This is a genomic window from Paraglaciecola polaris LMG 21857, from assembly GCF_000315055.1.
In the GTDB taxonomy this organism is placed as follows: domain Bacteria; phylum Pseudomonadota; class Gammaproteobacteria; order Enterobacterales; family Alteromonadaceae; genus Paraglaciecola; species Paraglaciecola polaris.
The window spans coordinates 1-57671 of sequence record NZ_BAER01000015.1; the positions used below are offsets into that span (position 1 = coordinate 1).

General features: G+C 44.9%; 35 protein-coding genes and 1 riboswitch (1 of these 36 running past the window's edge). Of the genes, 13 read left to right on the forward strand and 22 right to left on the reverse strand.

Features of this window, described 5'->3' with window-relative positions:
• From GPLA_RS01700 to GPLA_RS01720, 5 genes are all read right to left on the reverse strand, one after another.
• Positions 1 to 763, reverse strand: a 763-nt coding sequence (locus GPLA_RS01700; protein ID WP_226993031.1) for a polysaccharide pyruvyl transferase family protein, incomplete at its 3' end; no start/stop codon positions are given.
• A gap of 157 nt (positions 764 to 920) precedes the next feature.
• Positions 921 to 2798 (reverse strand): acyltransferase family protein, encoded by a 1878-nt coding sequence (locus GPLA_RS01705; protein ID WP_007103072.1) that lies wholly within the window; start codon positions 2796 to 2798, stop codon positions 921 to 923.
• Positions 2799 to 2846: 48 nt separating this feature from the next.
• Positions 2847 to 3845 carry a hypothetical protein gene (locus GPLA_RS01710; protein WP_007103073.1) on the reverse strand — a complete coding sequence of 333 codons (999 nt, stop codon included), beginning with the start codon at positions 3843 to 3845 and terminating at the stop codon, positions 2847 to 2849.
• Positions 3846 to 3989: 144 nt separating this feature from the next.
• Complete coding sequence (locus GPLA_RS01715) at positions 3990 to 5456, reverse strand: MBOAT family O-acyltransferase (RefSeq protein WP_007103074.1); 1467 nt, start codon at positions 5454 to 5456, stop codon at positions 3990 to 3992.
• 247 nt (positions 5457 to 5703) lie between these two features.
• Positions 5704 to 8304, reverse strand: coding sequence for a right-handed parallel beta-helix repeat-containing protein (locus tag GPLA_RS01720; protein ID WP_007103075.1), 2601 nt, complete (start codon positions 8302 to 8304; stop codon positions 5704 to 5706).
• 415 nt (positions 8305 to 8719) lie between these two features.
• Here GPLA_RS01720 and GPLA_RS01725 point away from each other — a divergent pair, with 415 nt between their 5' ends.
• Complete coding sequence (locus GPLA_RS01725; RefSeq protein ID WP_007103076.1) at positions 8720 to 9826, forward strand: glycosyltransferase family 4 protein; 1107 nt, start codon at positions 8720 to 8722, stop codon at positions 9824 to 9826.
• A gap of 31 nt (positions 9827 to 9857) precedes the next feature.
• Here GPLA_RS01725 and GPLA_RS01730 read toward each other — a convergent pair whose 3' ends face one another.
• Positions 9858 to 11003, reverse strand: a complete 1146-nt coding sequence (locus GPLA_RS01730) for a glycosyltransferase (RefSeq protein ID WP_007103077.1) — start codon at positions 11001 to 11003, stop codon at positions 9858 to 9860.
• A 138-nt stretch (positions 11004 to 11141) separates the two neighbouring features.
• Positions 11142 to 13079, reverse strand: coding sequence for an acyltransferase family protein (locus GPLA_RS01735; protein ID WP_007103078.1), 1938 nt, complete (start codon positions 13077 to 13079; stop codon positions 11142 to 11144).
• 469 nt (positions 13080 to 13548) lie between these two features.
• Between GPLA_RS01735 and GPLA_RS01740 the strand changes: the two genes are divergently transcribed.
• Together GPLA_RS01740 and GPLA_RS01745 are read left to right on the forward strand one after the other, a co-directional pair.
• The gene (locus GPLA_RS01740) at positions 13549 to 15849 is read left to right on the forward strand and encodes a VanZ family protein (RefSeq protein ID WP_226993032.1); all 2301 of its coding nucleotides are present in this window, start codon (positions 13549 to 13551) and stop codon (positions 15847 to 15849) included.
• A 152-nt stretch (positions 15850 to 16001) separates the two neighbouring features.
• Positions 16002 to 18407, forward strand: coding sequence for a zinc-dependent metalloprotease (locus tag GPLA_RS01745; protein WP_007103080.1), 2406 nt, complete (start codon positions 16002 to 16004; stop codon positions 18405 to 18407).
• A gap of 104 nt (positions 18408 to 18511) precedes the next feature.
• Here GPLA_RS01745 and GPLA_RS01750 read toward each other — a convergent pair whose 3' ends face one another.
• The 4 genes from GPLA_RS01750 to GPLA_RS01765 form a co-directional block, all read right to left on the reverse strand.
• The gene (locus GPLA_RS01750; protein ID WP_007103081.1) at positions 18512 to 18934 is read right to left on the reverse strand and encodes a hypothetical protein; all 423 of its coding nucleotides are present in this window, start codon (positions 18932 to 18934) and stop codon (positions 18512 to 18514) included.
• Between the two features lie 91 nt (positions 18935 to 19025).
• Entirely contained in the window at positions 19026 to 20393 is a 1368-nt protein-coding gene (hemN, locus tag GPLA_RS01755; protein ID WP_040513778.1) for an oxygen-independent coproporphyrinogen III oxidase, read from the reverse strand.
• 140 nt (positions 20394 to 20533) lie between these two features.
• A complete protein-coding gene (locus GPLA_RS01760; protein ID WP_007103083.1) occupies positions 20534 to 21946 on the reverse strand; it encodes a hypothetical protein in 1413 nt (470 codons plus the stop codon).
• 150 nt (positions 21947 to 22096) lie between these two features.
• Positions 22097 to 23374 (reverse strand): alkaline phosphatase family protein, encoded by a 1278-nt coding sequence (locus GPLA_RS01765; protein WP_007103085.1) that lies wholly within the window; start codon positions 23372 to 23374, stop codon positions 22097 to 22099.
• Between the two features lie 467 nt (positions 23375 to 23841).
• Between GPLA_RS01765 and GPLA_RS01770 the strand changes: the two genes are divergently transcribed.
• The 3 genes from GPLA_RS01770 to GPLA_RS01780 all read left to right on the forward strand — a co-directional run bounded on the left by GPLA_RS01770 (position 23842) and on the right by GPLA_RS01780 (position 27900).
• Entirely contained in the window at positions 23842 to 25452 is a 1611-nt protein-coding gene (locus GPLA_RS01770; protein ID WP_007103087.1) for a catalase, read from the forward strand.
• A 112-nt stretch (positions 25453 to 25564) separates the two neighbouring features.
• Entirely contained in the window at positions 25565 to 26134 is a 570-nt protein-coding gene (locus GPLA_RS01775) for an ankyrin repeat domain-containing protein (protein ID WP_040513791.1), read from the forward strand.
• Positions 26135 to 26436: 302 nt separating this feature from the next.
• Positions 26437 to 27900 (forward strand): carbon starvation CstA family protein, encoded by a 1464-nt coding sequence (locus GPLA_RS01780; protein WP_007103089.1) that lies wholly within the window; start codon positions 26437 to 26439, stop codon positions 27898 to 27900.
• A gap of 523 nt (positions 27901 to 28423) precedes the next feature.
• On the opposite strand, the gene GPLA_RS01785 is transcribed toward GPLA_RS01780, so the two are convergent.
• The 3 genes from GPLA_RS01785 to GPLA_RS01795 form a co-directional block, all read right to left on the reverse strand.
• Positions 28424 to 30301, reverse strand: coding sequence for a TonB-dependent receptor plug domain-containing protein (locus tag GPLA_RS01785; protein WP_007103091.1), 1878 nt, complete (start codon positions 30299 to 30301; stop codon positions 28424 to 28426).
• Between the two features lie 172 nt (positions 30302 to 30473).
• Positions 30474 to 30653, reverse strand: a riboswitch (cobalamin riboswitch).
• Between the two features lie 398 nt (positions 30654 to 31051).
• Entirely contained in the window at positions 31052 to 32035 is a 984-nt protein-coding gene (locus GPLA_RS01790) for a hypothetical protein (RefSeq protein ID WP_040513780.1), read from the reverse strand.
• 108 nt (positions 32036 to 32143) lie between these two features.
• Entirely contained in the window at positions 32144 to 33463 is a 1320-nt protein-coding gene (locus tag GPLA_RS01795; protein ID WP_007103094.1) for a DsbA family protein, read from the reverse strand.
• 797 nt (positions 33464 to 34260) lie between these two features.
• On the opposite strand from GPLA_RS01795, the gene GPLA_RS01800 reads away from it, so the two are divergent.
• Positions 34261 to 37452 (forward strand): glycosyl hydrolase, encoded by a 3192-nt coding sequence (locus tag GPLA_RS01800; protein WP_007103096.1) that lies wholly within the window; start codon positions 34261 to 34263, stop codon positions 37450 to 37452.
• Positions 37453 to 37584: 132 nt separating this feature from the next.
• Positions 37585 to 40698, forward strand: coding sequence for a TonB-dependent receptor (locus GPLA_RS01805; RefSeq protein ID WP_007103097.1), 3114 nt, complete (start codon positions 37585 to 37587; stop codon positions 40696 to 40698).
• Positions 40699 to 41021: 323 nt separating this feature from the next.
• On the opposite strand, the gene GPLA_RS01810 is transcribed toward GPLA_RS01805, so the two are convergent.
• The 4 genes from GPLA_RS01810 to GPLA_RS01825 all read right to left on the reverse strand — a co-directional run bounded on the left by GPLA_RS01810 (position 41022) and on the right by GPLA_RS01825 (position 45845).
• Positions 41022 to 41552 (reverse strand): NUDIX hydrolase, encoded by a 531-nt coding sequence (locus GPLA_RS01810; RefSeq protein WP_007103098.1) that lies wholly within the window; start codon positions 41550 to 41552, stop codon positions 41022 to 41024.
• Positions 41553 to 41714: 162 nt separating this feature from the next.
• Entirely contained in the window at positions 41715 to 43559 is a 1845-nt protein-coding gene (locus tag GPLA_RS01815) for a sulfatase-like hydrolase/transferase (RefSeq protein ID WP_007103099.1), read from the reverse strand.
• Positions 43560 to 43584: 25 nt separating this feature from the next.
• Entirely contained in the window at positions 43585 to 44751 is a 1167-nt protein-coding gene (locus GPLA_RS01820; protein WP_007103100.1) for an AGE family epimerase/isomerase, read from the reverse strand.
• 89 nt (positions 44752 to 44840) lie between these two features.
• Positions 44841 to 45845 (reverse strand): LacI family DNA-binding transcriptional regulator, encoded by a 1005-nt coding sequence (locus GPLA_RS01825; RefSeq protein WP_007103101.1) that lies wholly within the window; start codon positions 45843 to 45845, stop codon positions 44841 to 44843.
• Between the two features lie 273 nt (positions 45846 to 46118).
• Here GPLA_RS01825 and GPLA_RS01830 point away from each other — a divergent pair, with 273 nt between their 5' ends.
• The 4 genes from GPLA_RS01830 (at position 46119) to GPLA_RS01845 (ending at position 51959) form a co-directional block, all read left to right on the forward strand.
• A complete protein-coding gene (locus tag GPLA_RS01830; RefSeq protein WP_007103102.1) occupies positions 46119 to 47984 on the forward strand; it encodes a sodium:solute symporter family protein in 1866 nt (621 codons plus the stop codon).
• Positions 47985 to 48010: 26 nt separating this feature from the next.
• A complete protein-coding gene (locus GPLA_RS01835) occupies positions 48011 to 49189 on the forward strand; it encodes a glycoside hydrolase family 130 protein (RefSeq protein ID WP_007103103.1) in 1179 nt (392 codons plus the stop codon).
• A complete protein-coding gene (locus GPLA_RS01840; protein ID WP_007103104.1) occupies positions 49186 to 50406 on the forward strand; it encodes an AGE family epimerase/isomerase in 1221 nt (406 codons plus the stop codon). Before GPLA_RS01835 ends, GPLA_RS01840 begins: the two co-directional genes overlap by 4 nt.
• Positions 50407 to 50468: 62 nt before the next feature.
• Positions 50469 to 51959, forward strand: coding sequence for a cellulase family glycosylhydrolase (locus tag GPLA_RS01845; protein ID WP_007103105.1), 1491 nt, complete (start codon positions 50469 to 50471; stop codon positions 51957 to 51959).
• 4 nt (positions 51960 to 51963) lie between these two features.
• Here GPLA_RS01845 and GPLA_RS01850 read toward each other — a convergent pair whose 3' ends face one another.
• From GPLA_RS01850 to GPLA_RS01860, 3 genes are all read right to left on the reverse strand, one after another.
• Entirely contained in the window at positions 51964 to 52431 is a 468-nt protein-coding gene (locus GPLA_RS01850) for a nuclear transport factor 2 family protein (RefSeq protein WP_007103106.1), read from the reverse strand.
• 67 nt (positions 52432 to 52498) lie between these two features.
• Positions 52499 to 54649 (reverse strand): FAD-binding oxidoreductase, encoded by a 2151-nt coding sequence (locus tag GPLA_RS01855; RefSeq protein WP_007103107.1) that lies wholly within the window; start codon positions 54647 to 54649, stop codon positions 52499 to 52501.
• 98 nt (positions 54650 to 54747) lie between these two features.
• Positions 54748 to 55368: a glutathione S-transferase family protein gene (locus GPLA_RS01860; RefSeq protein ID WP_007103108.1), complete on the reverse strand. Its 621-nt coding sequence runs from the start codon at positions 55366 to 55368 to the stop codon at positions 54748 to 54750.
• Between the two features lie 198 nt (positions 55369 to 55566).
• On the opposite strand from GPLA_RS01860, the gene GPLA_RS01865 reads away from it, so the two are divergent.
• Positions 55567 to 56451, forward strand: a complete 885-nt coding sequence (locus GPLA_RS01865) for a LysR family transcriptional regulator (RefSeq protein ID WP_007103110.1) — start codon at positions 55567 to 55569, stop codon at positions 56449 to 56451.
• Here the strand turns inward: GPLA_RS01865 and GPLA_RS01870 are convergent.
• A protein-coding gene (locus GPLA_RS01870; protein WP_007103111.1) for a Mur ligase family protein crosses the window boundary here: on the reverse strand, positions 56441 to 57671 show its 3' portion. Its footprint extends 479 nt past the window's final position; 1231 of the gene's 1710 nt are visible here — the last part of the coding sequence; its start codon lies beyond the right edge, outside the window; it ends in the stop codon at positions 56441 to 56443. The two genes, GPLA_RS01865 and GPLA_RS01870, sit on opposite strands and share 11 nt — an antisense overlap.

Here is a 57671-nt window from a genome sequence, read left to right on the forward strand (position 1 = left end):
TTAAGTAATCTGAATTTGTCTTCCATGATCTGACTAACCGTGATGTTAGAAAGTTAAAACGCTGTAGTTTTTTTATATACTTGAAATAAGTATGATCCCAAGGCTCGAGGATATTTATCCAATCAAACGAACGTTTGTGTATTTTGATTTCTGCTGAGACTTTTTCAACATCGACTCGCCGCAAATTTATAATTTTAGGCGTGTTTATCTCTAACGACTCTACTTCAGAACTATCAATTAATGGGTGCAAACTATGCGCCATATCAGGCATTAGTGACGAGTTATGTGAAAACGCCTTGGCAATTTCATGGCTCTTTTTATCACGAAGATAAATATACAGATCTGGGTGGCGTGCAAAGACTTCACTACTTTTCGTTTTTTCAGCTTCGCTTGAAAAGTGTATTGTCTGTGGAAGAATGATGATCCGCTTACTAGGGTACTTTTCAATCAGGGATTCACGTAATCTCTGGTGTCTAGGGTAGATATCACCAAAATTGCCACCGCCATGAAACATAATTAAGTCACATTTTTCGATTTTTTTTACATCCACATTTATATCAAAAGCGCGATAAACGACATTTATCTTATGGTTTTTGATAAATGCTTCCGTTCCGGCATAGATAAGCTGATCACCTACATTAAAATGTAAGGGGATATCGATATACGCGACTTTTTTATGCTCACAGAGGGATGCAATATCACGGTGCATTGCTTTAAGTTCATTTAGCTTGTTGTACCAGTTTGTCTTATAATTTAATTCCATAAAATATCCAGTTTTTAATTTAAAAAATGAGAGAGAAAAGTTAGGTGAAAATTTATTACGTCATAAAATTACAAAGTTTCGCTCAAAATATTTCTGTTAAAAAAATAGTTTTAATCTTATCGGCTTCAACACGTAACTAAACCTATATCTATACAATTTAGAGCTCGTTCCATTGTTTGGCTACTTCCAAAGCACCTTGGTGAGTGTAATGACCATAATCAAATGCGATTGGTAGATTTTCCTTGGTTAAAGTTTGGCAAGTAACACTCTCAGTTGCTTGACAAAGTATGTCGATCAAGGACACATAGAAGGCTTTATTGTTATTTTTGGTTACTTGTCTAAATTTCACGTCCATGTGTTTAAAATATGAATAGTCATATTGCTTTCCGCTCTCAATACCATCGGGTCCAGTAGTTGCCAACAATCTCGGTAAATCCTGTTTGTATTCTAAGGTTCGCCCAACAACGATAACCTTATCTGTGTAATCAGTGAGATAATTTACTGTTTGACTCAATTCATTAAAATCTGAGTCTTTCCACCTTCCGGCAATGATTATTTTATCGAAATTGACCGAGCGTACTAATTCATTAAACCCAAATGACATAATTTCTATACACCCAGCTTGACCTTTGAGTGGTAGGACTGGTCGACAACCTGAAGACGTCAACTGAGTTAAAGTTTGGTTTTTTAAGAGTAATTCAGTTATCGCACTATTCCATTGGGCCGTATGGCTATCACCAATAAGTAAGATGTTATATTTATTATCATCGAAATTGATACATTCTTTTTTGTCATAAAAGCTTAAATTCTCGTCAGTTCCTCGCAGAAAACAACTGCCCCTTCGATATCCAATGCGGTCATAATTCATATAGGATGAGTAGATAAGCTGCTGTTCATTGAATCGATTAGGTAGCCCGTCAAGGGAAAATGCCATTACTAAAATAAGGGCACTGCTGAGGGCAAAAGAACTAATCAATGTTTTGCTTGTATTTTTGCCTTTGGATAGTGCGAGGCGCTTCGCGCTAAACGGTAACTCAATAAACCGCCAACTCAGGTAACCCAAAACGACGGAAACCAACAGCAGAATGAGTTCGTGGGCTAACTTGGAGTACTCGTGGTTCATATTTAAGGTGTAAAACACAATAACTGGCCAGTGCCACAGGTATAATGAGTAGGAAATATTGCCAAAGAATTTGTTAATAGGTAGCGCCATTAACTTGGAAAAGACACCCGTCACGCTGCCAGCCCATATCACGCACAAGGTAGCCAAGGTCGGCACGATAGCACTTATCCCCGGAAACAAGGTTGCCTCGTCATACCTAAATAAACAAATAATAAGAGCGGCTAACCCTCCAAAACCAATGACATTACTCAGGGTTTTAGACAGCCCCATTTTATGCAAATTAAGCGCTAATAACCCCCCAACGATAAATTGCCAGAATCGGGTAGGGGAGATAAAGAATGATAATGATGGGTCTGTGCGCACCAGATACTCACTGAGCACAAAACTCAGCACCGCGATAACCCCTAAGAATAACTGCAGTGCCTTAGGCTTATACTTCATAATCCCAATGAGCAATATGGGAAATAAAATATAAAATTGCTCTTCTACAGACAGTGACCAGGTATGCAATAATGGGGCAAATTTTAAATCAGCTGCAAAGTAGTCTGATTGGGTGTAAAAAAACATATTCGAAACGTAAAGTAGTGTTGAAATTACGCTTTTAGCGAATAGTGTCATTTCTTCTGGGAGCAAATAACAATACGCAGCGATCATCGTTGCGATAACCGTTGCCAACAAAGCAGGGAATAGACGTCTTATACGTTTAAGGTAAAAGTCAGATAGGCTAAACTTTTCCGCCCTAAGATCCCGGCAGATAAAGCCAATAATCAAATAGCCAGAGATAACAAAAAATATATCAACCCCTAAATAGCCGCCGGGTAGTCTATTGGGTGATATATGGAATATCACCACAGCCATTACTGCTAAAGCGCGTAAGCCTTGAATATCCCAGCGATAATTTTTTGTCGACATATACTTTTCCCTAAATCCTTGTATCAAATTCTGACTGCAATATTTATATTAATTTATTATCGGTTGCATCGACTCTTTTGCGGCCGCCGGATTTAACTGCTGCCAATCAGCTAGCTGTCGCAATTGCAGGCCAATATGCTGATCGATATTTTGCGGTGTTAAGCTAACGCCAATTGACGCGTCCCGTCCGTTTTCGGGGGTATTTAACCAGTCAACCAGCCTATCACCCAGAGCCTTTTTATAGTGCGACGATTCCCACCAATATTTTGGCTCAGTGTTACTCACTAAATCAAACGGCTCAGTGGTATACTGATTGATCAAATTGAAATCGTAAATAGGGAAAGGTTTGGTATTGAGATTTGCAGCCACCGCCGCATTAATACTTACAATGGCTCTTTTCATTTTTAAATGGCTATTCACTGGGGTACTATTATTCGCATTAATATTGATGAGACGTGCGTGCGTTGGATTTAAAATTAAACTAATATCAATGTCAGTGTCGTAAGCGTTGCTAAGTAGACGTTCAAATACTTCTGTATTGCACTCTCTACTGTTTCTCTCCCTCGAAAGTGCGTAGCCTTCACGTATTTTCACGCGCTCCGATAAAGTTTCCCCCGACCCCTTGCCAAAGATAAAACTAATTCTTCGGCCATAATAATCGTAAAATTCAGGCTTTGACAAGGAGTCCAAACTCGCTTTTAGCGTATCTACAGAAATAAGATATTTTGCTCTCAGAAACTCGGCTTTGAGCCATTCAATATCATGACTAAACATTGTGGAGAGCTCTCGCGATGATTGTCCCGATGAGCATATGTCGTCAGCCACTAGGTATACGGTTTTGGCTTGCGTTAAATATTGCATATTTTTAAATTGTTTCTCGACCTCTTCGATAATGGGGCCTGGGTAAGAGTAATTAAAAGGTTTGCTGCCTTCTAAACTACTTACGTCAAAGCCGTATAGAGTGCGCGAATTACCCAAAACTAAGGTCTCAGGCTTTTGCATCTGTACTTGCCATACTTTGTGGTTTTGCTCGAAACCGGTTAACACACGGGTACCCGGTGCTAGGTGATAATATTTTTAAGGGTCGATGGCATAGTTAACCCCTCCGAGCACAAGAGCGAACAATAATGTAGATAATATCCATATCGTTAAGTACGTTTTAGTGAGTTTCATAAAAATTGATACGGCCCGTTAAAAATTGAAATACAAAAATTCAGATAACTGACCAATCAGGCCCACTGAGATGACAAAACCAACCGCTGAGACCATAGCCGGGCCAAATATTAACCAAAGTTTATCGACCGATGGTTGGGTAAGTCGCTTCTCTACGTACCGTGTGAGCTGCCCCGAATTTGGACAGAAAATAGCAATGATCAAAAGTAGAGTACAAATTACAAACGCTTTTTTTGTATAAAACAACGTACCTTTAAAAGGCTCGTTCAAATCGACCGCAGCCATTGCATTAAATATGTTAAAGGCTCCTTCGGTCGTTTCGGCTCTAAAAAATACCCATGCCACCATGACCGCTAACATAGTAAGTGCCCAATAGGCCGCATTTTCAATTTTTCCGATCGGCGAGGCAACAAAGCGCGCCCTAGTGGCAGTCCACCAGTGATTTATAATTAAATAGCTACCGTGTAAAAAGCCCCAGATCATGAAGTTCCAGCCTGCGCCGTGCCAAATGCCACCCAGCACCATGGTGGCCATTAAGTTGACGTAGCGGCGACTCTTGCCCTTACGGTTGCCGCCTAAGGCAATGTACAAGTAGTCTCGCAAAAAGCGGCTTAGGGTGATATGCCAGCGACGCCAAAAATCCACAATACTGTGAGATTTGTAGGGGGAATTAAAGTTATCTGGCAAACGAATACCAAACAGCATGGCTAAGCCCAATGCCATGTCGGTGTAACCAGAAAAATCAAAATACAGTTGTAATGTATAAGCCGAGGTGCCCAACCAGGCTTCAACGAAGGTAATACTGGCCCCTGCATCTGCGGCATTAAATACAGGCGTGGCAAAGACTGCGGCATTGTCAGCAAATACCACTTTTTTGAATATACCAATGCTGAATAGGGTCAAACCAAGAGCAAAATTAAGGGAATGGGGTTTGAAGGTTTCGTTGCGCTCAAATTGCGGCAGCATTTCTTTATGGTGCACTATGGGGCCGGCAATCAATTGGGGGAAAAAGGTCACGAATAGGCAGTAACGCAAGAAGCTATGTTCGTTTATTTCTTTGCGATAGGTATCTACTAAGTAGGCAATTTGCTGAAAGGTAAAAAAGGAAATGGCCAAGGGCAAGGCGATTTTAGCAATAAAATAGTCTGTGTTGGCTAGCCAGTTGAGTTGGTCGACTAAGAAATTAGTGTATTTGTAATAACCTAGGGCGAGCAAGTTTAGCGCAACGCCTATGCCTAGAGTGAACTTCGCCCACGGTTGATGGCGCTGATTAACCGTTTCGATGCATCTTGCCCAAGCGAAATTAAATACGATGGATATGATGATAAGTACGAGGTATTCGGTTTTCCACCAAGCATAGAAGCCCAGCGATGCCAACACTAGAAAGCTGATAGCTGCTCTGGCACCCAGTTTAGAAATTAAAAAATATCCGCACAGGCAAAGCGGTAGGAACAATAAAATAAATTCGTGTGAATTGAACAGCATAGTGCGTATTAGTCCCTTAACGTTACAACGATTTTAGCGCGGGGCATTGTAACCTGTTTAACTTCCCCAGCCTACGGATAGGCAAAGTTTATGCCGTAGAAATATTGGCGGTGACTAGATACATTATTTTTGTCGTCGTGAGAGAGCAAAATTCCAATCAAGCATTTAGCCCAACCATTTACAAAAAAGACGGGGTTAAATGCGTGATACGGTAGTGGGTTAGCGATTGTTGAGTAGAAGTACGGTGTTAATGGTTTATGCCGATCGTGATGACACTGCTCGGATTTTCATTGCTGGCTGAGCGCACTGGGGCTGTATTTTTTTCTGTGCTGGGTTCATAGATTTTTATATTCCCAAACGTGGCATGCGGCACTTTTGAACCATGGGCGTCATCGTAATCCAAAACAAACACCAAACGGTTTATTGGGCCGCTAACGTATTGTCCCAAATTGAAGGTTAAGGTTTCTGTGCCGTTAACGAGCGTCGTTTTAGGCCCATTTTCATGCCATTTCTGGCTACCATAAAATTTAAACAGGCGAGAGTAGGTGAGTTTGTTGTCTGTTTCAAACGCCATACCAATTATTTCACCCCGGCCAGTATGGCTGACATCTACCTCTAGAACGGTGTCAGGTAAGATTATGTCAGTGTAGGCAAGGCTTTTCCAGGTATTGCCCGATAGTGTAATTTGCTGACCATCATCGCTAATTTCATAGCGTTTCTGGCGATCTTGTACATCAAAAGATGACAGGTTGGCTTCGTCAAATTGGATGTAGGTTGAGGTCGATTCTTCGATCGCAGGCGATAACGCGCTGGCATGATGTTGCTTGAGCGAAAAATTGGGAATGACAAAACGTGAATCAATGGGGAGCGCATAAGCACTGCCAGCGTCGAGCGCTGATGCTATATTGTCTGGTTGCTCAGACATAGGATGATAGAAATCATCGCCTATGGTTGCCCTTACCACTGGAATACCGACATCCGTATTGTAAATGACATTATTTTTAAAGCTTGATTGTGCATAAAGTTGTTTGTCGTAAATGCCATACCCTACTTGGCTGGCATAATCCCGATTGATAAATATATTGTTTATGGCGTTGACCCAAAACGTATCATCGTTATCCACTTTTGAGGCGGAAATACCATTGCGGTTGGTGATAATTAAGTTTTCAAATACATTGGTGATACCGGCTGGGCGAGTCATGATGCCGCCCATTTTAATGGCTGCCCATTCTTTACCGCGCTCGTCGCCTAAGTCGTGTATATAATTGTGGAATATGTAGCTTGGTCCTATCATATTAGGCGCCGTGCTGATGCCACAGTAGCCTTGGGTCATTTCGTTGTTGTACACCAGTACGTTGGCTTGGCCGCCGTCTATCTCAATTAAGTCATCGTTGGCATAGGCAAGGTAATTATTATAAATCGCTGAGTCACGCACAAATGCCCCTGAACGCCTAAAGTTCGAACGGCCTTCTATTACATCATTGAAACGGTGTTCCGCTGTGCCGTAAAAGCGGTTGTTACGCACGATATACTGGCCGCGATAGGCTTCGGTGTCATGGTATCCCCATATTTGAAAGGCATTGGGGCCATTGGGGTGGCCATATTCCCAACTGTTGGCCTTGCCGTTTGGTGAGTGGATCTCTGAGTCTTCAATGACCACTATGCCGCTGCGCTCTAGGTAGATACCCGAATCGTAATTAATTAAACCGGTACTCTTGATTGTTTCGTAGCCTTTGCCTTTGCGATATTCAGTGGCTACTCGGCCAAACTCTGATATATCGGCACCTTTTATCCATATATGATGGGCTTTATAACCATGTATGCCGTAACGAAATCCACCTTTGCTGGTGATATTTTCAAGCATAACGTAATTTTGTCTCCCGATATAAATGGCAGAATTATCATCAGGGTCAGCTTGTACGGTAACACCGTCACCGATAATTTTTGCCCAGCCACCTTCGCTGCCTTCAATGCCTAAGGCTTCTAGGTTGAGTTGACCGCCTTGATATATATCGCTTAGGTAATAGATTTTTTCTGGGTCGATGGGTGGCGATTCAGCACGGGTTTTAAAGGTATATTCTTGCTCAGACAAGGGCACGTTGTTTTCAGTCAGCATCACGTTAACGACGTAATGGGTGTCAGGCTGCAGATGTACGATCGAGCCAGATAAGGCACCTTGTATTGGCTCCCACTGCAAGGCTAAACCGGGTTGCCACTCGTTATCCCCTTGTGCTTTGAATTGTATTGTAGCCTGGGTGTTTTGTGTTTGGTTATACAAAGTAATACTGGCTGATTCCATCAGCGGAACGATACGATAATCTTGCTCGTTGGCAGCGGTCGCTGGGAATATGAGGGCCGGATCAAAGCCTGCTCGTAAGCTTGCCGTAGTAATCACATCACTTTCTATATTATCACTGGCCGCGAGTTTTTCAGCGAGTCGGTAGCCGTCCACAGGGAATAGAGTCAGAGCAACATAAATATAATGGCTTTGGTTTTTTCTCTGACGCTCTATTAATTGAATCGCGGCTTGCTGTGGGTTTACGCCTTTATGCATTGCTAACAATAAATTAGCCGTAATTTCAGGATGTTTTTTGACTGCTTTTCTGGCTTGTTTGGGCAACGAATTTAAGGTTTTTTGGTCTTTGATAAAGGGTAATAGTTGCACTGTTGATGCAAGTTGTTGTTTATCCATCTCTTGCAACAAGTACTGCGCTGCTTGTTGCGCAGGTTCTTTTACTGGCCCGTGAAAAATTGAACAGCCGGTTAAGCCGATGAATAATAGCGTGAGGGCTGATGTACGAATAAGCTGGCGATAATATTGAGATAAATGAAATAGCTGAGCCTGCATAAGTACTCCTTTGGGTTACTTAAAAACTGCGACAGATTGAGTGTGACAAGGGGCGTTTAATAATGCAACGTTCAGTCAGAAAATCGCATGGGTCTATTATAAGCGAATAAATCTTGATGGTCATAAAATTTACCTTTTTTTGCGCCGAGAGTAAAAATTCTGTGGATATGTTGGCAGTATTCTGCTCATTTCTGTTTCGGTAAGCCATTGAGTCTACGCGGTAATCCATATAGTTCGTGGAATAATAAAGTCTGGGAATTTATTTTTCATTCCTTTGGCGATAAACCGCATAAAAAGTGCACCTTGCTGATATCATGTTGCTGTTTTTATTATTTCCATCTCTCATTCTCTTGCTGGTTTAATAATAAGGCTTAAATAATGATGGTGTTTTCGCAGTAACGGAGTACTACCAGAAATGGGGACAGTGTGTATTATCGGGGCAAGGAATGTTCCAAACTTCATTGGCGGAATTGAGACGGTTTGTGCTCAGCTTTACCCTCAATTAAAAGGTATAACGCCCGAGTATTCTTACACTCTATTTACGCGTGTTAAGCCAATCAATAAGGCTGATCAGCAATATGCTGGCCTCACCTTAAAATATATTCCTACCATTGATATTTCCGGTATGGAAACCTTACTGCATACACTGTTTGCGATTATCTACGCGCGTCTATTTGTGCACCCTCAAATTATGCATCTACACGGTATCGGCCCCGGTTTTTTTGCGCCTTTGTCACGGCTGTTTGGTTTTAAAACGGTTGTGACGCATCACGCAGTTGACTATGAGCGACCCAAATGGGGACGCTTGGGTCGAGCCTTTTTAATTCAGGGCGAACGCAATGCCTGTCGTTATGCCCATAGGGTTATATGTGTTAGCCAAGCGTTAAAAAACGATTTAGATAAGCGCTTTGCAAAAAATAGCCAGCGTTATGTCACGATCCGAAATGGTGGCTCGTTAGATTTTACCCAACATCTTGATGAGCGAAATATTTTAGCGGAGTTTTCCCTTACCTCGGCTGGTTATATTCTCGCGGTAGGCCGTCTTGAACAAACCAAGGCCTTTCATGAATTGATTGCGGCCTATCTGCAGATTGAACAGCCGGTCAAAAAATTGGTGATATGTGGGGTAGGGATCCACGCTGAACAATATGTGAAGGATTTAACCAAAAACGCCTCAGAGAATATCATTTTTGCAGGTTTTCAAAGCGGTGAGCGACTTAAAACCTTGTACGCCAATGCCGCACTATTTATGCATCCCTCGCACATGGAAGGTTTTTGCTTAGTGGTCTCTGAAGCACTTTCTGCCGGTGTGCCTATTGCCCTGTCTGATATTCCCCCGCACCGGGAATTCAAACTACCGGAGCAATGCTTTTTCAACATTGGTGACATAGCAGCAATGAAAGATATTTTGCAGCAGGATGATTTTAGCGCTTATCAATCGCCACAGGCGTTCGAACACCAGAGCTTAAATACCTGGCTGGTCAGTGCAGAAAAACATAAAGCCTTGTATCAGGCTTTATAGCCTCAATTTGCTTGTTGTAAGCCCAGTGAGGTTATAAAAATGTTCGAAAATTCTGCCAATACTGGTTAGCAATCTTGTGAATTTCAAAGTCTAGGCTGCGCTGCAGCGACATTTGCCTATAGTGTTCTAGGGTGTCTGTTTGACTCATTGCATTAATTGCTTGGGTTAAGCTGTCAATGGATAGCGTTGGTACGAGTATGCCGTATTTGGCCGGATACATAGCGTCAATTGCTAGGGTATCATCATTGGCCAATATTTCTGCTGGCCCAGACTCACAATTCGATGCGACCACGGGCAGGCCTAACACCATGGCTTCTAACATCGCATTGGGAAATCCTTCATTGAGGGAGGCGGATATATAAAATACTGCGTTTTTCATCACTGAAAAGGGGTTGTTAGCGTAACCGGCTAAATGCACCTTCTCACTTAGGTTTTTTGCGTCGATAAGCGCTTGAAGCTTGTTACGCTCTTGGCTATCTCCGTCGCCTAATATGACCAGATCATAGGGGCAGTCCGCAGCATCATACGCTTTGATAAGCATGCCGAAGTTTTTACTTTTGGTTAGACGTCCCACTGCCGCTATATATTGTCGTGACAGGGCAAACTCGTTGGTTTGCTTGCCGTCGTGGCAAATTTGCTTATGGTCATAGGGATTGAAGATGGTCAGGGTACGCGCCTTGGGCATATTAAAATTCTGCACCAGATCGTTTGTCACCCCTGTTGACACACCAAGTGCCTGGCTGGCAAATGGATAAACCACCCTGGGTACCATTTTACTTAAGACGAGTTTTAAACCACTAAATTGCAGCGCCAAATGCGAGCTGAGGTGCATGCGTTCGCAGATTATGGCCGGGCGGCGGTGCAGTATTCGATTGACGATAACGTTCGCTACATTTGAGCGAACTAACAGGCTCACACATAAACTGGGTTTAAGTGCTGACAGTTTTTGGGCTAGCAAATAAACGCTGCGTATTAACGAGCGGCGGCTATCTAGCCTGTGCATAGTAACGAATTCAGGCATGATCCTGTGTTCTTTTTCGCGGTCGAGTAATATCAGGTGAATATTGAATTGTTCGTGCTGTGGCGTGGCTTGCAATATGTTATTTAGGGCGCGCTCAGCGCCGCCTAGCCCTAACGAATTAATAATAAAGACCACCACTGGCTTGTTATCGCGCATTCATCCCTCTGCTTGGTATTTCATTTGAATGTGACAGGTCACATTTTCTAAGCCTATGGTAGCAAGGTAATAAGCGATTGCGTTACGTTTATACCGTAATAGGAACAAACCCGTGCGCTTATTTACCTCACCAGCTGATTACTCAGCGGATGCTTCGAGCGTTTTGCCGGTCCCTTCAATTGCGTTTACAATTTCGCCTTCAAGGTAATAGCTTATCGTTTGCCCAGCTGTTACAGATATGTGATGGGCGTCTTTATACATAATTTCGCCGTTCTGGCTGCCACCACACTTTTCGTCATCACAGAAGAAGCTGTCTAGGGCAATCATGTTTTTGCTTGGGTAAAGCATTTCTTCGAAGCGTTTGAGCTTGATGTCGTAGTCACTTCGTAGCACATACTCTTCTTGATCATTCAGGCCTAACTGGTGCCTGAAAAAAGCGCGGGGGATATTGGTTTTTTGTCTGGGAATTTGCGGTACAAATGCATATTTTAAGTGATTAACTTCAAAAAATGCGATGGTTCTTTGTAAAGCGGCGTGCATTTCCTCAACCTGTGAAACGTCTGTTTCAAGTAGCCCATACTCAATGTAATTATCCCAGGCGCTGACGTCTAAGATAAGATCATAGCGATCAGTCTGACTGAGTAAATGTGATTGCATAAATTGGTTATGAAAATAGCAGTCTTCGGCCCCTTTGCGTCTTGTTTCTACTAGGCTTGGGCAACCTGAGGTATTCATCGCATGTATGGTAAACCGGTCGGAAAAATTATCTAACGCTGACATTAAGGCCGATGCGTGAGAATCTCCCCACAGCAGGATAGAGTACTGGGCGTCAACCCCTTCTTTGACGGTACATATTGAGAATTGCCCTTTTAGCCTTTTGGTATCGGTACAACGATCGCGATAGGGTTCACTGACTAATGAATTATTATAGGCGCTGAGGCCCGTTGCATTCATCTGCAAAAAACGGTTATTAGATTGTAAGGTAAAGAAAGAAACACTCGCCACCAGCAGCGCAGCGAACCCCAGCAGGCTGGGCTTGGTGTAGGCGCTTTGATAAAACGAAGCTAATCTAAGTGGCTGCTCGATTACGCGATAAGACAAATAAGCAATCAAAAAGGTAACCGTAAAATAGGCTGCCATGTTGAGGGCTGAAGTGTTGTCAATTAGCCACTCGAAGCCGACCCATATTGGCCAATGCCATAAGTACAATGAGTAAGATAACAAGCCGATAAATACCACGGGTTTTGCACTTAATACCCGGTATAAAAATCCTGTGGTACTGCGGTCGATAAGCATCAACAGCGTACCTAAAACGGGTAAAACAGCATAAAAACTAGGGAAAGCGAGATAACGATCATATTGAACAGCCGCGATAGCGACGCAGATAAAGCCGATTTCACGTAGGTATTTAATCTTGCTAAACGCGTCGGGCTTGTGGGTGAGATGAACAGCAAATAATGCGCCCAATCCCATTTCATAAAACCGTGTCGGCAGCACATAAAAACTGACGAAACTCAAGCTGTTAGGGGCGTATATGTATGCCAATACGAGTGATATTGAACAAGCAAATCCCACAGTTAATAAAACGACGTTTTTCTTAAATTTGAGCAGCGTCAGAATAAATAGCGCTAAGGGGAACAGAAAATAAAACTGCTCTTCAACGCTTAGGCTCCATGTGTGCAGTAAAGGTTGAAGCTCTAAGTTTGGGCTGAAATAGCTAGAGGTTTGCCAGAAATATAAATTCGAAACAAATAATAATGAAGCCGTTGCAGATTTGGCCAACATTTGAAATAAATTCGGTGGATAGATAAAGGCAAAGACTAATAAGGTGATCAAAGTCATAAAAATACTAGCAGGTAGTAGTCGTCTTGCTCGCCTCTTATAGAAGTCCACAAACGAAAAATTACCAGCCAACATTTTCGGATAAATAATAGAGGTGATCAGAAAACCGCTAATAGCGAAAAATATATCTACGCCTATGTAGCCACCAGGAAATAATGTGATTTTCGAATGAAATAGAATGACTAATATAACGGCTATGGCCCGTAGACCATCGATGTCTGCTCTATATTTCATGAATCACATCCTGTTTTTAGCAGGGCGCGAGTATGAGTTGGCCGTCTAGTGCTGTCGCCGTGAATGGCAGAATGTAGATAAGTGCGAGTTCGCCATGTGAAGCCGTTGCTTATAAAAATATCCATATCAATTATTCATACACATCCATTTGTAGAGTTAGAGCAAAATAAACGCTGCTAACGGCTTATGCAAGCACTGTATGTGGCTCATCTGCGTTGTATCGTTGATGTAGGGAGACAGTAATGTTAATTTCCTGACATGTAACGCATTGAATTCATGAGGTATAATGGTAGAAAGCTGCTTTTATCATGCTACTAAATTCAGCTGCTTATTGATGGATGAAAGTTGTACAATATTTTGCACGAATGCGTACCCTTGTTAGTGTTGATTCGTTCAACTGGACGTGAGATACACGTTAGCGGCATAAATAATCGCACATACCCAACCAATGTAAGGCGGATTGACATTGTTGATACGAGATAGAACAACGCTCATAAAAATAACAATATTTTACGCAATATTTATTATATTCGGCAGCTTTGTACCCTTTAACGTTAATCAACTAACGTTCGGGGAAGCCGTGCAGGGGTTTAGCGATTTAAACAAATTTGATTTCGCTATTGTCAATCGCTCGGATTGGTTCACTAATTTCCTGTTGTTCATGCCAATAACTTATTTGCTGCTGATGGTTATTCAGCGCAGTCATTCTCGGTTGATACGCACGTTGCAGCTGATTTTCATTTGCGCTGCTTTACTGTGTATTTCTGCTGGCATTGAGTTTGTGCAGTTTTTTTTGAATGACAGAGTGTCGTCATTTAAAGATGTTTTTGCCCAGTTTCTAGGCATGTTACTCAGTTTTATACTTTATCTTTTCACCCGGGTTAAATTTATCCGTCTCGTTAATAAACTGAATCGTTACGGGGGGAAAAATAAATGGATATCCTACGCTAATGGCACCTTAGCGGTATTGGTGATTTATAGCCTGATGCCCCTAGATTTATCTGTCAGTCCGGTTGAAATATTCAAAAAATGGCAAGCGGGCAGGATAACCATCATTCCATTTGCGTCGTTTGAGTTTTCCATTAATGAAGGTGTGTTTGGCATAATGTCAGACATTTTTTTATGGGGCTTTATCACGTGGCTATATATTAAAAGTGCGAAGTATCAAGCTAACTATATTTTAAAATTGTGCTTAATGTACGCCCTAGGCATAGAGCTAGCACAATTATTTGTATTAAGCCGATATACGGATGCAACCGATGTCGTCAGCGCTTTTATTGGCATTATGATCGCCTTAAAATTCTTTACTGCACAGCATGTTAGTACCCAGCGTAACGATGTACATACTACGCAAGTAAATAGGCGTTTCTCACTCTATGCTCAAGAAGCACTGTGCGTAGCATGGTGTGTTTTGTTGTTGTTTTTAGCTGTGTATCCATTTGAATTCATACAAAATAAAGCCGCATTGTTTAGTAATTTCCAAGGATTTTTTTCTGTCCCATTAGAAACCTATTGGCGAGAGGGGCCGTTGCAGGCGGTCACTCAGCTGCTCAGAAAAGTGTTATTGGTTGCGCCGTTAGGCATTCTGTTAGCGTCTATTGCGTTCAAACATCAGTTGCACAAGCAATATCGCATTATGCTGGGGCTGGCTGGGATTGCTTTTTTATTCGTACTGGAATTGTTGCAGATATTTATTGTTAATAAGGTGGCTGTGGCCAGTGACGTAGGGCTAAATTTGCTGGGATTATTTTTAGGGCAAAAAGTGTACTTAATGCACTCGAGTCAAAATAAAACACCTGAACGTCGATTTGATGTGCCGCAAAATTATAAAAAGTATTACCTGTTGGCGGTATTTGTCATGCTGGCTATTTCGTTGTATTTCATACAGGGCGATGATCGCACCCCATACAATGTTAAAGAGCTTTTTACGCAGGATTTTGTCTGGTTAAGCAGTATCATGATGTCATTATCTCTGATGGTCGCTTTTGCGCTTCCGCCTATTGCGCTTGATAAATTAACAGCCCGTAAAAAAACATCGGCGCTAACACTACTGGGGTTGTCAGTAGCCCATTGCCTCTTGGTCTTTAACCTGTTTTATATGACGTTCCCCAATGAAAGTTTATTTGACATTTTGGGCTACCCTACCTGGCGTGATCAGTCTCATTACCTTGAACTAGGTTATCGATTTTTAGGCTTTTATCTTCCTATCTCGGCGGCATTTTTGCTTGTTTATTGTTGGCTGACGCCCACTAAATCGATTGGCTTCAAAGGCAATCGGCTGGCCTTCTCGTTGTTGTACGCTTTTTTCGTTTTACCCGTGTCATATTGGGTTGTGGTGGTGCAAGCGGGTACAGATAATATTATTGAATTACTGCCCAACAACGGCCATTCATTCAAGCTGCTGTATATTGTGGGCTACATACTTTTGCTCATATACGCGTCTGGTTGGTGGGTGAAAAAAGCTCCTTCGGCTAGTCGCATGAAGCGTGCGGCTTATTGTTTTGTAACGGTCGTGTCAGCACCCCTTGGGTTTTATCTTATTCAGCACGGTATGCAAGACGTGATTATCAAATACGGTCGCGTGTTTTCAGGCCTGCAGTTTATTTTAAGTCCTTCCAGGGAAAGTTTGTTATCACAAGAACAGCTGTTTTTTAGATTTTCAATTTTGCATTTTATGCTGCTCATTATGTTCTTTATTAACGGATTCGCTGCAAAAACGCTCTCACCCAGACCTAGTACAGGGCACACATTAGCCGGTGCCGCCGGCTGAAATCCTTGTTTAAAGATTGCCGAATGTTGCGACTTTAACGTTGTTAGCTGCCGGCGAACGCTAATTTTCCGGCATTGGTCAACTGGTGCTTTTGCCGAGCGCAAAAACTCGGTAAGGTGTTGTTCGCAATAAATATAAGCAAAGGAATACAGATGTTGAAGTCAAAACAATGGGGAACACTGGCATTATTGTGCTGGGTGCTGAACGTGGCAAATGTGTCGGCTGAAACGGCAAAAGCGACCAGCATCAGTGAATTTACCCAAGGGATGGCGCATAAAACCGGTTTCTTTGACTTTTACTATGACGTACAAGGCGACAAAGTCTATTTGAGCATTGATAAACTCGATCAGCCATTTCTATTTCAAAGCAGTTTACCCCAAGGCATTGGCTCAAATGATATTGGCCTAGATCGCGGTCAGTTGGGGGAAACGCGTTTGGTTGAATTTCAGCGTTTTGGTAACAAGGTGATGCTAAATCAACTCAATACCGCCTATCGTGCAAGCTCGGCTAACCCTGCTGAGCAAGCCAGTATTGATGAAGCCTTTGCTGACTCAGTGTTGGTCGGTTTACCCGTGGTGGCCACAGACAAAGACACTGTACTGGTGGACTACACGGATTTTTTGTTTTCTGATATTCACCAAATTAGCGATCGTTTAACTGCGACTAAGCAGGGCAGTTACAGCCCAGATGCCAGTCGCAGCGGTGTGTACCTCAAGCGCAGTAAGGCGTTTGCGGATAACACTGAACTTGAGTCATTAGTTACTTTTGGCGGCAGCCAGCCCGGTGAATATGTACAGCAAGTGACCCCAGCAGCCAAAAGCATTACCGTGCATTTGCATCATTCTTTAATTCGCTTGCCGGATGACAAATACCAAACGCGCACGTTTGTGCCTTTTTCTGGTTTTTGGGCCACAGGCTATGAAGATTATTCGGCGCCGCTTGGGCAAAGCATGAGCAAACAGTTTATTCCTCGTCATCGCCTGACGAAGAAAAATCCCAAGGCTAAGATCAGCGAAGCGGTTGAACCCATTGTTTATTATCTAGACCCCGGGATCCCTGAACCGGTATTAGGGGCTTTACTTGACGGAGCGCGCTGGTGGAACCAAGCCTTTAGCGCCATTGGTTATAAAGATGCTTTTCAGGTGAAAGTTTTACCCGCAGGGGCTGACCCAATGGACGTGCGTTACAATGTGATCCAGTGGGTACACAGAGCCACAAGAGGTTGGTCTTATGGTAGTTCAGTGGTGGACCCTCGCACAGGCGAAATTATAAAAGGCCACGTGACGTTAGGCTCGCTGCGGGTGCGTCAAGATTATTTAATTGCCCTGGGTTTAACCAGTCCATTTAAAGATGAAAATGTGAGCACCCAAGGGCAAAAAGAAATGGCGCTGGCACGTATTCGCCAATTGTCAGCCCATGAAGTGGGCCATACCTTAGGCATTGCCCACAACTTCGCCGCCAGCGAATATGGCCGTGAGTCAGTGATGGATTATCCCCACCCAAAAATCACCTTAGACAATGGCCAAATTAGTCTAGAAGGTGCGTATGCCACAGGCATGGGGGCATGGGATAATTATGTTATTGCTTACGGTTATCAGGATTACCCGAATGGCCAAGATGAAGTCAAAGGGCTTGATGCCTTAGTTACAAAAGCCCGGGCCAGTGGTATGGGTTATCAGTCTGATCCTGATGCGCGACCACTGCATGCTGCCAATCCTTCGGGGAATTTGTGGGACTCAGGCAGCGACGCAGTCGCAGAGCTGAAAAGGATCAGCGAAGTGCGCAAGGTTGCCCTTGAGCAATTTGGTATCAATAGCATTCCCACTGGCGATACGTTGTCTTCGTTAGAAGAACGCTTAGTGCCTATCTATTTGCTGCACAGATACCAGCTAGATGCCGTGGCGAAAGTCGTGGGTGGGGTAGCATATGAATATGAAAGTAAGGGCGATTATGCACAAGCTAAAGGTGCACGGGTGGTCAGTGGCAAAGCACAGCAAAACGCACTAACAGCCTTGCTCGATACCCTTCAGCCTGATTATTTACGGATACCAGAGCATATTATCAAGCTGATCCCGCCAAAAGCTTATGGTGAGTCTCGTACTCGGGAGAGTTTTCAAGGTCGCACCGGATTAACCTTTGATCCCGTTTCAGCAGGGGAGTCAGCGGCTAACTATAGTTTAACCCTATTGTTACAACCCCAACGCTTGAATCGTTTGGCTCAGCAACACAGCATGGATAAAGACATTCCGGGAGTGAACAGTGTCATTTCCACTTTGCTGGCCCGTAGTCTTAAGCAACAAAGTGAAACACAGCTTTCCCAGCGTATCAATTATGTGGTGTTAGATGGTTTAGTTAAGGTGCTGTCAAACCCAGAACTGGCCCCTGAAGTGGAAGGGGCAATAGAATTACAGCTACGAGACTTAACCAAATGGTTAGACAGCTTGAAAAAACGCGGGCAAAATCGTGTGTTGGCTGAGCAGTTAAATCAATTTTGGCAAACTGGGCAGTGGCCGGCACACTTTACAGCTAAGCCGTTACCACCTGGCTCACCGATTTAGCACATTACCCCTTGATTTGACATGGAGCTCACTTAGATTAAGTGAGCGTCATTGAACTTAGGCTACCTTCACCGAGTGGGATGAGATTAATGGCTCAGCCTAGGTTATATCGTCTCTTTTCGTCTAGTGACTTCTTGGCGAAGCCATTCTTTTGCTATCGATTCTTGCTCGAAAAAAGCATGTTTAAGCGTTGTGCGCTGATAAATACCTTCCCAAAACTGCTCCGAAATGGATTTATATTGCACATCAACAAACACCACAGCAGTAGCCACTAGATTCATATGTTCAGCTTGCTTGATTGATTCAACCATCATGCTTGAGGCTTCAGGTGGTAACAAGGGCTCGCCAGTTAACAGTATTAAACTGGCCCATGCATTTTCGCACAACTGCTCCCGATAGACTTGTACTTCGCGCTGATATTGCAACACCATTTCAGTATTGGCTGGACCTTGGGCACGAATAACCAGTAAATTGCCTTCTATTGTTATTTTTAACGCCCCGTGAGCAGGGAAGTTTCTGTTTACCATTAAGTGCATTCCTTTGATTTGTATCAAATTACCCATTAGGTATAGCACACATTTTTATTTGGAATATATAGTAGTTTAGTCTGGGGTGTTGTTAAATTGTCGCCGAAAATTTTTCTCCAGTATCAAGGCTTAGGTACTGGTCAAACACCATGCAAATGTTGCGTAGCAGCAGCTGCGCCTTACTCTCTATGCATATTACGTGGGGCCGATTTATCAGCAATTGATCATCTATAAATGTGCTGAGTCTTGATATTTCATCAGCAAAGTAAAGGTCAAATTCAATATCGAATGCCAGTGATATAGCCGTTTTATCCACCACTAGGTTACACATGATATCGCTGATGACTCGTTGACGAATAAGATCGTCTTTACTCAGTATCAATCCTTTTTCAAGGGCAAGTTGTTGGTGTTCAATGGCATAATAATAGCCAGCTAAGGTTTTATGATTTTGGCTATAACTGTTGCCTATTGCACTTATCGCTGACACACCAAGCCCGAGTAAATCCGTGTTGGTGTCTGTGGTGTAACCTTGAAAATTCCGACTTAAGGTTCTATTTTGCTGGGCTTTCGCCAATTCGTCACTGGGGAGCGCGAAATGATCAATGCCAATGAATTGGTAACCATAGCCACACAAGGTTTCAATCGCCTGGCGCATTAATACTAGCTTTTGCTCAGTATTGGGTAAGGTATCTACCGACAACTTGCGCTGTGCGGCAAAGCGTTCTGGTAAATGGGCATAGCTAAACAAGGATACCCGCTCTACTTGCATTTTATGTACTGCCGATAAGGTGTTGGCAAAACTTTGTGGCGTTTGAAAGGGCAGGCCGTATATGAGGTCAAGATTTACCGAGCGAAAGTTTCGCTGTTTAGCGCGCTCAACTAAGCGGGCAATTAATTCGGTCGGTTGTACCCGATTAATGGCTACTTGCACGTTAGGGTCGGTATCTTGTAAACCAATGCTCAAGCGATTAAAGCCCATGTCGGCCATGGCATCAATTCGTTGGCAACTCATATTGCGTGGGTCAATTTCAATACTGAGCTGGGCGTCATGGGTAAAGTAAAAGTGCGTATTTAGCCCCTCCATTAATCGTTGCAGTTGGCTGTCGTTTAAAAAGTTAGGTGTACCGCCGCCTAAATGCAGTTGGGTAACGGGTTTTTGGGTGAAATGTTTGGCTTGTAATTCAATTTCTTTGAGTAAGTAATCGAGATACAAATCAGCTTTAGACTGCAAACGCGTAACCACTTTATTACAGCCACAGTAGTAACAAAGACTATGGCAAAACGGAATGTGCACATACAAAGACAAGCTTTTGTTATGACTTTGCGCAACGGCCTTTAACAGATTAGGTTTTGTAAACCTTGGGCTAAAGTTCAGCGCGGTTGGATAAGAGGTATATCTGGGTCCTCGGGCGGGATATTTTTGCAGTAGTGCCGAGTCGAACATAACGCAGGAATGCATAGACGTGCTCACAAGTTAAAGGCAAAGGGTTAACGGGGGCAGCCTAATAGATAGTGAAAATATAACCTTGATCTGAAACAAGAAAAACCAAGACTGATGCAATCAATCAGCCTTGGTAACCTGGCTTTTTACGGCAGGGGTTAGCCTTTAAAGCCGAAAAATTTATTTTTCATTATTTCGTCTGCAACCCCTTCTGGCAGGGCATTTTCCCATTCGCCATGACCATTGATTAGTTGTTTTAACACATCCCGGGAGAAAATTTTGAACAGGTGATGGTCGCTGCAATCAATACCCTGAATAAAGTTATTTTCTAACAGATGTCGGTACAAGAAACGTAGGTGATCCGGGACTTTTACCGAGGTGAAATCATTTATCTCGCCGTCGCTATCAACCTCAGGGTAAACAAACAAACGGGTATTATCTGGGAATAGTTTACCGAAACCTTCTAAAATTCCCCCTTCAACACCACGATAAGACTCTTCATCAAATATTTGCTTGATGTTGATCATGCCAACAACTATGCCTATCTGTAACTTAGTGTACTGCCTGAAATAAGCGCGCAGAGAGAAATAACGAGTGTAATCAGACACCATCACGTTGTAGCCCAGGGAGTTGAGCAGTTGCACCCTGGCGATAATGTCTTTGGAAGGCATTTTTGCGTCATTGCCCCGGCTGTCATTTAGGGTAATCTCAGCAATGGCCATGGTGTTACTTGGCTCAACACCAGGTAGGCTGTTAAACGCCAACTGACCTTGCTCAATCATATCCACGTTCAGCTTAGTCACGGGTCTAAACGATCCTCGTATGGTGAGTACGTTCTTTTTGTAGAGCATCTCAGAAGGGACTGCCACACTACCGTCAGGCTTAAACATGATAGCCCGGGTTTTCCAGCTCCTAATCAGGTGAATATTCTTTTCGCGATTATCAACATCTTCAAAATAAGGCCCGTGGAATTCTATCGAGTCGATTTCAATGCGATTGGCTTTGATGTTATCCGTTAACGAGTCGATGATTTTTTTCGGATTTTCGAAGTAATAATATGCGGCGTAAATCAGGTTAACCCCTATCACGCCTAGGGCTTGTTGCTGGGCTTCAGCATTATCGTCGAGCATGCGTACGTGCACTGTGATATCTGACGGCTCAGCCCCAGGATACATTTGCACCCGTATGCCACACCAAGCATGACATTCGCTAACGCGGTTAAAGCTTTTCGCCGCAACCGTGGCAGCATAGGCAAAATAACGGGAAGACTTAGAGCGTGTCTCGCCTACACGGTCAAGCACCAGATCAAATTCTTGCTGTACCATGGCGTTTACCCGGGCTTTACTCACGTAGCGTCGGTCTTCTTGCACACCGTAAATGGCGTCGGAGAATTTCATATCATAGGCAGACATAGTTTTGGCGATCGTACCGGCTGCTGCGCCCGCTAAGAAAAACTGCCTCGCCACTTCTTGGCCTGCGCCAATTTCGACTATTGTTCCGTATTTTTTTTCATCAAGATTGAGGCGTAGTGCTTTGGCGCTGGTATTTCGCGAGCTGGTCTGTTTGTCCATGGTCTCTCCAAAAGAATGTATGGGATATACCAATGTGGTGATTGGTTTGTCTGTTACTTGGGCGCATTATACGCACTAAAACTGCCTGTTGCGCACAAGCAGCGGTCGTTTAATCGATTTTTCTGGGGTTTCCCGTCTTTTTTCGTTAGCCTAATTAGTGAGGCATTTTTGATTATCAGCACTTAGTAGCTGGCCTACGTGGTGAATATCACCGTCATTTTTCACTGGTTTAACATCCAGTGCACAGGCGACAAGATTATATACTTCAATATTGTCAAACGTCGGCACAGGTTTGTGCGTAGCAAAAGCTGGACCGTCGGCGATAAAGCTTGCAGCCATTTCCGGAGCTTGATTATCGTAGCCATGAGTCGCCGCTGAGCGACCACTGACAGCGATTGATTGAGGTTGACTACCATCTGCACTGGCGTAGACACTCCAACCCGGGTCGGCAAGAAGCATTAAATCAGGCCCGCGCTGGGGGTGATCAAAATGATAATTGGCCGGTAGTTCACCACGTCTAATGACACGTAAATGAGCAATCGGTTGTGTTGTTAAAGCTTCATATGCACGCTCTACGTGCGCTTTATCGCCATATAAGTTCAAATATGGCGCGTATACGGCATTCTTTTTTTTGTTCCAGTCTGGGATGGAAAACTGTGACCAATCTACCCAGGTATCGAGATTGATAATTCTTTTGTCACTCACATCTGCCATACCGTGATCGGACACCACCACTAAGTTGGTCTGTGGGCGTAAACCGAGTTGCTCGATACCTGCTACTAAGTCCGCTATGTGACGGTCAACATTGGCAATGGCCTGCATTTCTTGGGTGCTATTCACACCATAGTCATGGGCCGCGCTGTCAATGGCAGAAAAATACAAGGTGATTAAGTGTGGACGCAGGGCTTCCGGTAACGCTAACCACTTTAGTACTTCGGTTACTCGCTCCCCGTAGTCTTTATCCTGTTGAAAAGGTTTCCAATAGGTAGGGCGTACGCCATCAATCGCCACTTCAGACCCGACCCAAAAATAGGTCGCTGCTTTCACGCCTTGTTTTTCGGCAGTGATCCAAATCGGTTCGCCACCCCACCAGTACGGATCCTCAATGTCGGTTTTGCGTGAAAAACCACGGTTAAGCTCACGATCAAAGGGATAATTGGACGTGATCCCGTGATGCTCTGGGTTCAATCCCGTTGCCAAAGAATAGAAGTTAACGAAGGTTTTGCTTGGCATGGCGGGCCGCATACTTTTAGCATTAACCCCTTGTTGCCCAAGCTGATACAAATAAGGCATGACTTGTTGGGTTATGGTGGCAGGACGTAGGCCGTCGACCCCAATCATGATTACGTAAGGCTGGTGGGTTTTAGCCAGCACGATCCCATGCAGCCCAAAGGTTAATACAGCGACAATACAGCGAAAAAATGTCATAGCACTACTCAAAAATTAATATTTAACCTATTCAGGCGAATTTACGTTTGTGGATAAAACCTAGAAGAGTCGGTTTTTTACGCTGCTAACTATAACGAATATTTATGATGTTCAGTAGGCGGTTATGTGAATTTTAACCCTGTGGCGCTTTTTATCACCGAACTTGGATAGCGGATTGACTCCATTGCAATGTTTGCTAATCGTACGTTACCGTCTTTCATCGTAAAATTAGATTGTCTAAATCTGTTTTAATCATTTTATTGATATCACCTATCTCAGCATACTTCATTTCAGCCACAGGAAAGGCCGTTGAGAGCAGCATGTATGCCAGCTTACAACCCGTAACTATGATGGGCAGCACAAAGCGAAAATCCTATACGCTGCTCTGCATGTTGCACTGAAAACTAGATTGCGTCCCATACACATAAATTCGCTTGGGACACCTGAGACTCTATTGGATAACTAAAATGAAAATAAAAACTTCACTTCTTGTTGCTGCCACGCTTTTTAGCGTAGTAACTATGACGAGCGCAGATACCCTTACACGCCAAAACGGCGCGCCTGTGGGCGACAACCAAAACTCACAAACCGCGGGCCCTTGGGGACCCGTGTTACTGCAAGATAGCCATTTGATTGAAAAACTGGCGGCGTTTGACCGGGAACGTGTGCCAGAGCGAGTAGTGCATGCTCGAGGTACAGGTGTGCATGGTTATTATGAAAACTATGTCGACTTATCAGACATAACCGTGGCTGCGCCTTTTCAAGGCGAAGACAAAAAAACTGACGTGTTTGTGCGCTTTTCAGCGGTCATTCACGGTCACCAATCACCGGAAACATTGCGTGATCCACGTGGTTTCGCTGTTAAGTTTTATACTGAACAAGGTAACTGGGATTTAGTCGGTAACAACTTCCCTGTTTTCTTTATTCGCGACGCGATCAAATTTCCAGACATGGTGCACAGCTTGAAGCCGTCACCGGTCACCAATGCCCAAAGCGCTGCGCGTTTATTTGATTTCTTCTCACACGTACCTGAATCAACACACATGTTGACGCACTTGTTTTCAGATATGGGCACACCTAAAAGCTACTTAAACATGGATGGCTCAAGCGTTCACGCCTTCAAATTTGTAAATGACAAAGGCCAAGTAAAATATTTCAAATTGACCTGGAAAACCAAGCAAGGCCAACAGAACTTCACCGCTAAGGAAGCACAAGAAATGCAGGGGCGCGACTTTCAACCGTTAACGACTGATATTTATACCCGAATTGGGCAAAACGGTGAAACTGCATCATGGGATCTATATTTACAAACCATGGAGCCACAGCAATTAGATGATTTCGATTTCAATCCGTTAGATACCACTAAAATTTGGCCTGAGTCGCTTATTCCAGCCAAGAAAATAGGTAAGTTAACCTTGAACCGTGTACCAGATAACTTTTTTGAAGAAACCGAACAAGCGGCATTTGCACCAAGTAACTTGATCCCTGGTATCGAGCCGTCAGAAGACAGAATGTTACAAGGTCGTTTGTTCTCGTATGCAGATACCCAACGTTACAGAATTGGCGTTAACGCCTACCGTTTACCGATTAATGCACCGCGTAACGCAAGCATTAACAATCATGAACAACACGGTAAATTGCGTACCACTAATAGCTCACGTGATGTGAACTATCAGCCGAGCCGCCGCTTAGACCTAAACGACGACAATCAGTACAAATATGTGCAAACGCCTTTGGCGGGTACCACCCAGCAAGCACCGTTTTATAAGCAGCGTAACTTTGCACAAGCAGGAGAGAAGTTCCGTTCATTTAGCCAGGTTGAACAGCAGCACCTAATTGAGAATTTGGGCACCACATTAGCCGGAGTACCAGAAGAAGAAATTCGCGTCATCATCAGTGCTTATATGTACAACGCTGACAAAAACTATGGAACCGGTGTGGCAAAATTTGCCAGCGCACCTATTAGTAAAGTCAAAGCCACTGCTAAGCAGCTACTTGACGTACAAGCTGAACGTGAAAAGCACGCCAAAAAAGTCGCTGAAGGGTTCAGCCGAATTCGATACAACGCTGATTTATAAATACGATTTAACCAACAAGGCGCACATCTTTATGTGCGCCACATGATCCTGAGCTATGCCCTGTTAACGGGCTGTAAATTGGAGAAACACAGTGAAACTAATTAATCACTCAATGCTCAAAAGCTGGTTTATACTCACATTGTTGACTTTGTCATCGTTAACTAGCGCACAGTCATCGTTAACTAGTGAACAAAAAATTGATACTGATCGCTTACAGACTTTATATTTTGACGCCGCTCGCCAAGGCGACGTAATGACGCTGGGCGCATATTATGCTGCAGGACTTAGTCCAAACGTTGCCGATAAAAAAGGCTATACCGCGTTAATATTAACGGCCTACCACGGGCAAACCGACGCCGTTGAGTATTTACTCAATCAGGCGGGTACCAATGCGTGTCAGGAAGATGCTTCGGGTAACACTGCGTTAATGGGAGCCATATTCAAAGGCAACTTTGGTGCAATAAAAGCATTAATCAGTGCTGATTGTGATATCGACCAAACCAATGCTAACGGTCAAACCGCAGCTATGTTTGCTACTCTTTTTAACCGTACTGAAACCATTGATGCATTGACCAATGCAGGGGCTGATCTTAGCGCTAAAGATAGCTCAGGAAACAGCTTAATCGACATAGCATTAAGCCAAGGTAATTATGCACTTGCAGAAGAACTGGCGAAAAAATAGCTAGCGCAATAAGTCAGGCTGTTTCTCTGTAGCCCATAAGCGGTGTAGATTTTGTCGAAACTAGGTCATGCCAGTATAGGTTTTGACTAATAGTTGTACATTAATGCAGGTTAGTGACATTTTCTTTAATCAGTCGTTATCAATTAGCCGTATTTTCCATTTTTTGTTGTGTACTAGTTTGTTACTATCGCGCTCTTAAATTAACGTTCTGTTAATTAATTAAACATATTCATGGAATGAAAGGCGGGGTGCGTTTGTCGCGCTCTATTTTGCAACACCCCTGAACAGAGACTCGCGCCCTTATGCTGATCTTTTTTATCTGTATCACTATCTTGATCCTTGGCTATAAGTTTTATAGTCCCTTTGTTGAAAAACAAGCCGGGATCGACCCCACAGTTGCCACCCCACAATCTCGTTTCAGCGAAGGTGTGGACTATGTTCCTATTCATCCCGTGCGAGCTTTTTTAATTCAGTTTTTAAACATAGCCGGTGTCGGCCCTATCTTCGGCCCTATTTTAGGTGCCTTATATGGCCCTATCGCGTTAGTTTGGATTGTGCTGGGTAATGTTTTAGGCGGCGCCGTTCACGATTATTTTTCGGGTGTGATGAGTATTAAAGAAGACGGCAAGAGCTTGCCTGAAATCGCGGGGCATTATTACAACGTGGTTTTCAAAGGCTTCATGCTGATATTTACCGCCATGTTGCTGTTCTTCGTGGGTGTAGTATTTATCATGAGCCCGGCTGGGTTACTGAGTAATCTAGACTTTTTTAAAGACACTATTTTTGCTAATAACACCTTTTGGGTGCTGGTTATTCTGGGCTACTACTTTTTAGCCACCTTGTTGCCAATCGATAAAATCATTACCAAGTTTTATCCTATTTTTGGTTTATTGATGATCGTGATGACAACCATGATCGCCATTGCCTTGTTAATCGATGCGCCGCATTTGCCATTGACTGGGGATTTTATGGCCTACTTTGAGGCCGATCATGCCCATGATTTCCTTACACCCAATCCAGATGGTTTGCCCACTTGGCCATTATTGTTTGTCACCATTACCTGTGGAGCCATTAGTGGTTTTCACTCTACCCAAGCCCCTATTATCGCGCGTTGCTTAACCAATGAAAAATACGTGCGCCCAGTGTATTACGGTGCGATGGTGTGCGAAGGCATAGTGGCTTGTGTATGGGCGTTGGCGGGTATTGCTGCTTTCCCTGAAGGATACTCACAGCTCAAAGATATGCTAGACATCGGTGGTCCAGGGCTGGTGGTTAACCATGTGGCGAACAGCTATTTGGGCGTATTAGGCGGTATTATGGCGATTGTTGCTGTTGCGGTATTCCCTATTACGTCAGGTGATACAGCATTTCGCTCGTTACGTTTAACTGTTGTTGACGCATTTAATATTCCGCAAAGCGTTCGCAACCGCTTATTGCTTGCTGTGCCTATTTTGACTATCGCTTACTTTATGACAAAGCTCGACTTCACGGTCATTTGGCGTTACTTCGCGTTTTCAAACATGCTGTTATCGACCAGCGTGTTATGGCTAGCAACCAAGTACTTATTTGACCGAGGTACGTTCCATTGGATTGCCAGTATTCCAGCGGTGATCACAACGGGTGTCACCGTTTCATATATCATGACAGCGGCCATCGGTTTTAACTTATCGCCTGATTTAGGCAAGCCTATTGGTGCGGTCGTGGTGGCCATTGGTTTTATATTGTTGGCGCTAGCACACAACAAACACAAGCAAGCCGCTGCCTAGAGCTTAAGCGACTGTTGAAAATGCGTTAAGGTGCAATGTGGTATCAAAAAGCTAACCCGAAACGGTTAGCTTTTTTATGAGTGGAATGTAATCAGCTAACCGCGGGTTACCCAAAAAAGAGATGTGAATCTGACTTCATCCTATTTTTTGTGCGCAATAGGTGTTTTCTGGTCGGGTAGCACTTGAAAGTTTACCTAGGAAAATCACATCCGTACTTCGTTTCAGGTCGTAGTAAACATAATGCATGTCTGGGATTTGATAAGTATTAGGTGTTATTTCACCTGATGTCATACCCACAGCAGGGGGATTAAATAGGTTCTGCATGCTAGACAGGAGCACATCTTTAAATTTATCCCATGGCGTGTTGCCGTAAATAGCGGGAATAATTAACAGCTTCTTTTACAAAGCATCTCAATGGTATGGATTTGAACGGCCTTGTGGTTAGTTATGGGCACAAAAAAGGGATGCGAAGCATCCCTAGGGGCAAAGTTAAGGTTTAAGCGTAACGCTTAAACCTTACCCCTTAAAACTGATATTGCACGCCCACATAAGCTGCGGCACCTGAGGTGTTATAGGCTGCTATGTCTTGGTAGTTTGCATCGAAAGCGTTTTCGATACGGGCACTTAGGCTTAGGTCTTGATTCACCGCATAACGTGCGCTGACATCAAAAACTTCGTAACCTTTAAGCTGAATACCGTCTACGGCATCATGCAATGAACGTAATGTCGCGGCTAGTTTCCATGCGTCATTGTCGTAATACAAACTAACACTGCCGGCATTGCGCGGGCGGCGGCGACGTTGATCACCTGCTGTGTCTTCGGTGTCGTTATACGTGTAATTAGCGGTGACACCGACTGTGTCAGATATAACAAGATCGGCGATTAACTCGATACCTTTTGAGCTGCTTTCCCCTAAGTCTTGTAAGTAACCAGAGAAGGCGGCTAAATCAAAATAAATACTGTCTTGAATTTTCTGATCGAAATAGGTCGCTTCAAATTGTGAGCCAGACGCTAAGGTGTAGGTTAGGCCCACTTCAAATCCTTTCGTTGTTTCTTCTTTAAGCGCGGTTTCAGAGGCTGGAGCATTAGAGAAAGGGCCTGTGTTGTAAGCAATTTCACTTAAACTCGGTGCTCTAAAACCAGTACCGTAAGCACCTCGAAGTTTTAATTCGTTATCACCAACGGCCCATATATAGGCACTGCTTAAACGATAACTGGTATGCTCACCAAAATCTTCATTGTCGTCATGGCGAACACCAGCAGTCACAAAGAGGTTACTTATCACTTCACTTTGGTATTCAAGGTAGTAGCCACGCTGAGTGCGGCTATCATCATCACTGGTGATTTTTTCTTGTTTCCAGTCGATGCCGTAGACTAAGTTGGCATTTTGATTTAACTCTGTAGTGCCAAGGTATTCAGCACGTTCAACGGTACCTTTGGTATCAAAGCTAGATAGGCCCTCGGTGATAAACTCCCGCTCAATGAAGCTTTTAGCGAGTGAAAATTGATGTTCTGAAGTGTTTGTGGAGTAGTTAGCGCTTACGCGTAAATCTGTTTGGTCAAACTTATTTTCACAATCATTTGTAGAGCCCGATGCACCAAAACACGAATCATATTCACCTTCGGCATTGGTGTTTCGTGCAACAAAATTTAGCTTTACCTGTTCATTTACTTGATAACCTAGGCGAGTGTGTAATGTAGTGTTGTCGTATCCGTCATCATCTTGGTTTTCAAGCGTGTTTACGCGAGAATTAAAGCCATCTGTTGAGAAGTCGGAAGCCGCTACATAGTAGTCAAATTTGTCACTCGAGCCCCCTACATCTGCGGCTAAGTTGGTCGCGTTGTAACGGCCATATTCGGCGGATACTTGACCTGAAGGTTCGCCCACGCCATTAGCGGTTTCGATATTGATCACGCCGCCAGCATCAGCACCATAAACTAAACCTTGGCTACCACGGAGTATTTCAACGCGGTTGATGTTGCTACTTTGTATTTGACCAAAGTTAGGGCCGACTTGTGTACCTGTTGGGTCTGACACCTCGACGCCATCGATACGAACTTGGGTGCGGTAGCCTTCTTCGCCACGAATTCGCAGGCTGGTTGTTGAACCCGCGCTACCATTGCTTGTAACAGTGATCGAGGGCTGAGTACGAAGTACATCCGCTAAATTTGCATAACCACGGGTTTCAATATCATCGCGAGTTAAAACTGATACAGAAGTCGCGATTTCGCGAATAGGCATGGCCACGCGGCTTGAAACAACAACCATGCGTTCAAGGTTGCTGTCGGGTTTGCTAGCAACATCTGTTGAACTTGCTGGCTGTACATCAGTGGTTTGTGCGATAGCTGGGCTTGCAGCCAAGGCAAAAGAGATGGCGATAGCCATTGGACGGTGCTGCATGTGTGTTCCTCAATCTGAAAAAGTAAACGATCGAAGGAGGGGTAAAATGCGTGAATTATAATAATCTTGCAGCTATTTACAGCGAACTCTCATTAAGAAGAGTGTGAATGTATAAAAAAGTCAGCAAGTTAATTTGATAGGTGCATTCTAATGAAGCCCTCCGCTTCATTCGTAAATAACTATTTCGTAGGCCGGTGTCGGGCTGGCATCTCTGAGTATGCGTACCGTTGCGGGGGCAGCGATGGATTAACCCAGACAAGCCGTGTTTTGTCTGGTGACACCATACTTCCCGTTTACCCTGTTCAGTTGAAATGGCTCACAACTAACAGGCACCTAGAATAGCGGCGCAGACATTACAAACACTTGCCGGTAAAGTCAACGTATTAGACGATTAAAGCATTCGATCTTGCTGTTAAATATCAAAAGGGAATAAATAAACCTATCGGCTGATTTTTTAAAAGCAAAGGCGGTGGGATATATGTGCTGCTCATCTTGAATGCCCTGCAAAAATAATATAATGACACCCATAATAAAAATTGAATCAAAAACATACCAGATTCAAGATGAAGGACCCACCTTTACTATTCCGTTCGCTAAGATAGAGACCGAACGGCATTTAATGTTCTTATCTATTTCATTTTGAGTCTTGTGGGGGTGTTAAATGAATGACTGGAAGGGCTCACACACATTAAGAATCATCGAAAATGTACGTCGATATAGGAATTTTTTACAATAGGTTTTTAGTGAAAATTACGCGCGCTTGAGTAACACCTTTGCCTTACCCATTCCCCTAATACGTTGATGGTGCGTATGGCGTTTAAACACATTCATCATCAGTTCTGCACCAGCGGCACAATAAAAGTGTTTTTCGAACTCAGTGGTTAAGGTCAGCCATTGCGCTGAATTTAAGCCTAATCGATCTAGAATGGTGCTTTGGCAGTTATCGATATTTCCGACTTTGTCGTTAAGAATACAACGGCCTGTGGTTTGTACTAACTCGCAATAGTCTTCTAGCGAATAGACAATACCCTTAGGCATATTTTGTTTAAAATTACCCACAAAAGGCATTAAATTTTTTGGTTGTACTTGATTGTTTTTGATTGCGTGAACGCGTTTTTTAATACTGGTATGTTTTGATGTTTCTGGTGTTTTTTCAACTTTTGCTCGAATGGGGTTCAAGTCGACATAGACCATACACGCGATCAACGCACTTTCGTCTAACAATGCTTGGGATTTAAAACGTCCTTCCCAGAATCGACCTGTGCAGCCGTCCTCTTTATTTGCTTCTCTTGCAATATATTCATTGGTTTCACGCATGAACCAACTGATGTCATACAAACGTTTGCGGTACTGCTCAACCGTTTCATCAAAGGTAACTAGTTCGCCAGCGGTGAGTCTATCGCCGGCCACGTATTTTTGGGTTAGCAATGACCCCTTATGTAACTTTAGGTAGCGGCGCAATACCTCCGTGGTAGGTAAACTTTCAGCTAACGCTTTGTCTACATGCAGCACTACATGAGTATGATTAGCCATTACTGCATAAGCACAAATATCTATCGTAAAGGCTGTGGATAGGAAGAGTAACCGCTTTTCTACCCATTCTCGGCGATGTTCGTAACTTTGGCCGGAATATTTATCAACACCACATAAGAATGAACGGCGGACGCACCGTGAAATACAGTGATAGTAGGGAGTATCAATTAAGCTGACTTGGCTTTTTCTAGGTTGAGGCATAACGCATATACCCGATTATAAATAAAACACCTTACAAGCTTAGGACAGATTAGAAAATGAGGTGAATTTTATCATGGGTGTCCTGATTAGAAAATTTTTAAAGGTTTGTTAGGCTTTTTTCTTTGATAGTATGGCTTGCTCGATGACCCAAAGACGATCTTGGCCCCAGGTCACCGTGTCTTGATAATGAAAACAGGGGACCCCCCATAAGCCCAGATTGTTGAGTTCATTCATGTTGTCTTCAACTTCTTGGCGCCAAGGTTGGACTGGGTTGTTTAGTTCTCTTTTTGCTTCATGCCAATTCAAACCGCTGCGCTGAACAATGACTTGCATGCCATTTTCATTGTCAGCTAATAATCCTTGGCTGTTAACGGCTCTAGCAAACTCCAGAAGGTAAGAAATTTCTTTGCCTTGGGATTTAGCCAGTGCGAACAAGGCGTAGCAATTTTCGACAGCTTTACCGAGGGGATCCGCAACAAAACCATAATCAATACCATGCTTTTTAGCTTCACGCTTTGTATCGTGAAATATATACATCTTCTTTGTTTGCGGAACGTTCATACCGCGCATCATCATGGGTAAAACGGGTTTGACGATAAGTGGGCAGCCATAGTGGTTGCATAGTTTAACCGCCAGCTCCAAACCCAAATAGGAATAGGGGCTACGAGCCGAAAAATATAGAGTGACAGGATGAGCCGCGGTTTCTGGTGTCGCTGGATGTGTCAATAAATGCTTGGTTTGACGGTCATACTTTACTTGGCCGCCTGCTGATGAGGCCAGCAGGAGATTTAAGCGACTTTCAAGGTGATCTAGCCTATCGATGGCCCAATACCATTCCCCTGCATATTTGATAGTGGCAGGAAGATAGTGCCCTTGTTTTACTTGGTATTCTTGGTTTTGAATGAGCATTTTGCAGCTAGCCAGCGGCATTAGCTCGGTTTCGGCTGTTTTTTGTGCCACTAATTCACTGGGGACGTTCTGCCAATATTGGGCAAAGATAGCCAGCATATCTGTCACAGAAAGGGCACATTTTTCCACATGCAGCATGGCGGCCCAGTAGGCGTCGAGAGCATTGTCATTTTTGCCTGCAAAATTGTCTAATTCAGGGAACGAGAGGGCATACAATTTGGCTAGCCGTGCACAATCAATTAGGCTGTTTTGTTGCCACTTCGCTAAATCGGGGAACATGTCTGTTTGTTTATCGCGCACTGTGTATAAGCGCACCTGGAGCCCATAGCGCTGCTGTATTTCGGGGATAACTTGCAACAAGAGATAGCTGTACGGATCGGTGATGCAAACGAACACTTCTAGGGTATGTTCTTTTGAGGTAATAGAACGCTTTCCTTCGTGGTACAGGCGTTTGGTGCTTAGCACTGTGTCACTGGAAATTGCCTTGGTCATGTAACGCATGATGTGTTGTTTTAACATTGGGCTTCCTCAATTATTTTTATCGTTATTGTATCGATAGCGTCCACATATTCTGCCGTTTTTAACATCGCAGCGATAACTTCTTTTTTAGATTGATGCCGATGGCACATCGGCATCTTTTACAAGGCACTCATGCATTAAGGCCAAGAGAATCGGTCACATCAACTCAGTATTATTGGTCATTTTTGTGAGTATTCGCGTCTTGCTGATGAAGAGAGCCGTTATGTAAACGTTATCTAGACACCCATAACATTCAATGCAAAAGTGGAGGCTATAATAGGCATTACTTTGAGCGCGGCGCTACACAAATTGACTGGTACTTATTAAAAGCCGCTCGCTGCTATCCCTGGTGAGCAGCCCTTCGATTATCTGTGCAATACGGGGTATTTAGCATGCCAATACCGCAATAGGCACAACACCTTGCCTGATTGATCCAGCACTTTGCTTGGTAAATTTTCATCAATTAATTTATTTGCACATAGATATACCCACAACGCTATGGGAAAGCGCTTCCATATTGGGCATTGATTTAATGTTGTTCTTTTGATGGTTAAAAAAACGTTAAAAAAGGTTGTTTTTATGTTTAATTAACATTAGATTAACCAATAATATGAAACCGGTTCACTTTGCGCACTATGTGATTCCGGTTTTTTTAGAGAAATAAAATGAACCGGTTCATTTTTGTTTGATGCGCAATTACCTAGTCAGGAAACATGCTTAACACACGGCATAGACGCAGTCGGTAATTCCTTTAATAGAACGAATAAATAAAAAGCAAAATTGAGGTAAGAGTCCTTATGTTTAATCAAACTAATTCATTATCACGTTGCGTATTGGGCGTATCCGTCGCCCTTGGGTTAAGTGGTTGCTTAGGAGGCGAAAGCCTAAATACGGAATCGGCAACGTATGTACCTGAGTCGCGTCCACTTAACGTTATTGCCCCGAGCGATATGGAAGTTAAGCCGGGTGATGATGTCACGCTTTCAGGCCGGTTAGTGGGCACCACTGATGGACAAACCATTGTTTGGAGTCAAGTCAGAGGCACAGCAGTCACCATTACTGACCCAACCGTTGCAACGTTAACTTTTTCAATCCCGGATTCCATTCGCTCAGACAAGCTGGTTTTTCAAATTAGTGCGTTAAACGCCGATGGTAGTGCCGCGACCGATGAGTCTGGCGCTGCGATTGTGGACACAGTTGAAATTACCGTGTTCGATCCAGATTCTGTGATTACCTTGGACGTAAGTGCAGACAGCGCTACCTTAAATGGCGCGACCCTGGTTGTTGAGGGCGATGATATGTTCGTCGCGGGTGCGAACAACAATACCCATACAGCAGATATCAATCCAGGTATGTCGGTGACTTTCAATATCGACGACCAAGTCGGCTTTTATACCTTAAATGTGCGTTATTTGATCCCCACCGACTACGGCGGAAAAATGGCTGCCGCTATCGTAAACGGCGTGACCTACGATTTTGAATTCAGTGCTACGGGCCAGTGGAAAGAGCTGCGCATTGGGGTAGTTAAACTAGCTGAAGGCAACAACACCATCGAAATAGGCGGTGGTTGGAATTACTACCGTATCGACGGCATTTCACTTATTCCTGCAGCGGCTCCGGCGGAGCCTTTAGCGGTCGCACCGACCTTAGTCAATGCCAATGCCAGTGACGAAGCGCTAGCGCTAATGACCTTGTTAACAGAGCACTATGCTAAGGCGACTTTGTCTGGGCAAACTGAGTTCCCGCGTAAAGTTGACGATGATTTTCCGCTTACTGAAACCAATAAGATAGTTCAAGCCACAGGTGACGATGCCCCAGCTATCGTGGCGTTCGATTTCATGAACTATTCCGCTTCGTATGCCGGTGTTGATGGCAGCGCTGACGGCTTAACTGAGGCTATGTTAGCAGCGCACAACAGTCGAAATGTTATCTTGTCTGGGTTATTTCATTGGCGAGCGCCTAGCGGTAATACGGGCACAGGGGATGGCAGCTTCTATACCGACAGTACGACTTTTGATTTTGCCGCCGCCTTAGCGGATACAGATAGTAGCGAGTATGCCGCATTATTAGCCGATATCGACACAGTCGCCACTGAGCTTAAAAAGCTTGCTGATGCTGGGGTGCCAGTACTTTGGCGGCCATTGCATGAAGCCGAAGGTGGCTGGTTTTGGTGGGGCGCACAAGGTGCAACTGAATATAAAAAATTATGGACATTGATGTACCAACGTATGACCGATGTGCATGGTTTAAATAACCTTATTTGGGTGTTTACCCACACGGATGGGCTATCAGAAGATTGGTACCCAGGGGATGAGTACGTCGATATTGTTGGGTTTGACGGTTACGGCGAGCCAAAGAATGACGACACGTTAACGTTCACTAGTCAGTATTCCACGCTTAAAGGGCGATACGACGGCAAGAAGCTGGTGGCATTAACAGAAACGGGCACCATTCCTGACGTGTCCTTGATGCACGAGCAAAATGCTTGGTGGTCATTTTTCATTACTTGGAATTCTGAAAGCTGGAACAGTGACTCAATCATAGGCCCACAAGGTGCGGATGCCGCAGAAATTGATGCTAACTACGCCTACGACGGCCTGATCAATTTAGCTGATTTACCTGGTGGGCGCGAAAAAATCAGTGGCACATTTGCCAACTTTGAAGCGGATGTATACGGCTGGGAAGCACAGTTAAACTGGGCACCCACTGATGGCATTAAAACCAGTACGGCATGGGCTGCTAGCGGACAAAACGCGCTTTCACTGACTAAGGATATGACCCAAGCTAGTGCCTTGGACAATGTCGTATTTCAAACCTACCCAACAAATGGCCTAGATGTAACCGGCATTAGTGCATTAACTATCAAAGTGAATGCCCTTAACGCGGGGACAAACGTTAACGCACATATCTTTTTTAAAGCCCCGGATGGCGTTGAAAGCTGGCCTGATGCCGTGGCAGTCGCTGCTGGTGGCACTGAGCTAACGATTGACACATCAGAGATCGATTTGATTACAGGTTTAGGTGTGCGCTTTCAAGGATTAGACGGCACCGCGACTGAGGCCCAGTACCTTATTGATGATATACGCCTCGATGGTCGCAGTATTTATGATTTTGAGCCTGAGTCCATGGGCTGGGCGGCGCAGGTGAATTGGAGTAATACGTCAGGTATTACCTTGTCTCGGGATTGGGCAGATGACGGCGCACAATCCTTGGTCTTTGTAAAAGATTTAGCCTCTTTGGGGGCGTCCGAAAATATCGTTATGCAAACGTATCCTCAAGGCGGCATCAATGTGGATGGGAACTCAACGCTGACGATGTATGCGTATACGCAAGATTCGGGGGTGGCTACCGATGCGCATATTTTCTTTAAAGCACCGGATGGTGTTGAAAGCTGGCCTGACGCAGTAGCGGTGGGCGAAGATGGGGTTGAACTCACAATTGATGTGTCCGAAATAAACCGTATCGATGGCTTAGGTGTGCGTTTTAACTCGGTTGATAGCAGTGCAAGTGAAGCCAAATTTTATATTGATAATATTCAGGTGGACGGTGCCACAATCGCCAGCTTTGAGGACACTCAAGGCTTTGAATTACAAGTCAACTGGGCGCCGGTATCTGGTTTACAGCGTTCGACTGAGTGGATGGCGAGTGGTGATTACTCCTTGGCTGGTGTGGTGTCAATTTCCACTGGCGATGAGGTGGTCATGCAGGCGTATCCCGAAGGTGGCTTGCTGCTTGGCGATGATGTCAGCACATTAACCCTCACTGCGTATGTGCAAAATGCCAGTAGCACGGTGACGGCTAAGTTATGGGCGAAAGATAAAGATGGCGCATGGCGAGATGCAGGTGCGGTGCCCATGACTGCCCAAGGTGTGCAACTGAGTTTGGAGATTGCCGATTTGACTGAAATTCAGGGATTTGGCGTGCAGTTTCAAGGATTAAGCGAAACTGACGGGCCGTTCTTTATCGATGATGTCGCGTTTAACGAGTAAGCACGAATACCGCTGACGGATCGGCTTCCGTAGCGGTGTAGAGATAACAGTAGGCGCGCCTTAGTACACGAGGCGTGTTGATTTGCACAGCCAACGGGTGTGCCTATGAATTCAGATGTTTAAGGATCTTTTATGAAACACATAAACCACACAAAACGCGGTTTCTCAAAGCAAAAATTAGCCATATGCGTGGGGTTAGGCTTGTTAAATTCGTCATTTTCTTTGTATGCACAAAGCGTGGATGCCACTGACGGCCAAGAAGGGGATTCCCTTGAAGTGATTGAAGTACGTGGCTTAAAAAGCTCATTAATTCAGTCAATGAACAACAAGCGGTTTTCCAATACGATTACTGATTCGATTACGGCAACGGATATCGGTAAATTACCCGATGTTACCATAGCCGATTCACTGCAACGCATAACAGGTGTGCAGATAAACCGCTCCGGCGGAGAAGGCACATCAGTTAATATCCGTGGTGTAGGGCAGGTCGGCACAACCTTAAATGGCGAGCAAATGTTGTCAGCGAGTGCTGTGACCACAGTACAGCCTAATTTTACCGATATACCGTCCACTATGGTGTCGGGCTTAGATGTGTATAAATCTCGTGAGGCGAAACAGATTTCATCGGGTACGTCGGGTGTGATCGATCTTAAAACTTATCGTCCATTCAAACTTGACGAAGGTTTGACCGTTAATGCCAAAGCCGAGATCACTGATGGCTCCATGGGGTCTGAAACTGATGAGCTGGTATCTGCCTTTTTTGGCTATAACAAAGATAGCGATTTTGGTTTTACCTTAAACGTCTCTGTATCGAATAAAAATCTAGCGGACTATGTTATTGGCTCAACTGGCAGTGACTGGGGGTTTGCCGCGACCGAAGCATCAACCTTTGCCCAAGATAATGTGGATGCCAACAGTAATGGCAGCACGGACGATGTGTTTTATGCGTTTCAGGGGCATCAAGCGACCAATCAGTATATTGCCCGGGATCGGGTGGGGGTCAACAGTTCATTTCAATGGCAAGTCGCAGATCGTGTGGAGCTAGTAGCCGATGTTTTTTACACCCAAATGGATGAGCTGCAAACCCAAGCTGGTTTTATCGCAGCGCAAGCATGGCAAGGGGTAACCGGCTGGTTTACGCCAAGCGCTAACGGTTTTACCGAACACCCAAATCAAAGCAAAAACCCAGACGGCACTGTGACTACCCTACCTGGGAGTTTCAATTCATTCAGTGCCGGAGTGCTGCAATCCAGACGTAATATGGCGCACTCTGAAGCAAACGCTATCGACCGTGAAGCACTCAATAGCAATTTAGAAGTGAATTTTGAACTAACGGATAACCTGTCGGGCTCGGTTCGTTGGGTGCATGGTAAAGCCACTGACGACAATGCGTTAAGTGTGGTGGACTCTTATATCAACAGTGGCTCTCAAGTCGGTGCGACCTATAAAGGTCAAGGCGGTGTCGCATTAAGTGATGTGAACCCTTGGGGTTATGATGGGCAGTTTGCGCAATTACCAGATGGCACTGAAGTGCAGGACTTCACTATGATCCCCATTGGTATTGCGTACACTGGCTCTGAACAGGTTTGGGATTTGCCCACAACACAAATCATTGACGGGCAAGAGGTCAATGAAGTCTTTGGCAGTAATATTTCGCGCTACGCAGCGACCTCAGCGAACTTAACAGGGGCTCAAAAAGAAGCGGAGCTAGATGTGCTGCGTGTCGACGGTAAGTATGCGTTTGATGATCTGGGCCCGATTATTTCGACCGAGTTTGGCCTTCGTTACGGTAAGCGTGATGTGAGTCAGCTATCCTGGATTGGCGGAGTTGCACGGACTAATCAATACGGTGATGCATTTTTATCACGCTGGAAAGACAGCGCAAGCCAGGCACCTGAAACACTAGAATCCTTCATCGATCCTATTTCGTTCGAATCGTTGGATCAAATGGGATTGATCACCCAGATCAGCGATTTTCAAGGCGCTAGCGGTTTAGGCTCATTATACTTTGTTGATCCTGACAAAATGTCTGACCCATTAGCGTGGCACAATCAGGTTTATGGGCAGAATATCCAGTCTCCCGATGGTGCTAATTCTTACGATTTAGAGGAAAAAAATAGCGAAGCCTACGTGCAGTTAAATCTAGATGGCGAAATTGCCGAAATGTCTTATCGCGGCAATGTGGGATTGCGTTACGTTAAAACTGAATTAGACATTAATCAGTCAGAATTAGGCACAAGTGGCAGCGCTACGTATAACGGGGTGTCGTATATTTTATCCGGAGCCTTGGGTATGGTGCCGCCGACGTCAGCGTTACTTAATACTCAGCGTGAATATTCGGATGTATTGCCGTCGGTTAACTTATCGTTGAATTTGACGGACGAGCAAATCTTACGTTTCTCGTACAGTAAAACCGTTACCCCTCATGATACCAACAACCTTGCTGGTGGCATCAATGTGACTCGGGTTTTGGCCTGCGATCTACAACAGCCTGATGGCACCAGTATATTCTGTGCCACCCAAGCGACGCAGCAGGGGAATCCTCAACTCAATCCTTGGCGTTCGACTAATTATGACGTGTCGTACGAGTGGTATTTTAGTGAATCCGGTATGTTAAGCGTGGCGGCATTCTACATCGACATTGAATCTTTCATCGGCAATACCACAGTGCAACTTGCTCTTGAAGATAGCGATGGTGTGGTGCGCGGTTATAACCTTGAAACAGGCGAATTTACTGGTCTGGTGCCTACGTCGACTAAGGGTAATGTTGATGGTGGAAGTGTGAAAGGGATCGAGATTGGTTATCAACAAGGTTTTGATTTTCTTGACGGTGTTTGGCAGAACTTCGGCGTAACAGCCAATTATACTTTTTCGCCAAGTGAAAGCGGTGAAACTGATTACTACGGCGAAAGCACACCTATGTTAGATAACTCAGAGCATCAAGCGAACGTGGCGTTATGGTATGAAGACGAAGGTCTGCAAGCACGTATTGCCGCAAATTACCGCAGTAAAACCTTTGTATCGGTTCGTCGTTTGGGTAGTTATGAACTGGCTAAATTTATCGAGCCAACCTTGTATCTTGATGCGTCAGTGAGTTACGACTTCAATGAACATTTGTCTGTGTCATTACAAGGCACCAATTTAACGGAAGAAACCCGCGATACCTACCTGCAATGGGAGGATTTAATTGATAAGCGTTTTATCAATGAGCGTCGCTTTACTTTGGGTGCGCAATACCGTTTTTAACTCTGTGCCATAGCGCCAATACGGTGCTAAGCCCCTTTTGACCTTAGGTTAAAAGGGGCTTTTTTATATACTCAATTTATGCATCGTCAGGGGGACAACATCATGCACCGCTGTTAATCGGCGCACTTAACCGGTTCGGCTTTTATCATTGTTTGTTCGTGGTTACAGCCTAGGCCACACCGCACAAACTGCTAATTCACGATGGCTTTAGCCTCGTGGTCACGCTAACGAAGGCGTGCAGGTTATTCACATACACAGCAAAGGGTATTGTCATGAGTGTGGGCGCCACGGGTTTCAATGGTTAACAGACTATTCTGACAGGATTAACGCGCTGTTTGTGCAATGAATTGCTCAACCGCAGTGCGCAGGGACGCGAAAGCTATTTTGCCTGATGGCACTTGATGTAAGGGCCAAAATTCAGCACCGGCAATTTCATTTTTTTGTAACTTGAGGATGGGTTTGTGCGCCAAGGTGGCGACAAAAATCGTATCACAGGTGTGGTAATTGATATTTTTGTACAGATATTGATTGGGCTGTGAGGTGAAGTATTGCCAATTTTCGATATGAATATCGAGCTCTTCAAGAATTTCCCGGCTAAGGGCTTGCTCTAAACTTTCACCGTGGTCCACAAAGCCACCGGGTAAATCTAATTGTCCTTTACCCGGTGCATTACCTCGCTTGGTAAGCAGTATCTCATCGTCAACCACTATGATGGCTGCTACAGCGGTTGCTGTGTTATGAAAGTAAGTAAATTGGCAATCGGTGCAGTAAAAGCGCGCACCGTCGATAAGCGTGATTGTCGCGCTTTGGCAATTCGGACAATGACGAAATATATCATGGCAAGGGGACAGCATATAGACTCGCTCTGTGAACTGAAATTAAGGTAAAGGTTGCTGGATAATATACAGAATATTGGGCTTAAGTGCGGTTAACATAACCGTTACGGTGGCATCTAACACCTTGCCCCATGAAATGACCTAGCCTGATGAGAGTCAGGCTAGGTCATTTTTCTGAGACTAATAGGGGTTGGAAAACGTCGCCAGCGAAGTCGAATCAGCTTGAGGTACGAATAAAAATCGACGTAAGCCGCTGATGCTAGTCCATGGTTTGATACTGTGATTCGCCAATACTTTAAGCGTAAATTCACTATCGTTAGCCGTCAGATTAACACTGCCGATAAGTTGATTTTGTTGACCATTTAAAATAGTCGTTATGCGCTGCTGACCAATCTCTACGGCGATTTCTAGACCGGCGCTGTCGGTATTATCCTGTTGAATATAAAGCTGAAATTGACCCGGCTGTGTGACATTTATAGCGTAACGGGCAAAATCATTGATCTGCTTCAAGTTCGTCAAGTGATGTGGCTTGCTGAGCACATTGCTAGACGTTGCTGCGGGTCCAAAACCATTGACTAAGCTGGATGTCTGGCCAATGGTATAAATGGGCACGGTGAAGCTATGGGGATCATTTATTATCTGATTAAATTTTTGTGTTAGTTTGTTGATCATATCCTTAGCGACGACGGGTTTTTCGGACATTATATTGTGGCTTTCCAGCGGATCCCGCTGCATATCAAATAACGCATAGCCGTGTTCTGCCTGAGGGTACTGGGGCTGATCCTGCGCTGGGTTAAGCAACAGCTTATATTTCTCGGTGCGTAAACCAATAATTTGCTCAGAATAAGTCATGGCAGCTTTGGCTTTTTTGTCCAGCGGTGTCCATTGGTTGAAGTGATCTAAGGCGACTTTGACATCATGGGAGGCAATATAGGTTTCCCGGCTATTGTCACCTGACATATCCCCTTGTAAATAATCTAAAAATGGCTGCCCGTCAAAACCCTTGTGTTGGGCCGGCACAGAGGCTTGGGTTAGGGCGATTAAGGTCGGTAATATATCTTTTACATCCACATAGCGTTGCACATCATGACTTTGCCAATGTCCTTGCCAACGAATAAAAAGTGGTGACTTGATGCCATTTTGCCAAGACTGGCCTTTATTGCCTTTTAACTGTGATGGATTGCGCTCTTGCCACTCGCTCTTGAGCATGGCGCCAGCATTACTTGAGTCCCACCAAGGCCCGTTGTCGCTGAGAAAAATAACCATGGTGTTGTCGGCTAGATCCAACGTATCTACACGGGCGAGTAGTCGACCGATTTGCTCGTCCATTTCGTTAACCATGCCGTAAAGGTTGGCGATAGCTGGGCGTAACCCTTGTTTCATCAAGGGCTCGGTAAAGCGCTTGGGGGCTATCCAGGGTTCGTGGGGAGCTAAATAACTCAGATAGGCAAAAAATGGTTGTGACTGATTGCGCTCAATGAAATCGATGGCGTAATCGGTGACCACTTCTGATACCCATTTGTCGTGGGAGACTTTTTTGCCGTTCAGCCAGCCAAAACTGTTTTGATGTTGATACAGTTCTGCATAGTAGCCCTCATCAAAGCCTCGATCCCAGGGGAAATATCCCGCAGTTTTACCTACGTGCCACTTGCCCCAGGTGCCGGTTTTATAACCAGCATTTTGCAGAATATTAGACATTAAGATTTCATCTTTGGCCATAAAGTCACGGCCGCCATGAACGCCTGATACCCCAGTTTTGTAGGGATCCCTGCCACTGAGTAAGGCGGCGCGAGTGGTAGCGCAAACAGGCGTGACGGTAAAGTCATTGAAGCGCACAGCTTGCTCTGCAAGCCGATCAATATTGGGCGTGCTGATATAAGGATGACCATGGCGAGATAGATCGTCGAAACCGAGATCATCCGCAGTGATCAGAATAATGTTTGGTCGCTGGCCTGAGGTTTCACTGTGCACTAAGTGACTGAACAGCAAAACACCGATAGCTAAAAAAGGCAGTAACTGTTTCATCTTTGCGCTCCTATTTTGAGGTTATTTACAGATATTGTATGGCTTCAGCGTGGGCCATGAGCAGATGATAAAGCGTACTGGCAGGGGCTGAGGCGTTAATGACTTGATTGTCACTGTTTAATTGGTCCACGTACAATGCAGGATGTTGCGGGTTCACAAAATGCGTGAGTAAATTTTCGATAGCGATGCGAGCATCATCTAAATAAGGCTCGGGATTGGGTTGGGTTCGTGCCATCGCGAGACTGGCTTTTATCCATTCGGTCATTGGCCAGCAACGTTTTGTTTGCGCAGATTGTCCACTTTTCAGATCGACCTGATCAAATAACAAGCGCTGGTTGCCATTGGTCGTCGACAGACCTAATGCCAGAGCTTGGCGGTAAAGTGTTAGGCAATAGTGGGCCACAGGTTTGTTGGTATACCTATGATACTCTTGCAGTAACCATACCCATTCCATCATGTGACCGGGCTCTACAATATCCCCTTTGGTTTTGGATAACTGCCAATCATGGGTGAAAAACTCGCGTAATACGCCGTGCTCATGATCGTAAAATACATTTTCAAACAGGCCGAAAATCTCTCCAGCATAACCCAACCATTTTGCGTCCCGAGTGGCTTGATAAAGGGCTAAAAAAGCTTCAAATAAATGCATGTGGGGATTTTGACGACGCCATGGATATTCATAGCTTCCCTCTAACCAGCCTGCAGACGAGCCCTTGAGCTTGGCCTCTATGCTGTCAATAAGTTGGTTGGCTTTAAACAGGGCATGCAGGTCGTTAAATACCGCGTAGCGCCATGCATAAGCGAGCAGGAAAAAAGCGCAGTCGTACAGATCGACACTGGGATCGGCAACCTTGTCTTGGTTATCGAGGATATGACTGAACATGCCGCTATCGTCAATTTGGGCGTGCTGTTGCACAAAGTTGTCTAGTTGATTCACCTTGTGCATGGCGTCTTTTAGCCAGCCTTGTTTACTCGCATAGGCGCAACAGAACATTTGCCGTGCTTGAACGCGAATACGTTTATTGGCACTAACGTCAGCTTGTCCATTGGCAAGAAACCCTTCAATGGCACTGCCATTAAGCATAAAACCGTTTTCAGCCCAATAGGGCAGGGTGTGCTTACCCAACCAATTGTCTAATCGGTGAATGGCAACCTGCAGCGGGCTATTTGAAAATTCAATGGCGTATGACATATATGAACCGGTTAACACTGTTTATATTAATCTGTGAGGTAAATATCACACAAAAAATGAACCGGTTCAATTTTTACTTTGTAATTTTATTATTTTGTCTTTTCTGTAAAGGCAGAGGTGCTTTCACGAATGATGAATTCATAAGGAAAAACGTATTCTTTATTTTCTGTGACCTTGCCTTGGATCATATCAAGCAACATTTCTGCTGACTTTTCGCCGATTTTTTCCGCTGGTTGGGCAACGGTGGTAAGCGTTGGCACGACATATTTAGACACGTCCATGTCATCAAAACCAGTGATTGAGATATCTTGAGGAATACGTAAACCCTTGTCGATAAAGCCTTTCATCGCCGCTATCGCCATTTCATCGTTCATACAAAAAACCGCACTAGGACGATTTTCCATATGATAAAACTGCTCGGCAGCGCTGATACCCGACCAATAGTTAAAGTCACCTTCAATCACCAATGATTCATCAAACTCAATACCTTGTGACTCAAGTGCTTGTAAATAACCTTTCATTCGATCCCGAGTATGGGGATTTGTTTTTAATCCCGAGATAACACCAATGCGTTTATGACCCTGCTGAATCAGGTGCCGTACCACTTTATTGGCTGCGCCGGCGTTATCGATACGTACTGAGCTGTAGGGCGTACCTTCGCAGCTACTGGCACTGACGGCAAATACACCCGCCTTGGGCAACAGTGAATCATTTTCTTTGTAAGGACGTAGATTGATTACGCCATCGGCTAGACGAGTTTCAACCATACGAATGAAGTCTTTTTCTTTATTCGATGAATCACGCGTATCCCCCAGTAAAACGTTGTATCCGGCGCGTTGAGCCACGGATTCAATGCCGCTAATAACCTTGGCAAAAAACAAGTTGGCTATGTCGGGTACCATGACCACTATGGTGTTGGCCGTGTTGCTGCGAAACTTTTGTGCAAGCATGTTGGGCTTGTAATTGAGTTTTAGAATGGCCGCTTCGACCTTTTCTAGATTCTTTTTCGAAACACGCTCTGGATGGCTCAGTGCTTTTGATATTGTGCCAGTGGATAACCCTGCTTCTTTTGCCACGTCTCTGATGGTTGTCACTATGCTGCCTTTCTAACTGAATAACGGGAAGTTGTTGACCCCTGAGCGCTAAACTATCGGCGCTAAGAACATCGCTAACTAATATGGGTTCAGTTTACTTAATCTAGCGTTTAACGCCAGTAAATCCCGTTATTAAAGTCATTTGATATTGGCTAGTGGTTAATAAAATGGAAAATTTAACTTGATAAATGAACCGGTTCATTTTATGTTGGTGTTATCTGACCACCATCACTAAAAACGTTGTTGCTGTAACGACAACAGGAATGCAGATCCATGATCTTATCCGTACTCGATATCTCGATTATTGCCGCTTATTTACTCGCCATTGTGGCGTTGGGGTTATACATCTCTAAATCTGCAGGCAAAAACGTGCAAAGCTATTTTTTAGGTGGCAATCAACTCAGATGGCAGTTACTTGGTTTATCCAATGCATCCGGCATGTTCGATATCAGCGGCACCATGTGGATGGTGTACTTGCTGTTTATTTATGGCCTTAAAAGTGTCTACATACCTTGGTTGTGGCCGAGTTTTAACCAAATATTTCTGATGGTTTTTCTGTCCATCTGGTTACGTCGCTCGGGTGTGATGACGGGGGCAGAATGGATCCGCTTCCGCTTTGGTGAAAGTAGGGGGGCGACCTTAAGCCATTTTGTGGTGGTGCTGTTTGCGCTGCTTAGTGTGTTGGGCTTTTTAGCCTATGGTTTTATCGGTATTGGCAAATTTGCCGCCGCTTTTTTACCTTGGGAATTGTCGTTAGACCCGCGTACCAATGAAATTTATTACGGTTTAATTATGACCGCATTGACCTCAGTTTATGTGGTCAAAGGCGGCATGGTCAGTGTGGTATTCACGGAAGTACTGCAATTTGTGATCATGACCGTTGCTTGTATCGCCATTGGCATTGTAGCAATGATGAAAGTTTCTCCGCAGATGTTGGCTCAAGTTACGCCAAATGGCTGGGACAGCCTCGCGTTCGGTTGGAATTTAAGTTTAGACTGGAGTGCCATTCTGGCTCAGGCTAATCAACGCATAATCGAAGATGGTTGGTCGCTGTTTTCCGTATTTATCATGTTGGTTTTGTTCAAAGGCATACTGCAAAGCATGGCGGGGCCGGCTCCGAATTTTGATATGCAGCGGGTGTTGTCCGCCCGAACCCCAAGCGAAGCGGCGAAGATGAGCGGCTTTGTGAGCCTAGTGTTATTAGTGCCTCGCTACATGATGATCACAGGTTTGGCGGTCTTGGCCTTGGTCTACTTTATGCCAGCGTTGAACGCCATGGGACCGGATGTCGACTTCGAGCAAATCTTACCTTTCACCCTAGCTAACTTTATCCCCAGCGGATTGCTGGGTTTGATTATCGCCGGTTTGTTAGCCACCTTTATGTCGACCTTTGCGGCGACCACCAACGCCGCACCTGCCTACGTGGTTAATGACATATACCGTCGTTATATCAATCCCGATGCGTCTGCCCGAACTTATGTACGAATGAGCTACTTAGTGTCCGTGGTGTTTATTGTGCTTGGTACCGCAATCGGTTTATTTATTCCGTCGCTGAACGCCATAGTGTTGTGGTTAGTATCGGCACTTTACGGCGGTTATACCGCGTCTAACTTACTTAAATGGTATTGGTGGCGTTTTAACGGCATGGCGTATTTCGCCGGAATGTCCGCGGGTATTTTGGCCGCGATACCTATGATGTTCACCGATATATCACCGCTGTATGGCTTCCCATTTATGTTCGCGGCATGTCTAGCAACCTGCATTGTGGTCAGTTATATCAGTGCACCGGATGATATTGAAGTCGTTAAGCACTTCTATTTAAAGACACGCCCTTGGGGAATATGGGGACCCATCATTGCTGCGGTACAAAAAGACAACCCGAATATCCGTCCAAATACCGAATTCAAGAAAGACTTGGGTAATGTGGTTGTCGGTATTATCTGGCATACCAGCCTGACCGCGGCACCGATTTTTCTGGTTATTCAACATTGGGGTGGCCTGACCATCGCCACGGGCGTCGCAATTATATCCAGTATTTTACTGAAATATTTCTGGTGGGATACGTTAAGCGACGAACCGCAAGAGCAACACACTTTGCATCAACCTTCTGTCTATTCTCCTGCTCAGCAGGGGAAGTAACATTATTGCGAACAAGAGTACTATTTATGAATAATGACACCTTATTTCATACCCGCGTTAAAGACGTCAAGTCCCAGCACGGGGCATTACTGAGCACGAAAAATCAGCCAATTGAATTGAGCAACGGCGTATTTCAACGTTGGCAGCATCCCATTTTAACGGCTGCGCATGCGCCGTTAAGCTGGCGTTATGATTTTAGTCCGGCGCGAAATCCGTTTTTCATGGAGCGTATCGGGATCAATGCCACGCTCAACGCTGGAGCGATATACTTCAAGGGCAAATATACAGTGGTTGCCCGGGTTGAAGGCAACGATCGCAAATCGTTTTTCGCCGTGGCGCAAAGTGATAACGGGGTCGATGATTTTACTTTCTGGCCGCGTCCCATACGTATGCCTGAAACCGAAGTACCTGATACCAACATATATGACATGCGCCTTACCGAACATGAAGACGGCTATATATACGGTTTATTTTGCACCGAACGTAAAGACCATACCGTACCCGAAGATACTTCGGCAGCGGTCGCTCAGTGCGGTATTGCACGTACCAAAGATTTACTTAATTGGGAGCGTTTAGCTGATTTAATTACCTACAGTGGCCAGCAGCGTAATGTGGTTTTGCACAGCGAATTTGTCGACGGCAAGTACGCTTTGTACACCCGTCCTCAAGATGGCTTTATCAGTGTCGGCGGTGGTGGTGGGATTGGTTGGGGGTTGTGTGATTCAATGGAAAACGCCAAGATTGCGCAAGAAACCATCATAGATCAGAAGGTTTATCACACCATTTCAGAGGTGAAAAACGGCCAAGGACCCGCACCGATTAAAACCGACAAAGGTTGGTTACATTTGGCCCATGGGGTACGTAACACCGCAGCGGGTCTACGTTATGTGCTGTATATGTTTGTGACTGATTTACAGCAACCTTGGGTTATCACCCATAAACCGGCGGGTTATTTACTGGCACCTGAAGGCGAAGAACGCATTGGTGATGTATCTAACGTGGTATTTAGTAATGGCTGGGTCGTTGACGAACAAGAGCAAGTCTTTATTTATTACGGCTCAAGCGATACCCGCTTACATGTCGCCACTTCAAGCATTGCACAGTTATTAGATTATTGTCTTAATTCCCCCCAAGACGGCTTTAGCTCGCATACATCAGTCGAGGCCATTTATGATTTGGTCGCCCTAAATGAGGGATTGATATGAGCCTCGCGGCAACCCATGCTATTTTGACCACGCCGCTGAATCGCCAATCGGTGGAGGGGGAATTGACCCATATCGCCGATTGGTGGGTCAAGCACAGTGTGGATCATGTAAATGGTGGCTTTTATGGGGAAATTGATTTTGTTGCCCAGCCGCTAAGCGACGCGAATAAGGGGGTCATTTTAAATAGCCGCATATTGTGGTTCTTCAGTGAAATGGCACTAAAAGATGACAGTGCTCAGTACAAGACCCTTGCTATCCGTGCTTTTGAGTACTTGTTAGCGCATTTTGACGATAAAGAGCATGGTGGCGCGTATTGGGAAGTGGCGTTTGATGGCCGTTTACTCCAGGGTAAAAAGCAAACATACGCCCAATGTTTCTGTATTTATGCCCTGTGCAGCTATTTCCGTTTAACAGCTGATCCGTTGGCACTTGAAAAGGCGGTCAGCTATTTTAATTTGGTCGAGCAAAATGCCAGAGACGTCAAGTGTGGCGGGTATATTGAAGCGTGTAGTGAAGATTGGTCAAGCATAAGTGATTATCGCTTGAGTGATAAAGATCTTAATTTCCCCAAATCAATGAACACCCATTTGCATGTGTTAGAAGCCTACAGTGCGTTATATCAAGTGCATAAAACCGCCCAGACCGAAGAAGCCCTACGCCACATCATTGATGTATTTCAATTTCATATTATTTGCCATAAAAGTGCACACCTTAAGTTATTTTTCGATATGCAATGGCGGGATCAGTCACAAACCTATTCATTTGGGCACGACATTGAAGCCAGTTGGTTATTGTGGGAGTCAGCATGTGTACTAGGTGATAAGCGTGTCATGGGCAAACTTAAACCGATCATTATCGACCTTGCCCGAGCTTGTTTAGATGAAGCCATAGGAGATGCGGGACAAGTATGTGATGAATTTATTTTTAGCTCGCGAAAGCGGGTATCTACTAGCTATTGGTGGGTACAAGCGGAAGCTTTAGTGGGCTTTATGAACGCCTTTGCATTAACTAAAGATGAAAAATACAAAGCGGCTTGTCAGCCTATTTGGGCTTTTATTCAGCAATATCACATCGACTCTGTCCATGGTGAGTGGCATTGGCTAGCCAGCCAAGATCAAGATACTGACAGTCGGATCTATAAAGCAGGGTTTTGGAAAGCCCCTTATCACAATGGTCGAGCAATGATGGAATTGCAGCGTTTGCTTGGGCAGTCATAAACGACTTACTCACAAAGACCGCGTTTATGCCCATCGTTACTATAAAATTTGAGCGGATCATAATGTTGAAACATATTCTTTTTTGGGGTTTTTTACTGCTCACTAGTTCGCGCGCCCACAGTGAGTTTAGTCACTTTATTACTCGTGAGGGTAGTCAATTACTGGACGGTGATAAGGTGCTGCGCTTTGCTGGCTTACATGCGCCTGAATTACATCGTATTGAAGATGATGAGCGGGGCGTATGTAAGGCTGACAGGCGAGGTTGGGGGCAATATTTCAAATGGCCTACTTCCGATGAGCAGCAAAACTGGATCCGCTCACTGGTGCGCTCAGGGCAAAAGGTGACGCGTATTTACGTACTTTCGGTGGCGCAATCTGATGATGTCCTGTGTGAACGGCAAGTCCATATATTGCCGCCGATTGATGCCAGTCACATGCCGCGTCTAAATGAAACGGCTATGCAGGTATTCGACAATATGATTGCTCTGGCAGACCAAGAGGGTTTACGTTTGATCGTGCCGTTTATCGATCATTGGAGTTGGTGGGGAGGGCGTGCTGAGCTTGCGGCATTTTACGCTGAAAGTGCGGACGACTTTTATGATCCTAACAGCAAAACCTATCAGGCCTACCAGTCCATTATTCAACAAGTGATTACTCGCACAAATAGCATTACGGGTCGAAAGTACTTTGAAGAAAAGGCCATCATGGCTTGGGAAACCGGTAACGAATTAAAAGACAGTACCCCTGAATTTGTGACCCCAACCAGCGCACTAATAAAGCGCTTGGCACCCCAGCAGCTTGTTGTTGATGGAATTTATTTAACGGTATTGAGTACGTCCTTGGATGATCCTAATGTGGATATTATTAGCAATCATTTTTACTCGAGCAATCACAACAACAAGCCGCAAACCATTGTGGATAATCTGACGGCGATCCAGGGTAAAAAAGCGTACATAGTGGGCGAGTTTGGTCTGCTGCCTCTGGATCAAATCCAACGTATTCTGCAAGGCGCGGTCAATGTCGATGTCAATGGTGCACAAACATCTGGGGCATTGGTATGGGGCTTTCGTGGCAGACGTCACAATGGTGGATTTTACTGGCACAGGGAAGGCAATTCAGATTACTACAGTTACCATTTACCTGGCTTTGTTGAAGGGGCAGCCAACGACGAACAGGCGGTTATTAATGCGCTAAGGCAGGCTCAAGCCGGTATGTTAGGCGAGCTCAATGCTCCCCCACTGCCTATTCCACTGGCACCCAAGTTACGTCCTATTTCCCAAAACCGAGATATCAATTGGCTGGGCTCGCCAGTTGGACGGCAGTATCGCATTGAACGCAAAGCGTTGAATGACAATCAATGGCAAGTTATCGTCAGTGGCATTACAGACGGTAAAAATCAATATGACTCTCGGGTCGATAACCTGTTTACCGATACCCAAGCGCTCAGCCCCGGAAAAACCTACGTTTACCGAGTCATCGCCAGCAACGAAAGTGGCGAATCACCACCTTCAAACGAGCAACTGTTAATTGTGGCTGATGTTGCAAAGCCCTAATAAGTTACAAGCCCAGTTCTGATAACCCAGGATGGTTATCGGGACGGCGGCCTTGTGGCCAATGGAACTTGCGCTCTGATGCTGCAATGGGTAAATCATTAATGCAGGCGAAGCGATTTTTCATTAATCCGTTTTCATCGAACTCCCAGTTTTCATTGCCGTAAGAACGAAACCAGTTACCGCTGTCGTCATGCCATTCATAAGCGTAACGCACCGCAATACGATTATCGGTGAAAGCCCATAGCTCTTTGATCAAGCGATATTCTAGTTCCTTGTTCCATTTTGCGGTTAAGAAAGCGGCAGCTTCTTCGCGATTATGGATAAAGGTGCTGCGGTTACGCCATTGGGTATCCACTGTATAAGCGAGGGCGACCTTTTCTGGATTGCGACTGTTCCAGCCGTCTTCTGCTAAACGCACTTTTTCACAGGCGCTGTGTTCATTAAAAGGGGGTAAAGGGGGGCGTGTACTCATGTTGATATCCTTTTTTTTAATACGGTTAATGTTAGTTCGTGGGTAATATTGCGAACTTGTGCTGGGTTTACAAGGCAATGTCTAATCTAGAACAACCTTTGGCTGGCACCGCGCAGCAAATCAGTACTTCGTTGTCTTCTATCGGAGCGCTAGGTGTACTGCGATAGGTCACTGCACCCGATGTTAATTTCACTGTACAGGAACCGCAACTGCCACTTCTGCAGCTAAAATCGGGTGCTAGGCCATGTGCTTCAGCTACCTCTAAAATAGTGGGCTCGCCTTTGTGCCATGGTTGTTCGAATTTGCTTTCGGTGAAGCTGATTATCGTGCTCTGGGCTTCGTTTTCTGCGCTATTTTCTATTGTGTTTTTAGGCTTAGACATTATTTTACGACTGTGTTCTATCCTATGCTCCGCTTCGGCTGCTTGGCGTATTAAAGTAGACGGGCCAAAGGTTTCTGCATGTATATTGTCATCAGCGATGTTAAGTGAGATTAATGTGTCGTACATGGCCTGCATAAAACCTTGAGGCCCACACAAATAAATGTCACATGCCTTATGGGCGGTATTTAAATCGAGTATTGGCTGCAGTAACTCGGCAGTAATACGGCCTTTGGCATGATAATCAATAGCTGATTGCCCATCGTCAGGTACAGAACTAAGCACTGAGTAATAGCGTATTTGCTTGGCGCTTTTGCTCTCTAAGTCTTTGAAGGCGGCGCTAAACGCCCGCTGTGCATTATTTTTGGCCGAATGAATGATGGTCATTGGCCGTGTGTAGCGGGTACGCAGCCCTTCATTTAGGGCATCTTGGGCCATGGCAATCATAGGCGTAATGCCGACCCCAGCACCAATTAATACGGCTGGGCGCTTAGCGTGGTTATCAATGTGAAATTCACCCTGTGGAGCTTTGATATCCACTAAACTACCAATCGATAAAGTATCATGCAGTGCTTTTGACACGAGTCCATGGGGCTCTCGTTTAACCGATATACGATAGTGGTCAGCGCCCGGGGCTGATGAAACCGTGTAGTTGCGTATTTTTTGTTTTTGCTCAGGCCCCGTAGGAATACGCAGGGTTAAATGCTGCCCAGGGTTAAACGGCAGTACTGCACTTGCATCATTGGGCGTTAGGTAGAATGAGCGTATCGTAGTGCTCTCATCGACTATTTTTCCGACCTTGAATGTCTGCCAACGGTTGCGGGTTTCTTGGGCTTTGCGCACGGCATCAGCGTGCTGCCAAGTGCCAGTTTGCATGGTGTTTGGGGAGTAATCGCTAAAGCTAGCGCGAAACGGTAGGGCATTTTTTAGGCGTATGCCTTTAGATAAGGTAAACTGCCAGCCACGCTGTGCGCCTTTAAACGTAACAATGCGGGGATCGTCCTCAAGTAACACCTCTACCGTGCCGGTTAACATCAGCAAGTCACCTGTGGTGAAGTCCGTAAATATCAATCCTGCTTTTGGGTTGACCAAAAAATTACCCATGGTATTAAAGAAGTTGTTACCCGCGTAATCAGGGATCCTCAGTATATCAGCGGGCACGTTATCGTTATTTACCCCCACAAAGCCTGGCATGCCACCTCGATGGGAGACATCGACTCCTAATGTGTGTTGATGACTCTTTTTTGCTGTTGTGCCCGCTGAACTGGCGACAAAAAAGGTATCGGCCTGATTGATAACGTTTTTGGCTGATGTATCCAAACGCTTAAAATACTCAGGGGCGGGGGCAGCAAACGTTTCGTCTACAGAGCGAATAAAACGAATATCCCGAGTCTGAATATATTGCGGGCAATTGCCAAAAGACTGTTCGATTTCTAAGGTTAACTGTTGTCCTGCTATATGGCTTATCCTGGCATTAACGCGATTTCGACGTCGCGTTGGCACTTCAATACCCAATAACCCAAGACGTGCGCCCGTGGTGAGCGAACCGAGTAGTGGATCCCCCTTTAACACCTTGCTGTTTAGGGATAGCTCAGTTGGCGTAGGTGATTGAATAAAGCCGGGCGAACCAGGCAGAATCGATGCCCAAAGTTGCTGGTTCTCATCAGTGCTACCGACGACGACAAAGGGTAATTGCTTAAAAAATTCACGGTGTTGATCTGGCATAAAAGAGCGGATAGCACGGCGACCAATGGCGTCCATATGCTCAAGTTTACCAGCACGGTTTTGCATTTGCTGCTCACCGATATGGAAAGGGGCTTGGCGGTCGTTGGGGATCATAGGGTGCTCCGCTGTATTCAAAGCTGCGTTATGCTTAACGCTTGGGGATCGGGCCGCGTACACCGGCCCCGTTATGTTTTTAAAGCGACTAACTGTGTTTAAGCAAGCAGGCCAGCTTTGGTCGTGGCCATGGGTTTGAAACCATCAAGTGCTTCAACGTTGGCTAAAAAGCGGCGCACGTTAGGATAAGCAGCTAAGGATACATTGCCCTCTGGGGCGTGAGCTGTGTAGGTATATATAGCCACATCGGCGATGGTGACACTATCGCCGACTAAAAATTCGCGACCAACTAAATGCGCCTCAAGTTTCGTGAACACGCTGTCGGCAGTCGCCTGAGCGAAATCCGCATCTAACGGGGCGTTGAATACCGTGATTAGGCGCGCCGCACAAGGGCCAAAGGCAATTTCACCTGCAGCCAAGCTTAAGAATTTTTGTACTTGGGCTTCTAGCACGGGATCCGAAGGTAAAAAAGCGGGAGCGTACTTACGTGCTAAGTAGACCAAAATAGCGTTTGAGTCTGAAATAACCACATCGCCATCTTCAAGAACGGGTACTTGACCAGCCGGGTTTAGCGCTAGAAACGGTGCCTTTTTGTGTTCACCACGGGCTAAATCAACATTGATAACGTCATGGGCGATACCAGCTAAGTTAGCAAAAAGTTCTGCACGCTGCGCGTGGCCTGAAAGAGGAAACGAATGGATACGTATGGCATTTGACATAAAATTAACCTTCTTTGGTTGTATTACATTATCGCTTTGCAAAGAGATGGTGCCAGCTTACTTTGCCGGTGGCGGTTTCTCTTGCGTCGTGTTGCACAAATAATAGGCATGAAATACTCTATGAACAATATGTTGATTTGTGGAATAACTATGTACAATTTGTTCATAAATGAAGTTGGTCGATAATAGGAAACTGGGATGGATACGTTAGATGGCATGCGAACGTTGGTAGCCGTTGCGCGGCAAAAATCTTTTACGGGCGGGGCTAAACAGCTGGGTATCAGTACCAAGTTGGCCAGCAAGTATATTGGGCAATTGGAGTCAAAACATGCCGCGCTATTGTTTCACCGCACAACGAGAAGCGTGACACTCACTGACACAGGGCGTGCGTATTTTGAACGGTGTTTGCCATTGTTAGAGCAAATTGATGAGTTAGATGATGTTATCCAACATAGACAAGCCTCGCTATCAGGTACGATCCGTTTAACTGCCCCGACTGCGTTCGGTAGCACTAAGTTAGTGGATGCACTGGCGCCTTTTTTACAGTTACATCCCAATATTAGGGTAGAGCTGAGCTTGTCTGATCAGCACGTCGCCATTATCGATGAAGGCGTAGATGTAGCCATACGCTTTGGGCAATTACAGGATTCGACCCTTATTGCCAAGAGACTCATGCGAATGCGTATCGTGGCATTTGCCTCGCCTGAATATTTAGCTCGCCACGGCAAACCAAGCCATCCGAGTGCGCTGGCGACGCACAATTGTTTATTGCAAAAGTCCCAAGTTGATCCGGACAATTGGAAATTCAAAGTGGATGGTCAGCTCGTGATCGTCAATGTTCAGGGTACGTTTGCCTCTAATTCGCCAAGGGCAGTAACGCAAATGGCCAGCCAAGGATTAGGGATAGGTATGGGCCCCAAGTACGTAACCGAGCCCTATGTAAAAGACGGCAGCTTGCAGCTGTTATTTGAAGATTACGAAGCGAATGAACTCATTTTAAATGCGGTGTATGCCTCCAATCGACATATACCGGCACGCATAAGAGCGTTACTTGAGCACCTAGCGGTGACATTTAAACAGTAACACTCGGTTCACTTTGGCTGAGCAACCATTCATGTATTTCCTGGCGCTGTTCAAGTACAAACAACAAGACGACATCGCCGTGTTCGGCTGCCGCCACTGCTTTTTGCGCGCCTTGTAAAGGTGAGTCTGCGGTGAGAATTCCTTGGTCGTCAACGCCCATTTCGAGCAGAAATTGGCGGGACAGGGCAGGGACTTCATGAGGGGCGCGACCGCGTAAGTATTTGTCTAATTCAGCGATAACATACACAGCGGCATCAAGCTCTCTTACGGCCGAAGTTAGGTTATGCATATCGTCGTTACTACGATCGCCAGCGTGGCTAAACATGCTTATGTAGCGGCTAGCGTTAAGTTGCTTGGCCATATTCACCACGGCTCGCATGCCGTGCTCATTATGGGCGAAATCAACAATTACCTGTCGGCCGTTTATGTGATAAACGTTCCCTCTGCCTGGGTTGTCTTGGCTGTCGCTGCCAAACTGCTGTAACCCTTGCATTATGGCAGCTTGGGGTAAATGTAAGGCTTTGGCTAAGCCCACCACTCCTAATGCATTTTGCACATTATGCACTGCTGCCCCATTTAACGTCATGGGTACGCGGTTCACATGGCAGATGGCATCATATTGGCCTTGGTGGTGGTAAACTATCTCACCTTGGCGAATGAAAACCGCTGGGGCGCCTAACTGTAATTGCTGCTGGATAAGCGGATTGAATTCATCACAACTGAACCAGCATATGCTTGCTTTGACGTGCTTGGATTGGCTGATCACTAGTTGGTCATCGGCATTGAGTACTAATACATTGCTCTCGTCTAAGGCTTTGGCCACCACAAATTTTGTTTGTGCCAGTTCTGCTACCGTGTTGATACCGTATTGACCCAAATGGTCGCTAGCAACATTGGTGATAAGGGCAGCATTGACTTTTTTGACGGGTAACCCTCGGCGCAATATTCCGCCTCGGGCCACTTCTAACACGGCTAATTCACAGCGGGTGTCGCGCAGTAACATGCGTGCGCCGCCCGGGCCTGAGTAATCACCGTAATCAATGATTTCGTCTCCCACACGAATAAAGTCTGTGGAGGTAACACCCACACAAATACCAGCGGCTTTGGCCATTTGTGCGGCTAACCTGACACTGGTTGATTTACCATTGGTGCCAGTGATCAAGGCGCTGGGTATATCTTTATATTGCACCCAAGGGATGGATTCAAGGTCGGGAATTTCC

Bases quoted from the DNA above. Each gene is read 5' to 3' on its own strand.
- GPLA_RS01730 (WP_007103077.1), bottom strand. From the start codon at position 11,003: ATGCGCGATAACAAGCCAGTGGTGGTCTTTATTATTAATTCGTTAGGG.
- GPLA_RS01820 (WP_007103100.1), bottom strand. From the start codon at position 44,751: ATGTCATACGCCATTGAATTTTCAAATAGCCCGCTGCAGGTTGCCATT.
- GPLA_RS01785 (WP_007103091.1), bottom strand. From the start codon at position 30,301: ATGCAGCACCGTCCAATGGCTATCGCCATCTCTTTTGCCTTGGCTGCA.
- GPLA_RS01725 (WP_007103076.1), top strand. From the start codon at position 8,720: ATGGGGACAGTGTGTATTATCGGGGCAAGGAATGTTCCAAACTTCATT.
- GPLA_RS01805 (WP_007103097.1), top strand. From the start codon at position 37,585: ATGAAACACATAAACCACACAAAACGCGGTTTCTCAAAGCAAAAATTA.
- GPLA_RS01790 (WP_040513780.1), bottom strand. From the start codon at position 32,035: ATGCCTCAACCTAGAAAAAGCCAAGTCAGCTTAATTGATACTCCCTAC.
- GPLA_RS01855 (WP_007103107.1), bottom strand. From the start codon at position 54,649: ATGATCCCCAACGACCGCCAAGCCCCTTTCCATATCGGTGAGCAGCAA.
- GPLA_RS01865 (WP_007103110.1), top strand. From the start codon at position 55,567: ATGGATACGTTAGATGGCATGCGAACGTTGGTAGCCGTTGCGCGGCAA.
- GPLA_RS01775 (WP_040513791.1), top strand. From the start codon at position 25,565: ATGCTCAAAAGCTGGTTTATACTCACATTGTTGACTTTGTCATCGTTA.
- GPLA_RS01810 (WP_007103098.1), bottom strand. From the start codon at position 41,552: ATGCTGTCCCCTTGCCATGATATATTTCGTCATTGTCCGAATTGCCAA.
- GPLA_RS01760 (WP_007103083.1), bottom strand. From the start codon at position 21,946: ATGGACAAACAGACCAGCTCGCGAAATACCAGCGCCAAAGCACTACGC.
- GPLA_RS01780 (WP_007103089.1), top strand. From the start codon at position 26,437: ATGCTGATCTTTTTTATCTGTATCACTATCTTGATCCTTGGCTATAAG.
- GPLA_RS01830 (WP_007103102.1), top strand. From the start codon at position 46,119: ATGATCTTATCCGTACTCGATATCTCGATTATTGCCGCTTATTTACTC.
- GPLA_RS01835 (WP_007103103.1), top strand. From the start codon at position 48,011: ATGAATAATGACACCTTATTTCATACCCGCGTTAAAGACGTCAAGTCC.
- GPLA_RS01770 (WP_007103087.1), top strand. From the start codon at position 23,842: ATGAAAATAAAAACTTCACTTCTTGTTGCTGCCACGCTTTTTAGCGTA.
- GPLA_RS01745 (WP_007103080.1), top strand. From the start codon at position 16,002: ATGTTGAAGTCAAAACAATGGGGAACACTGGCATTATTGTGCTGGGTG.
- GPLA_RS01840 (WP_007103104.1), top strand. From the start codon at position 49,186: ATGAGCCTCGCGGCAACCCATGCTATTTTGACCACGCCGCTGAATCGC.
- GPLA_RS01850 (WP_007103106.1), bottom strand. From the start codon at position 52,431: ATGAGTACACGCCCCCCTTTACCCCCTTTTAATGAACACAGCGCCTGT.
- GPLA_RS01845 (WP_007103105.1), top strand. From the start codon at position 50,469: ATGTTGAAACATATTCTTTTTTGGGGTTTTTTACTGCTCACTAGTTCG.
- GPLA_RS01815 (WP_007103099.1), bottom strand. From the start codon at position 43,559: ATGAAACAGTTACTGCCTTTTTTAGCTATCGGTGTTTTGCTGTTCAGT.
- GPLA_RS01715 (WP_007103074.1), bottom strand. From the start codon at position 5,456: ATGCTGTTCAATTCACACGAATTTATTTTATTGTTCCTACCGCTTTGC.
- GPLA_RS01735 (WP_007103078.1), bottom strand. From the start codon at position 13,079: ATGAAATATAGAGCAGACATCGATGGTCTACGGGCCATAGCCGTTATA.
- GPLA_RS01750 (WP_007103081.1), bottom strand. From the start codon at position 18,934: ATGGTAAACAGAAACTTCCCTGCTCACGGGGCGTTAAAAATAACAATA.
- GPLA_RS01860 (WP_007103108.1), bottom strand. From the start codon at position 55,368: ATGTCAAATGCCATACGTATCCATTCGTTTCCTCTTTCAGGCCACGCG.
- GPLA_RS01765 (WP_007103085.1), bottom strand. From the start codon at position 23,374: ATGACATTTTTTCGCTGTATTGTCGCTGTATTAACCTTTGGGCTGCAT.
- GPLA_RS01720 (WP_007103075.1), bottom strand. From the start codon at position 8,304: ATGCAGGCTCAGCTATTTCATTTATCTCAATATTATCGCCAGCTTATT.
- hemN (WP_040513778.1), bottom strand. From the start codon at position 20,393: ATGCATTCCTGCGTTATGTTCGACTCGGCACTACTGCAAAAATATCCC.
- GPLA_RS01795 (WP_007103094.1), bottom strand. From the start codon at position 33,463: ATGTTAAAACAACACATCATGCGTTACATGACCAAGGCAATTTCCAGT.
- GPLA_RS01705 (WP_007103072.1), bottom strand. From the start codon at position 2,798: ATGTCGACAAAAAATTATCGCTGGGATATTCAAGGCTTACGCGCTTTA.
- GPLA_RS01800 (WP_007103096.1), top strand. From the start codon at position 34,261: ATGTTTAATCAAACTAATTCATTATCACGTTGCGTATTGGGCGTATCC.